Here is a 44981-nt window from a genome sequence, read left to right on the forward strand (position 1 = left end):
CCTTGACCCCCCGCCCCCGGCGTGGCCTGTGCGCCGCCTGATGAAGACCGCCGATTTCGACTTCGACCTGCCCGAGGACCGCATCGCCCTGCGGCCCGCCGATCCACGCGATTCCGCCCGCCTGCTGGTGGTGAAGGACGGCGCCCTGGACGACCGGATCATCCGCGACCTGCCCGACTTTCTTCAGCCGGGCGACGCCCTGGTCTTCAACGACACCCGCGTCATCCCCGCCCGCCTGTCCGGCGTCCGCACCCGTCCCGGCCCCGAGGGAGAGACCCTGACCGTCGCCGTCGAGGCCACGCTTCACCATCGCGACGCCCCCGACGTCTGGTCCGCCTTCATGAAGCCCGGCAAGCGGATCAAGCCGGGCGACCGCATTCGCTTCGGACAGGGAGCCGACGCCGCCTGTGACCTGGGCCGTCTCGACGCCACGGTCACGGCCAAGGGCGACGACGGCCTGATCACCCTGAAGTTCGACCTGTCCGGCCCGGCCCTGGACGACGCGATCCGCGCCGTCGGCGTCATGCCCCTGCCCCCCTATATCGCCGCCAAACGGCCCGAGGACGACCGCGACCGCTCGGACTATCAGACCGTCTTCGCCGAACACGACGGCTCGGTCGCCGCCCCCACGGCGGGCCTGCACTTCACCCCCGCCTTGCTCGACGCGATCCGCGCCCGGGGCGTCTCGACCCACGCCGTCACCCTGCACGTCGGCGCCGGCACCTTCCTGCCGGTCAAGGTCGAGGATGTCGCTGAACACCGGATGCACAGCGAATGGGGCGAGGTCTCGCCCGAGACCGCCGCCGCCCTGAACGCCGTCCACGCCGCCGGCGGCCGCATCGTCTGCGTCGGCACCACCTCGCTGCGCCTGCTGGAATCCGCTGCGACCGAGACCTGCGAAATCCGCCCCTTCCACGGCGACACCGCCATCTTCATCACCCCCGGCTACCGTTTCCGCGCCGTGGACGTGCTGATGACCAACTTCCACCTGCCCAAATCGACCCTCTTCATGCTGGTCAGCGCCTTCGCCGGTCCGGAGACGATGAAGGCCGCCTACGCCCACGCCGTCGACACCGGCTACCGCTTCTACTCCTACGGCGACGGCTCCTTGCTGTTCCGGGCCTGAAAACCCCACGCCGCCGGCGCGAACCTTCTGCTGAGGCGGATCGAACCGCTTGTCCTGTGGCCTTCCGGCGCGCGAACCCTTAAATGCCGTCCTCTGACGAAAGAGACTTCCGTGACGCCTGACGACGCCGAGCTTGATCTGCCGCAAGAGCTCCGCGACGGCCTGATCGCCGTCGGAGAGGCCGCGCGCGACCTGGACCAGCCCTGGTGGATTTTCGGCGGGGCGGCGATGGCGCTTTACGGCCTGACCGACATCCATGTGCCGGACATCGACGTCCTGTGCGCCCCGCGCGACGCCCGCGCCCTGCTTGCCGCCTTGGGCGGCCAGATCGTGCCCGACCCCGGCGAGGGTCTGTTCCGCTCCGCCGTCTTCGGCCGCGCCCATGATCAGTCGATCCTGATCGAGGTCATGGCCGGGCTGGAGGTGCGTGACGGCGGCGACTGGGCAGACGTCCAGTTCGGGTCGCGCCGGCCGGTGTTTATCGACGACACCCCCCTGTTTGTCCCCGACATCCGGGACCACATCGCCCTGTACCGCCTTTTCGGCCGTCCCAAGGATCTGGCGCGCGTCGAACAGCTTGAACGACTGATCGCCTGAATGCCCTTTCCTTTTGACATTGCGGCCGTCGAAGGCCGCGCGCGCACCGGCGTGCTGAAAACCGCCCGCGGCGAGATCCGCACCCCCGCCTTCATGCCGGTGGGCACCGCCGCCACGGTCAAGGCCCTGACGGTGGACCAGGTCAAGGCGACCGGCGCCGACATCATCCTGGGCAACACCTATCACCTGATGCTGCGCCCCGGCCCGGAGCGGATGGAACGTCTGGGCGGCCTCCACAGATTCATGGGTTGGGACAGGCCGATCCTGACCGACAGCGGCGGTTTCCAGGTCATGTCCCTGGCCGGCATATCGAAGGTCAAGGAGGAGGCCGTAACCTTCTCCTCCCACATCGACGGCTCCAAACACGTCCTGACCCCCGAACGCTCGATCGAGATCCAGTCCGACCGTATCGGCGCCGACATTTCGATGCAGTTGGACCAGTGCGTCGCCTATCCGGCCGAGAAGGACGCGGCGCGAAAGGCCATGGAACTGTCGATCCGCTGGGGCGCCCGCTCCAAGGCCCGGTTCGGCGAGCGCGAAAACCAGGCCCTTTTCGGCATCCAGCAGGGCTCGACCTTTGAGGATCTGCGCCGCCAGTCGTCCGAACAGCTTCAGGACATCGGTTTCGACGGCTACGCCATCGGCGGCTTGGCTGTGGGCGAGGGCCACCAGGCCATGTGCGAGGTGCTGGACTACGCCCCCGAATTCCTGCCCGCCGACCGCCCCCGCTATCTGATGGGGGTCGGCAAGCCCATCGATCTGGTCGAGGCCGTATATCGCGGCGTGGACATGTTCGACTGCGTCCTGCCCACCCGCGCCGGCCGCCACGGCCAGGCCTGGACCTGGGACGGCCCGTTGAACCTGAAGAACGCCCGCTTCGCCGAGGACCAGGATCCGCTGGATCCCTCCATCCCCTGCCCGGCCTCCTCCGCCTATTCAAAGGCCTATCTGCACCACCTGATCCGCGCCGACGAAATCCTCGGCAAGGTCCTGCTCAGCTGGCACAATATCGCCTTCTACCAGGCTCTGACCGCCGCCATGCGCGCCGCCATCGCCGAAGGCCGCTTCGAAGCCTTCCGCCGCGACTTCCACGCGCGGCACGTGTCGAACGGATAAGCTCCTACCGTCTCGGGCGGAACCAGCTCGGCGCCGCCGGCGGGGCGCAGTTCCTCTGCATGCCGATCCCCTTCAGAAAGGCGCGCCGCATCCGCCCCGCCTGTATGGCCGACTGCACATGGCGGCTGTGCTGTTCCGCCCCGCTCAGTCGACGAATCCAGCTGCGGCCCGGAATAAAGTCGGTCGTCGTGCCGCGAATGGCGTCCAGCGTCGCCTTGGCCGCCGCATCGGCCGCCTGTTCGCTGCGATAGGAACCGTCCTGGCGCGGCGGCTCGTCCGTGTCGGGCCCCAGGGCCTCGTCCAGCCGCGCCACCTCGGCGCCGATGGTGGTGCACTGGTTCAGATTGCGCAGATCATAGGGATTGGCCTCGGCCTGCAAGAGGACCGTCGGAATCAGCTGGCGACGCAGATTGAAGTCCTCCAGCGGCGCGGTGACCGCGTCTCCCAGCCCCGCGCCCACCTGCTCGGCCCCGCTCATGGCGGAACGACCGGCGTTGCAGCCGGCCAGCACGAGAAGGGCGGCGAGGACAGGCCACTGGATCAGCTTCATGCGGCCCTTAGACCACGGATGCCGCTCCGATCAAAACCCCTGGATGGATTCCCGCGCCATCAGCATGGCCCCATCCAGCCCGGCGTGTCCGCGCTCGGCCGCAACCAGATAGCCGCCCTCTCCCATCACGAGCGCCGCGCCATAGCCGTTGACCCAGCGCCGCGCCGCCGCCTCGACCTCGGCGATCAGGCCGGACGTCGACATCACGCCGCCGCCCATGACGATCCGGTCGGGCGCCCAGGCGAAAACCAAGCCGGCGATCATCTGGCCCAGATAGTCCGTGACCACGGCCCGAACCGCGTCCACTTCTTCCAGCCGACGCCCCGCCAGCCGCACCTGCACCGCCGGTCCCGCCGCCAGCCCCTCCACACAGTCAGCATGAAAAGGGCAGGCGCTGACCTGGGCGTCGCCCGAGAGGCGCTGGACGAACAGATGGCCGATCTCGGGATGAAGTGCGCCTTTCAGGGTCTGGCCGTCCACACACAGCCCGCCGCCGATCCCGGTGCCGACGGTGACATAGGCCACAGCCCGCGCCCCGCGCCCCGCGCCCAGTCGCGCCTCCGCGACGGCGGCGGCGTTGACGTCGGTGTCCACGACGAAAGGGGTGTTCAGCCGCTCCGCCAGGGTCTTCGCCAGATTGAACCCGGTCCAGCCCGGCTTGGGCGTCGCCAGCATCAGGCCGCGATCCTGCGAGGCCGGATCGACCACCAGGGGGCCAAAACTGGCCACGCCCAGTCCCGCGACCGCCCTGTCGCCCGTCGCGGCGATCAGGGCCTCGACCGCCGCCTCGGGCGCGCCACTCGCAAACCGTCCCTGATCCAGCACCGCGCCGGCCGCATCCTCGACCCGCCACACGATCTTGGTCCCGCCGGTTTCGACGGCGAAGAAGACGGGCTGGGACATGGGGAGGCTCCTCCGAAGGGAGAAATGGTACGTCCTCTCGGGCTCGAACCGAGGACCCTCTGATTAAAAGTCAGATGCTCTAACCAACTGAGCTAAGGACGCACCGCGCGACGTTCGGGCCTGGCCCAAACCGTCGAAGGGCGCCTTCTGTTGCAATCCGTCCTTCCGGTCAAGACCGGGTCTGCTACTCAATGCATATGAAACCGCTGAACGGACTTCGCATCCTCGAATTCGACGGACTGGGGCCCGTCACCTTCGCGGGCATGATGCTGGCCGACATGGGGGCCGAGGTGTTGCGCCTCACCCGCTCGGATGCGGCGGGTCCGGCCGTCTTTTCCGAGGTGGGCGGCGCCGTCCTTCATCGCAATCGGGCCGCCGTGCCGGTGGATCTGAAGTCGGCGTCGGACCGGCGCGGGGTTCTGAGCCTGGCCGAATCCGCCGACGCCGTGATCGAGGGTTTCCGTCCCGGCGTCATGGAACGTCTGGGCTATGGTCCGGCCGATCTGCTGGGCCGAAACCCCGCCCTCGTATTCGGGCGGATCACGGGCTGGGGACAGAGCGGCCCCTTGGCCCAGGCCGTCGGACACGATCTGAACTACATCGGACTGACCGGTCTGCTTCACGCCATGGGATCGCCGGACCGACCGCCGACGCCGCCCTTGAATCTGGTCGGCGACTACGGCGGCGGGGCGATGATGCTGGTCGTCGGCGTTCTGGCGGCCCTGCTGGAGGTCCGAACCACCGGGCGCGGACGGGTCGTGGACGCCGCCATGACGGACGGGACCGCCCTGCTGGGCGGCCTGTTCCACGCCCTGCGCGCCCAGGGCTTGTGGAACGACCGCCGCGGCTCCAACCTTCTGGACGGCGGCGCGCCCTTCTATCGGTGTTACATCTGCCGGGACGGCGGCTATGTGGCGGTCGCGGCGCTGGAGCCCCGCTTCTATCTCGCCCTGCTCTCAGGTCTGGGGATCGACCCCGCCGAAGCGCCTCAGTACGACACCTCCGCCTGGCCCGATCTTCATCTTCGCTTCGCCGCCCTGTTCGCCGCCCGGAACCGTGACGACTGGGCGGAGCATTTCGCCGGGACGGAGGCCTGCGTCACCCCCGTGCTCAGCCTGGGCGAGGCGCCGGCTCATCCGCACAATCAGGCCCGTGGGACATTCGAAGACGGCGCCCCGGGCCCCTCGCCCCGCTTCGACGACCAGCCCTCCGTGGTCGCAAGTCCGCCGCCCCTTCCCCTCGACGCGGCCCTACTGCGCTGGGGCTCGGAACCCGGATGACCGAAGGCGTTTTCGGCGCTATGGAACGGAGCCGCGCGACAGACGTTGCAGGACCGACCCAGGGGAACCGTTTTTCATGAGACGCTCGATCTTCATTCTGGCCGCGACAGCGCTGGCCGCGTCCGCATTGGCGGGCTGTGAGGATCGCCAGTCTCGGCCCGAAGACGGCTACCAGCCCACCGTTGAACACCCCGCCGAGACCGACGAGGCCGCCGGCGAGCCGGTCGTCGCCCCTGAAGTGACCGATCCCGCGCCCACGCCGCCTGAGGAGACCCCGCCGCCGCCGCAAGAGCGGACTTCGGAACAGTCGGTTCAGCCCGAAAGCGAAACCCTGTTCTACTGACGGGCCTTGTCCCTCCCTCCTGCGGTCGGATAGGGGCTTACCTAAGCGCTTGAAAGGGCGTGCCGAGACGCCGATCCGGAGGCCGTGATCTTGACGAAAGCTGTAGTTTGACGATCCGGCCCGCCCTGTTTCTCACCGCATTGACGACCTGCAGCCTTCTCGCCCAGGCCGCCGCCGCAGATCCCCGCGCACAAATCCGCGGCGAGGTCGACACCGAGCTGCGCCGCATGTTGGAGCGGGCCATCGGCGAGGTGGACGGCCCCCCCGAAAGCCGGTTCGAAGCGCGGCGCCGCGCGCGCAGCGCCATGTCGGCGGCCGAGGCCCTGCTGCGGTCGGAAGCCTATTATCAGCCGGTGCTCGAAGACATCGTCGAAGGCGAAGAGCGGCCGACCGCCATCGTTTCGGTCGAGCCGGGTCGCCGCTTCGTGCTGGCCCCGCCGACCATCAGCTGGATCGACCCCGCCCCCGACGCCGAGGCGGCCGAGGACGCCAGAGCCGCGATCGGGTTGAAGGCCGGCGATCCGGGCCGGGCGGTCGATGTGATCGCGGCGGAAGGGCGGATCGTCGCGCGCCTGGTGCGGGACGGCTATGCGGACGCCAAGGCCGATCCCCGCCGCGTCGTGGTGGATCACGCCGCCTTCACCGTCGCGCCCGAATACCGCATCGTATCGGGCCGACCGGTCCTGTTGGACGGCGTCCTGATGCCGCGGCCGGGGCGCACCAATCAAGCCTGGGTCGCCGCCCTGGCGCCGTGGCGGGAAGGCGACCGGTATGACCCCGACAAGGTCGGCGAACTTGAGCGCCGCCTGTTGGACACCGGCGTCTATGACGGCGTCGGCGTCGCCCTGGCGCCGCCGGAACAGACCACCGCCGAAGGGCTGCGTCCCGTGATCGTGACGCTCCAGGACCGGCCCCGCCGCGTGCTGGAGGCCGGCGCCACCTGGGCCACCAAGGAAGGCGCCGGCGTTGACTTCATCTGGACCCGCTACAATCGGTTCGGGCGCGCCGACACCCTGGCGCTTGAGACCCGGTTCGCCCGGCTGGACAGCCGCATCGGCGCCGATCTGTCCCTGCCTCACTGGCGCAAGCCCGGCCGCACCTTGAAGCTCAGCGCAGGCGTGGTGAAGGAGGACACCGACGCCTATGAACGCACCGCTCTGGTGCTGGCGGCCGAGCTGCAGCAGCGGATCGGCCGGACCTCCTACTTCAACTACGGCATCGGCCTGGACGCGGGTCAGTACCGCGAGAACCGATACGACTATGCGTCCGTCCCCCCTAGGGCGGTCAGCTTCGACCGGGATCTGGCGATCGTGACCGGCCGCACCAGCGCCTATATAGACAACTCCAACGATCCCTTGAATCCCACGCGGGGATGGCGCGTGACCGCCTCGGTCCAGCCGACGGCCGTGGCCGGGGAGGACACGGTCCTTTTCCTGCGTAATGAGGCCCAGGCGACCGCCTATCTGCCGCTGCAAGATCAGGCCCGCACCGTCCTGGCCGGGCGCCTTCGCCTCGGCGCCATCATCGGCGGGGGTGAGCTGAGCGTGCCGTCGGACCGTCTGTTCTACTCCGGCGGCGGCGGGTCGGTGCGGGGCTATTCCTACCAGGGGGTCAATCCGCAACTGCCGGATCAGACCCCGCGCGGCGGTCTGTCGCTGTTCGAAACCTCTCTGGAGGTTCGTCACGACATCGGTCAGAGCTTCCAGGCTGTGGCCTTCGTCGACGCCGGCGCCGTGGGTTTTCAAGAGACGCCGAACCTCAGCAACATGCGCTACGGCGCGGGCGTCGGGGTTCGTTATAAGCTGCCGTTCGGCCCCATCCGCGCCGACGTCGCCATCCCCCTGGACAAGCGCGAAGGCGACTCGGCCTTCCAGATCTACATCAGCATCGGGCAGGCGTTTTGACCCAAGAGCCGCCCGAACAAGCGCCTGAAGCCGCGCCCGAAGAAACCGCCGCCCAGGTGCGCCGCAAGCGCAGCCTGCCACAGCTGATCGCCCTGATCGCCGGTGGAATAGTCGGCGGCGTACTGGTCCTGGCGCTGATCGCCCTGATCGGCGGTCGGATGTACATCGTCTCGGATGCCGGACGAGAACTGGTGTCGGGCTTTGTCCAGGGTCAGAAGATCAGCCGTTACGGCCGGATCAACGTCTATGGGCTGAAGGGCGATTTGTTCGACGACTTCACCCTGGAGCGGGTCACGGTCACGGACCGCGAGGGGGTCTGGCTGGACGCCCGAAACGTCAGGGTCGACTGGTCCTACTGGCCCCTGGTCACGCGGCGGTTTCACGCCACGGAGATCAGCGCCGATGTGATCCGACTGATCCGCCGCCCCATTCTGGACGCGCCGAGCGGCGAGCCCGGCGGCCCCCAGCCGATCGACGTCGATATCGACAAGTTCTCGGCGCGGGTCGAACTGCTGGAAGGTTTTTCCAAGGAATACGGGCGCTGGGATCTGTCGGGAATGGTCGACCTGCCGCGTCGCGGGGCCAAACACGCCGAGCTGAAGGCCGACAGTCTGAATCGCCCCGGCGATCTTTTGCGCCTGGCGGCGACCTTCGGCGGCAAGCTGGAGGACACGCGCGTCGATCTGCGCGCCAAGGAGGCCCAGGGCGGCCCCCTGGCCGGCGCCCTGGGCTATTCGCCGGACGAACCCTTTTCGGCCGTTGCGGTCGTGAACGCCGACCTGGTGCGGGCCAAGGTTCAGACCGGCCGCTTCGTCCCGCTGACGGTGGACGGACGGTTCGGCGAGGCCGGGTCTCGGGTCTCGGGCTATTTCGATTTCAGCGGCTCGGACCTGTTCGCCCCCTTCGTCGAACGGGTCGGGCGCACGGCGCGGTTCGGCTTCGCCATGGTCCCGGCCAAGGACAAGGCCTTCCAGGGCGTGGGTTGGAAACTGATCTCCGACAACGTCGCCTCCGAAGCGCGGGGCGTCATCCGCATGTCCGACCGCAGTTCGCCCGACGGAATTCGACTGGACGTTCAGACCGCGTCCCTGAGCCGATTGACGGGTGCGGACGTCGCCGGTCCCGCCGCCTATTCCGGTCTGTTCAAGGGCGACGCCCAGACCTGGAGCCTGGAAGGCCAGGCCACCCTGTTGAACGCCAACCTGGCCAGCTACAGGGCGACCCGCATCGCAGGGCCGCTGAACGTGCAGGTCCGCGACGGACGGATGGATCTGGACGGCGACGTTCGGGCCTTCGGCGGTTCGACCCAGGGCCTGATCGGCGGTCTGCTGGGCGCGGCTCCGCGCGTTCAGCTTGAAGCCGCACGCATGAAGGACGGAGCCCTATTGCTGGAGAAGATCGATCTGGACGGCCAGGGGCTGTCGGTAGAGGGATCCGGCTCCCGCAATCTTCTGGGCGGCATGGGGTTCCGCGGCGATGCGCGGCTGACCGACGTTTCGCGCATCCAGTCCGGCGGCAAGGGGTCTTTCGGCGGCTCGATTCGCGCCGCTTCGGCCAAGACGGGCGCGCCCTGGACCCTCAGTTTCGACGGCCGGGGCCGCGAGCTGAGCGTGGGCATGGACGAGTTGGACCGTCTTCTGGGCCGCACGCCGCGTCTCCAGCTGGACGGCAAGCTGAACGGCGGGCGGATCGAACTGGATCGCGGCGAACTGACCGGCGCCGCCGGACGGGCCGGCGCCAAGGGGCTGATCGAAACAGACGGCCGCCTGCGGCTGGCCCTGAACTGGAACGCGCGCGGCCCCTTCGCCGCCGGTCCGGTCGAAATCGCCGGCGACATGAACGGACAAGGCGCCCTGACCGGAACCCTGTCTCAGCCGCGCGTCGATCTGACCGCAGGGTTCGACCGGGTCACGGCCGGCGGACTGATCCTGACTGACGCCGACCTGATCCTGAGCTTCCGCAAGGGCGCGGACGCCTCGGACGGCCGGATCACGATCACCAGCGGCTCCAACTACGGCCCGGCCCGCGCGTCGGGGAACTTCGCCCTGGGCGGCGACCGGATCAGGCTGAGCGATCTGGACGTCAACGCCGGCGGCGTCACGGCCCAAGGCGCCGTGACCTTGTCGGACAACCTGCCCTCCAGCGCGGACCTGACCTTCACGGCGCGCGCCGGCGCCTTCCTGACCTCCGGCGAAGCCAACGGACGGGTCCGTTTGACCGAGGGCGGCGGCTCCGACAGCGCCATCCTGGACGTCAGCGGGCGAAACATCCGACTGTCCGGCCAAAGCTGGGTCATTCGCACCGTCGATCTGGACGGCCGCGGAACCCTGAACAATCTGCCCTTCACCCTGGCCCTGGACGTCGGCGGCGGCACGCCCGCCCAGTTCAATGGCACCGGCGTCTATGCGCGACGCGGCGACGCCCAGACCGTGAGTTTGCGGGGCGGCGGCCGGGTCCGCGAGGTGGCCTTCACCACCCGAACCCCCGCCACCTTGACTCTGAACGGCGCGGAACGGGCCGCCCACCTCGACCTCGGCGTCGGAGGCGGAATCCTGATGGCGGACCTGCGTCAGGATTCACGGATCGCCGTCATCCAGGCCGACCTGACCAGCGTCGATCTCCAAACCATTTCCCCGGATCTGCGCGGCCGCGCGACGGGCCGAGTCTCTCTGCGCGGCGCCGGGGACGATCTGTCCGGTTCGGCCAACGTCACCTTGCAGGACGTCCGCAGCATCGACGCCCCGCGCGGCCTGGCGGTCGACGGCCGTCTGGACGCCACCCTCATCAACAACAGCCTGACGGTGAAGGCCGTCGCCTCGGACGAGGACGCCGTTCAGGCGGCCGCAGACATCACCTTGCCGGTCGAAGCCTCGGCGGCGCCGCTGCGGCTGGCGATCGCCCGCCAGCGCCCGATGTCCGGCAATGTCTCGATCAATGGACAGATTCAGCCGATCTGGGATCTGTTCCTGGGCGGTGACCGCACCTTGGCGGGCCAGGTGGACGGCCGGGCGACGATCGCCGGCACCCTGGCGTCCCCGCGTCTGAACGGCCGGTTCGACCTGTCGCAAGGCTCTTATCGCGAGAAGTCGGTGGGGCTGGTTCTGGGCGACCTAAACCTGCGGACGCGGTTCGACGACACCACGGCCCTCATCGAAGCCTTCAGCGCCAATGACACGGCCGGCGGCACGGTGAACGGCCAGGGTCGGATCGGACTGCGCGAAGGCTCGGGCTCGACCGCCCAGCTGAACCTGACCCGCTTCCGCGTCATCGACAACGACATAGGCGAGGCCCGCGCCACAGGCCCCGTGACCATCGTCCGCGGCCAGGACGGCAACATCCAGCTGTCGGGTCAGATCAATGTCGATGAAGCGCGGATCGAGCCGGAGGTGCCCGGTTCCACCGGCATCGTCTCCATGGACGTGGTCGAGATCAACCGGCCCGGCGGAGACGACCAGGAAGCCGAGGTGCGCCGGCGCGGCCCTCAGATCGGCCTGGACATCGCCCTGCGCTCCAGCGGGGGCAAGGTGCGGGTCAGCGGCCGCGGCCTGAACGTGGTGCTGGACGTCAACGCCCGGGTGCGCGGCACAGTGGCCCAACCCCAGCTGACCGGCACGGCCAATGTGGTTCGCGGCGACTATGAGTTCGCCGGCAAGCGCTTCGTCTTCGACGAATCCGGCCGCGTCACCCTGTCCACCGATCCGGAGGACATCCGCCTGAACCTGTCGGCGACGCGAGAGGACGCGGCCCTGACCGCCACCATCAATGTCACCGGCACGGCGGCCCAGCCGAAGATCGCCCTGACCTCCACCCCCGCCCTGCCCCAGGACGAAATCCTGTCCCAGGTGCTGTTCGGCCGGTCGGCCGCCCAGTTGTCGCCGTTCGAGGCGGCGCAGTTGGCGGCGGGGGTTGCGGCCCTGGCGGGCGGCGGCGGCTTCGACGTCATCGGCAATCTGCGCGAACTGGCGGGGCTGGACCGGCTGTCCTTCGGCGGACAGGCCAGCGCCCTGACGGTGGCGGGCGGCCGCTACATCACCGACGACGTCTATCTGGAGGTCATCGGCGGCGGTGAGGGCGGGGCGGCGGTCAAGGTGGAGTGGCAACCGCGCCGGAATCTGGCGATCAGCTCCCAGTTCGGCGGCCAAGGCGAAACCAGCCTGTCGATCCGCTGGCGTCGGGAAAGCCGCGACCCCGGCCAGCGCGCCGACCGTCGTCCGAACCGGTAATCTGTCGGCCCGACCTTCACCTTTGGACGCGCGGCGTCTAGGGTCCGGCCATGCGGATTCTGAACGCCGACCAGGCCGTCCTGGACCATGTCGCCGGGCGACGTGACGCCATCATCGGCCGCACCATCGACTGGGCTGACATCAACTCCGGCAGCCGCAACGCCGCCGGGTTGAACGCCGTGTTGGACGCGCTGGAGACCGAGGCCCGGACCCTGCCTGCCACGGTCGAGCGCATCCCGACCCAGGGCTCCACCACCGTCGCCGACGACGGATCGGTGCGGACCGAGGCCCATGCCGACGCCCTGAAGATCACCGCCCGGCCGGAGGCGCCGATCCAGGTCGTCCTGACCGGCCACTACGACACCGTCTTCCCCGCCGACAGCCGCTTCCAGACCGTGACGACGCGCCCGGACGGCGCTCTGAACGGTCCCGGCGTCGCCGACATGAAGGGCGGCATCAGCGTGCTTCTGGCCGCGCTCGAAGCCTTCGAGACCCACCCCGACCGGCACGGCGTGGGCTGGACCGTTCTGCTGAGCCCGGACGAAGAGATCGGCTCGCCCGCCTCCGCCCCCCTGCTGGCCGAATTGGGCGCGCGCGGCCATGTCGGCCTGACCTATGAGCCGGCCCTGGCGGACGGCACCCTGGCGGGGGCGCGCAAGGGCAGCGGCAACTATCACCTGATCGTCACGGGCAAGGCCGCCCACGCCGGCCGGGCCTTCGACGAAGGCCGCAATGCGGTGGCGGGCGCGGCCATGATCGCCGCCGCCCTGCACGGGCTGAACGGCAGGCACGAAGGCGTCACCGTGAACGTCGCCAAGATCTCCGGCGGCGGCGCCCTGAACGTCGTCGCCGACAACGCCGTGGTCCGCTTCAACGTGCGGGCGCCGGACAAGGCCGCCGCCGACTGGATCGACGCCTCCGTCCGCGCCATCGTGTCCGCGCCGCCGTTCGAGGGCCTGACTCTGGATTTGCACGGCGGCTTCACCCGCGCCCCCAAGCCGATGGACGCCGCCCAGACTGCGCTGTTCGAAGCGGTGAAGGAAGCCGGTGCCCTCTTGGGCCAGTCCATCGCCTGGAAACCCTCGGGCGGCGTCTGCGAGGGCAACAATCTCCACGCCGCCGGCCTGCCCAATATCGACACCCTGGGCGTCCGCGGCGGCGACATCCATTCGGACCAGGAGTTCGCCTGGCCCGACAGCTTCGTCGAACGCGCCCAGCTCAGCGCCCTGATCCTGTGCAAGATCGCCTCCGGCGAAATCGACGCAGCCAAACTCAAAGCCCTTCGGATGGAAACTCTCTGAATGCTCGTCGTCCGTCCCGCCGGCCCAGCCGACCTCGACCACCTGCTCGAACTCGCCATCCTGTCCGGCCCCGGCTTCACCAGCCTGCCTGAAGACCCCGACGCCTTGGCCGAGCGGCTGGACCTCAGCCAGGCGAGCTTCGAAGGTCGCGTGCCTTGGCAAGAGGCCTGGTACACATTGATGCTGGAGGACGGCGACACGGGCGACATCGACGGCGTCGGCTCGGTCAAGGCGACCGTCGGGCTGAAACGCCCCTTCTTCTCGTTCCGCGTCGTCAACAACACGGTCCAGTCGCCCTCTCTGGGTGTGAAGCTGGATCATCAGACCTTGGTTCTGGTCAATGAATGCACCGGCTGGACCGAGGTCGGGTCGCTGTTCCTGAAGGCGGATCGGCGAAAGGGCGGCGCCGGCCGTCTGCTCAGCCAGTCGCGATACATGCTGATCGGCGCCCAGCCCGACCTGTTCGCCGACATGGTCCTGGCCGAGTTGCGCGGCGTCTTCACCCCCGACGGCGCCTGTCCCTTCTGGGATCATGTGGCCCACAAATTCTTCCCGATGGAGTTCGACGACGCCGATCGGATGACCGGCTCGACCGACAAGCAATTCATCCTCGACCTGGCGCCGCGCCATCCGATCTATGTCGAACTGCTGCCCGAACCGGCCCGCGCCGTGATCGGCAAGGTGCATCCGCAGGGCGTGCCCGCCATGGCCCTGCTGGAAAGCGAAGGGTTCCGGCCCAACGGCTTGGTGGACATCTTCGACGCCGGTCCGACCGTCGCCTGCTGCCGCGACAATATCCGCACCGTCCGCGACGCCCGCCGCCTGAAGGTCGAATTGGTCGATACGGTTCAGGCCGAACTGCCGGCCCTGATCTCGACCGACAGCGTCCCCGCCTTCCGCGCCGTCCGCGCCAAGGCCGACATCGACGGCGACGCCGTGCGCCTGACCGCCGAAACCGCTGCGGCGTTGAAGGTGGGTGCAGGCGCCAGCGTGCGGGTAAAATCGTGATCCACTCTCATCCGCTCATCCCGGCGAAAGCCGGGACCCAGTACTTTGGGCGAAGGATGTGTGAGATCAGAGGCCGGTGGTCATCCGATGCACTGGCGATGCGAAAGAACTGGGTCCCGGCTTTCGCCGGGATGAGCGGAGTATCTGTGCCATGACCGTGTTCAAATCCACCGACCCCGCCACCGAAGCCGTCAACTGGGAAGGCGAGGCCGCCTCCCCCGCCCAGGTCCAGACCGCCGTCGACGCCGCTCGCGCCGCCTTCCCTGACTGGGCCGACCGCCCGCGCCAGGAGCGGATCGACGCCGTCAAACGCTATCAGGCCGTGCTGAAGGACCGCGCGCCCCAGATCGCCGAGGCCATCGCCCGCGAAACCGGCAAGCCCCTGTGGGAGACCAAGACCGAGGCCGCCGCCATGATCGGCAAGGTGGACATCTCCATCCGCGCCTATGACGAACGCACCGGCGAACGGACCAGCGACACGGCGTTCGGCCGGGCGACCCTGCGCCACCGTCCGCACGGCGTGGCGGCGGTGTTGGGCCCGTTCAACTTCCCCGGCCATCTGCCCAACGGCCATATCGTCCCCGCCCTGCTGGCCGGCGACACCGTCGTCTTCAAGCCGTCGGAGGAAACGCCCCTGGTCGGTCAGGTCATGGCCGAAGCCTTCGCCGCCGCCGACCTGCCGACCGGCGTGGTCAATGTGGTCCAGGGCGGACGCGAGACCGGCGCGGCCCTGCTCGACGCCGGGATCGACGCCCTGATGTTCACCGGCTCGGGCGCGGCGGGCGCCCATTTCCGGCGCAAGTTCGCCGACGATCCCCACGTCATCCTGGCGCTGGAGCTGGGCGGCAACAATCCGTTGGTCGTCTGGGACGCCGCCGACGCAGAAGCCGTCGCGGGCATCGCAGTCCAATCCGCCTTCATCACCACCGGCCAGCGCTGTTCCTGCGCCCGACGCCTGATCGTGCCGGAGGGGCCGCAGGGCGATGCGATCGTCGAAGCCATAGCCGCCCTGTCCGACCGCCTGGTCTTCGGTCCATGGGACAGCGATCCCGAACCCTACGCCGGACCACTGATCTCGGCCCGCGCAGCCGAGGCCGCCTTGAAGGCGCTTCAACAGCGGATTGACGCAGGCGCCAAGGTCGTCCGCGCCTCGGGCCCCGTCGCCAACCTGCCCGGCGCCTTCGTCAAGCCTGCCATCATCGACGTGACCGGGATCGACGTTCCCGACGAGGAGATGTTCGCCCCCTTCCTGTCGTTGATCCGCGTCCCGACCTTCGACGCCGCGATCCAGGCGGCCAACGCCACCCGCTACGGCCTGTCCGCCGGTCTGGTCAGCGACGATCCGGCCAACTGGGACCACTTCATCCGCCGCATCCGCGCGGGCGTGGTCAACTTCAACCGTCCGACCACCGGCGCCGCCGGCGACATGCCCTTCGGCGGCCTGGGCGCCAGCGGCAACCACCGCCCCAGCGCCTACTACGCCGCCGACTATTGCGCCTATCCGGTCGCCAGCTTCGAGGCGGATGCGGTCGCGAACATCGAAGGCGAGATCAAGGGGTTACGGTCGTGACGGCCCACCATTCACCTCTCCATAATTCTTCGTACCCGCGGAAATAGGGAATGAGCTTTAACCTGCCCCCGGCGCGTCGCATCGGTCCGCCGACCATTTGGAACCGGCTAGAAGGACCATTGACTTCCGCCGCAGTCTCGACGCCTCTCCTCGCTTTAGCGGCCGCCTTCGTGACATGGGTAGAGACTTGGGGCGATAGGCTCAGCATCGGAGGCTATATTCAGCTTTGGTGCCTAACCTTTGGCATCCTTCTGGTGGTCACTGTCGTCGCGGTAACATTGGGCCCAGGCAGATCAAGGGCGTGGGCTTTGGGTCTGGTAGGTAGCGCTCTTCTGGCCGTCGTTTGGTTCTGGGGTCTTCCGATCCTCGTTACGCTGGGCCTAATACACGTCTATTCTATCACCCCGGTGAATCCATGACTTCCGCCGTCGAAGCCAACGCCGACGGCCTGATCGGGCCGACCCACTCCTACGCCGGTCTGTCGCCGGGCAATCTGGCCTCCAGCCTGAACAAGGGCGAGGCGTCGAACCCGCGCGCGGCGGTGTTGCAGGGGCTCGACAAGATGAAGACCCTGGCGGACCTGGGCCTGCCCCAGTTCGTCCTGCCGCCGCATGAGCGGCCCAATATCCCCTTCCTGCGCACCCTGGGCTTCACCGGATCGGACGCCCAGGTGCTGGAACAGGCCTGGGAGGATGCGCCGTCGTTCGCCGCCGCCGCCTGCTCGGCCTCGCCCATGTGGGCCGCCAACGCCGCGACCGTGACCCCCAGCGCCGACGCCGCCGACGGGCGGGTGCACTTCACACCCGCCAATCTGGTCACCAATCTGCATCGGTCGCTGGAACATCAGCAGACGAAGCGGGCGCTGGACGCCCTCTTCCCCGATCCTGAGCGGTTCGCCGTCCATGACGCCCTGCCCTCCGTCGCCCATCTGGCCGACGAAGGCGCTGCCAACCATGTCCGTCTGTGCACGGAGCATGGCGCGCCGGGCGTCAATCTGCTGGTCTGGGGCCGAGAGGCGTTCGAGCCCTGGGACGGCCCCTACCCCGCCCGCCAGACGCGCGAAGCCTCTCAGGCGATCGCCCGTCGGCACGCCGCGGGGCGCCCGGTGCTGGCTCAGCAGTCGAAGGCCGCCATCGCCGGCGGAACCTTCCACAATGACGTAGTCTGCGTCGGCGCGCTGGAGACCCTCTTCTTCCACGACCTCGCCTTCGAGGACACGGCCGCGACCCAGGACGCCATCCGCCGCGCCGCCGACGGCTTGTTCGACCCGATCTTCGTCGAGGTCTCCTCCGCCGACCTGCCCCTGGCCGACGCCATCAGCTCCTATCTGTTCAACTCCATGCTGATCCAGGTTCCGGGCGACGACCGCCTGACCCTGATCTGCCCGACCGAGACGCGAGACAACCCCCGCAGCCATGCGGTGGCGCAATCCCTGGCCGCCTCGAACGGTCCCATCGGCCAGGTCCGCTATGTCGATGTGCGCCAGTCGATGCGGAACGGCGGCGGCCCGGCCTGTCTGCGCCTGCGGGTCGTCCTGAACGCGGCGGAGCTGGCGGCGACCAACCCGGCCATGCGCCTGACCGACGCCCTACACGCCCGACTGTCAGACTGGGCGCGCCGCTGGTACCGCGACGAACTGCGCCCCGCCGACCTGGCCGATCCCGCCCTGCTGGACGAGAGCCGGGGGGCGCTGGATGAACTGACGGCGATCTTGCAGTTGGGCGGCGGCTTCTATCCGTTCCAGCAGGTTTGAAATGAAGGCCCTCTCCCGCTTGCGGGAGAGGTGGCCCGTCGTTCGCGCAGCGAACCAGGGTCGGAGAGGGAAGTCCACTCAGACGGAAGACTTCCCCCATCGTCAGGCGCGTCGCTGCGCGCCACGGCCTGACACTTCCCCCGCAGGCGGGGGAAGAACTCTAGGCCGCGAACCGTCCGCCCTTGGCCGCATAGGCCTGGGTGCCGCGCGTGAAGACCTGATCGCTGGGCAGGACGGTTTCGATCGGCAGGTCGGCCTGCCCCTTCAAGGCGTCATAGACCGGGCCGAAGTCCTTCAGCGTCTCGTCCTTCAGCGCCTCCAGGCTGTCGATGACGAAATAGACCTGCTGGAAGTCGTCGATCCGATAGAGCGTCCGCATCACCCGCTCCAGGTCGAAGCCCAGGCGGTTCGGCGACGGATCTTCAAGCGCGAAAACACTCTCCGTGGCCGAGGAGACGATGCCGGCGCCGTAGATGCGCAAGGCCCCCGCCTCCTTCATCAGGCCGAACTCGACCGTGTACCAGTAGAGCCGCGCCAGGTTCGGCAGCATGCCCAGGCCCGCCGCCCGCTGTCCGCCCTTGCCATAGGCCTCCATATAGGCGGCGAAGTCCGGGTCGGTCAGCATGGGCACATGACCGAAGACGTCGTGGAAGATGTCGGGCTCCTGCAGGTAATCCAGCTGGTCCGGTTTCCTGATGAACTGACCCGAGACGAAGCGGCGGTTGGCGAGGTGATCGAAAAAGACCTCGTCCGGCACCAGCCCCGGCACACAGACCACGGTCCAGCCCGTCAGGGCCTGAAGCTTGGGATTGATGAAGTCAAAGTCGGGAATGCCGCCGGCGTTCAGGTCCAGGGCGTCCAGGCCGCGCAGGAAGGCGTCGCACGCCCGGCCCGGCAGGATCTTCATCTGACGGGCGTACAGGGTGTCCCAGGTGCGGTGTTCGACCTCGGTATAGGCGGCCCAGTTCTGCGGAATGGTCCAGTCGGCGGCCGCCCCTTCCGGGGGCTTTTCAAAGACATGTTCGAAGTCGGACATGGAGCGCTCCTCTTTGCCCCATCCTAACCCTCCGCCCGCGCCCGTTCCATCGCTTCCTCAGTGGATGCCCGCATGGAGCGGCGCATGATGGCCCTGTCCATCGACGGTGAACCAGCGTCGGACGTCGTCCGTCAGCAGCGCCGACCGAGCGTCTTCCAGAACGGATTCCGCCGCATAGGCGACGAAACCGCCGTCCTCGCCCAGGGCGAAGATGCGATAGAAGGGTTGATCCGGCGAGACCGCGCCGGTGTCGGCGGCCGGTCCCTGATAGGCCGGATCGACATCCATCACCACGCCGCGAAAGGCGTCGTCGCGGTGGCGCACGATATGGCCGATGGCGAACCGGGCTGTGTGAATCTGGTTCATGCCGCCTGTTACGCTTGGCCGGATGACCCTGACGCCACAGACCTGTTCATCTTCCTGACAGAATGGCTTGGCGCGGACGATCTTGCCGGGCTAGGTTGATCGGGACGGGCGCCGCTTTGGACCGCCCACATCGGAATGACGGCCCATGCCGGAGACCCGCGGCGCGCCCCGACGGCGCGACGAGCGGTCCCAGCCTTCCCGCGAGCGGGATGCGTCGGGTCGGGACGCGCCCCTGTATGGCGCGCTCGATCTGGGGACCAACAATTGCCGGCTGCTGATCGCCAGACCGTCCCGCGACGGTTTTCGGGTGGTCGACAGCTTCAGCAGTATCGTGCGGCTGGGCGAGGGCCTGTCGCGGACAGGGCGGCTGGACACGCGCGCCATGGACCGAGCCTATGACGCCTTGGCCCTTTGCGCCGAGCGGATCGTCAGGAAGGGCGTGGATCCGGTCAGGCTGAGCGCGGTGGCCACCCAGGCCTGCCGGGCGGCCGAGAACGGGGCCGAGTTCATCGACAGGGTCCGCAAGGGCACCGGGCTGCGGCTGCGGATCATCGATCCGGCCGAAGAGGCGCGGCTGGCGGTCGAGGGCTGTCTGAACCTGATCGACCCGAAAGCCGAGGGGGTGGTGATCATCGACGTGGGCGGGGGGTCGACCGAACTGTCCTGGCTGAGGCGCGACGGGCCGAACTGGAAGACCACCGACTGGATGTCGGCGGCCCTGGGGGTCGTCACCCTGGCGGAGCGGCATCCCGAACCCGAAGGGGCCAGTCCTGCGGACCACGCCCAATGGTATGAGACCATGGTCGCCGACATGGGCGCGGCCCTGGCCGGAGGCGGCGTCGAGGATCCCGAGATGCTGGACCTGCTGCGGCGAAACCGCGCCCATCTGATAGGGACATCGGGCGCCATCACCAGTCTGGCGGGCATCCATCTGAAGCTGCCCCGCTACAACCGCGATCGGGTCGACGGCCTGTGGATGACCCGGGCCGAATGCGAGGCGGCGGCGGAGCGGCTGAAGCGGCTGGGGCCGGACGGGCGCGCCAAGGAGGCCTGTATCGGGCCGGATCGGGCCGATCTCGTCCTGGCGGGGGCGGCGATCCTGGAGGCGATCCAGCGCGCCTGGCCGTCAGAGCGTGTCAGGGTGGCGGATCGCGGCCTGCGCGAAGGCCTGCTGCTGCAACAGATGCGGGCGGACAAGGCCCCGCCCAAACGCCGCAGGCGGCGCCGGGGCCGGGGGCGAGGACCTGCCGGCGCCTGACGCACCGTCTCCTCCCCACGACGTGGGAAGGTGGCGCGACGCCTCTTCGCGTCGTGACGGAGGGGTTCTTCCCGCATCGCAGACGCCTGTGCGGCGTTCAGAACCCTCCACCACGCTTCGCGCGGCCCCCTCCCCATTGCATGGGGAGGAGACAGTGCGGGCTCAGCCCGGCGTGGCCACCCGCACCGGCAGGTCGATGTCGCAGACCGAGAAGTCCGCGCCCTTGGCCTGGCGCGCCTCATCGAGCAGGGCGCGGAAGGCGGGCGAGGCGGGATTCAGCATCTGAACCGCCGGGCGTTCGGCGGCGGGCAGGTCGGAGGCCAGGCGGACGCGGGTCATCCGGTCGGGATCGGTGACGATGCCGCTCGGCTCAGGACTGGCCTTCAGGGCGCGGACCACCTCAAGCCCCACGACCACCCGCCCCCAGACGGTGTAACGCTTGTCCAGGGCGGGATAGGGCTGGCGCATCAGGAAGAACTGGCTGTTGGCGGTGTCATTGCCCTCGTCGCGCGCCATGCCGGCCACGCCGGGACAGTAGAGGCCCCAGCCGTGGACCTTGCGATCCGAGGTGCCGGCCATCAGGGCGTCGGGCTGGGTCTGGACCGGAATGGAATGATAGAAGCCGACCAATGCCCCGGCCGGCGCCGCCACGGGGGTGAAGGCCATGTCCGGCCCACGCCGGAAGGTGAACTCGGCCTTCAGATCCGGATACCAGCTCTGGCCGTCGCCGGTGCCCAGGGGATCGCCGGTCTGGGCCATGAACCAGTCGATGACCCGGTGCCAGGCCAGATTGTCGTAGAAGCCGCGCGAGGCCAGCAGCTTGATCCGCTCGACATGGGCCGGGGCGATCTCGGGCGCCAGCTCGACCAGAATCCGCCCCTTGGTCGTGTCGATGACCAGCAGATTGTCGGGGGCGACGGCGCGCCATTCGGTCGGGCCGGGCGGGGGCGGCGGCGCGGCCGCCTCCTGCGCCTGGGCGGCCCCGGTCAGCAGGGCGGCCAGCCCCGCGGCGATCAACGTCTTGCGAAAGATCATCACCCCTCCCCTGTCGCGTCTCAGCTCCCGACGACCTGGGCCACCGGCTGGACGTCGCAGATGGTGAAGCCGCCGCCGCGCGCGGTGCGGGCCGCGGCGATCCGTTCGGCGAAGGCGGCGCTGGCGGGGTTCAGCACCCGCACGGTCGGGCGTTCGCCCTCCGGCAGGGCCGAGGCCATGCGGACCTTGGTCATCACATCAGGATTGGCCACCTTGCCGTCTTCCGCGTCGGAGCCCTTGTTCAGCTTGTTGACGACGTCCAGGCCCGAGACCACGCGGCCGAAGGCGGTGTAGGCGCCGTTCAGCTGGTCCCTTTCGCCCATCATCAGGAAGAACTGGCTGTTGGCGCTGTCGGGCGAACCCGCCCGCGCCATGCCCAGAACGCCGGGGCAGAACAGGCCGTGGGCGTCGACCTTGAAGTCGGCGGTGACCATCATCTGGGCGTCCGGCTGGGTCTCGACCGGCAGGACGCCGACCAGGCCGCGCACGCCCTGACCGGCGTTCGGCACGGCGACGAAGCCGGCGTCGCGGCCGCGTCGGAAGCTGAACTCGGCCTTCAGATCGGGCAGATCGCTGCCGCCCTCGCCCGTGCCCTGGGGGTCGCCGGTCTGGGCCATGAAGTCGGGGATGACGCGGTGGAATTTCAGCCCGTCATAGAAGCCCTGGTCAGCCAGGGTGCGGATGCGTTCAGCGTGACTGGGCGCCGCCACCGGCGTCAGTTCGACCAGGATCCGCCCCTTCGACGTGTCGATGACCAGCAGATTCTCGGGCGCGACCGTGCGCCAGTCAGAGGCGGGCGCCTGAACCTGAGCCTGGGCTTGGGCCAAGGCCGGAGCCTGGGCCGAAGCCGTCGCCAGAAGAGCGGCGGCCGCCGCCGCGATCGCACCAAGACGCATTGCCGAACTCATCCCTTGTTCTTGACCTTGTCCCGCACGCGCGCGGCGATGGCGGGGCTGACGAAACTGTCGATCGCGCCGTCCAGACGGGCGATTTCCTTGACCAGGCGCGAGGCGATGGCCTGATGCCGAGGATCGGCCATCAGAAAGACCGTCTCGATGTCCTGATTGAGGCGCTGGTTCATAGCCGTCATCTGGAACTCGTATTCGAAGTCGGCGACCGCGCGCAAACCTCGGATGATGACATTGGCGTTCAGCTCTTCCGCAAAATGCATAAGCAGGGTCGAAAAGGGCTGGACCACGATGTCCCCGCCCAGGCTCGCGACCTCGGCCCGAAGCATCTCGACCCGCTCGGCCGTGCTGAACAGCGGTCCCTTCTCGTCATTCTGGGCCACGCCGATGACGACCCGATCGACCAGCTTCAGGGCCCGTTTGATGATGTCGGTGTGGCCGTTCGTGACCGGATCGAAGGTGCCCGGATAAAGTCCGATGCGCATGGCGTTTCTCCCCGGCCTGTCGCCTGCTGTCGGGGGTGACTTAGCAGGTGCGAAATCAACGGCCTAGACGGCTGACGCGATCGTCATGCGTCATCGGCGACGGATTGAGGCGGCTGCGAGGTCCAGGCCCGGTTGAGCCGCTCAAGGACGGCGGGATCATTGCCGAACGTCGCGTCGTCAACATGAGTGATTGGACACACGGGTGTGGCGCTGTTGCACAGGAAGGCGCCGTCGAAATCCGCGAATTCGGACACATGCACCGGGCGGGTCTGAGACGACAGCCCCTGCCCAGCCAGCCCCCGGTCGATCAGGACCTGGGTCACGCCCGCCAGCATCGGCGCCTGGGGCCAGACAATGCGATCCCCCTGAATGAAGCCGATGTTCCAGGTCACCCCTTCGGACACATGTCCCTGATCATCGACGAACAGGGCGTCGTCAAAGCCCGCCGCCCGGGCGGCCCGGCGCACGCGCGTCTGACCAAAGGTGGCGACATGCTTCAAATGCGGCGTCTCGCGCACATAGGGGACGGCGGTGACCCGCATCGAGGTCGCCAGCGGCGGCGGCGGCGAGACGACGGTCATCACCTTGGGCCGTCCGACGAAGGACGGATTTCGGTGGCCGATCTCCGGCGAGAACAGGCTGACGCGCAGCCAGCAGGCGTCGCTGCCTTCGACGGCGAGCGCCGCCAGACGCCGGACCTCGGCCTCGCCGGGGCTTTCGCCGAACAGTTCGACAGCGGCCTGATCCAGACGGGCGAGGTGCAGATCCAGCCCCCGCACCGCGCCATGCTCGACGCGGAAGGAGGTGTAGGCGCCGTAGTTGACCAGGGCATGGTGCGCCAGGTCTTCAGGGGCGGCGGGAAGGCCGTCGATCAGGATCGACATTATCGGTATGTACCTATATATAAAGTTATATAACTTTGGAGTCGCCGACATGTCGGTTTACGCCCCGCTGGAATACCGCCTCGCCCAAACGAAGCAAAACGCCCTCACCTTGTCGTTCGAAGAGATCGAAGCCCTGCTGGGCCGAAAGCTTCCCCAATCCGCCTATGACGAGCGGATAAGGCGTCAATGGTGGGCCAATACCGACACCCATGTTCAGGCCAAGGCCTGGCTGAAAGCGGGCCGCAAGGCCAAGCTCAATCCCGCTCGGAACGAGGTCACCTTCGTAAAGGAACAGACCGAAACGGGGGTAGAGGGCGCCCTTCTATCCTTGGCCGCCCTGACGCCCGCTGCGCGCAGTTTAGTGGAGCGCACCTGTCAGGAGCGCGGCGTCGATCTTGGAACGGCCGTCGCCCTCCTGTTGAACGAAACCGCACGAAGCCGGAACGAGGCCTTTCTGGACCGGATGGACCGCTCACGCAGTCGCTCGATCTATTCCAGCGTTTCCAGCGTCGATCTGATCCGGGAAGATCGCGATGGCCGATGAGGTGGTGATCGACGCCTCGGTCTTTGCGGCAGCCCTGTTCGACGAGGAACATTCCGCCGCCGCCAGACGGTTTCTGGGCGACTGCGTAAGCTCGGAGCGGATCATGATCGCGTCCGACCTGATGCCGCTCGAAATCGCCAGCATAGCGGCGAAGAAGGTCTGGCGAGGCGAATGCTCCGAGCAACTCGGGGCTGAAGCCGTAGATACGGCGCGGGGCATGATGGCCATGCCGGTATCACTGCCGGACCTGTTGGGGCGCGCCTACGACCTGGCCGCGCGTCACCGGTTTTCCGTCTATGACGCGACCTATATCGCTTTGGCGGAAGTGCGAGACAGCCAGGTCGCGACGCTGGACGCCCGACTGGTCAGGCGCGCCGAGGCGGAAGGCTTCGCCGACCGCCTCGTGCTCGTCGCCTGATCAGGCCTCGCCGCCCTCTTCACCGGCGGCGTCCGCCTCATCCGCCCCGCCGCTTTCCGGCAGGCGTTCGACCGAGACGACCCTTTCGTCCTTGCCGGTGCGGAAGATGGTGACGCCCTGGCTGGAGCGGCCGACGATGCGGACCTGATCCACGCGGGTGCGGATCATCTGACCGCCCGATGTGACCAGCAGCAGATCGTCGGTCTCCTCGACCGGGAAGGCCGCAGCCAGGCGCGCGCCCGCGCGACCGCCCAGGCCATGGGCCGTAAGCCCCTGGCCGCCGCGACCGGTGCGGCGATACTCATAGGCCGAGGACCGCTTGCCGAAGCCGGTTTCGGTGACCGTCAGGATCAACTGTTCGGCCGCGCCCAGTTCGGCGATCCGCTCGGGCGAGATCGGGGCCTCGGCGACGTCGTCCTCGGCCTCGGTGGTCGTCGGCTCGTCTTCGCCCTCGGCGCCGGCCAGGGCCTTGCGCATGGCGTTGGCGTGTTTGACGTAGGCGGCGCGTTCTTCCGGCGTGGCGTCGACCCGGCCCAGGATGGCCATGGAGATGACCTCGTCCCCGTCCTGCAGGCGCACGCCCCGGACGCCGGTCGAATCCCGGCCCTTGAAGACGCGCACGTCGTCGGCCTTGAAGCGGATGGCGCGGCCCAGGGCCGTGGTCAGCAGCACGTCGTCGTCCGCCGTGCACAGGCCGACGCCGACCATGCGGTCGTCGCCTTCCAGCTTCATGGCGATCTTGCCGGCGCGGTTGACCGTGGCGAAGTCCGACAGCTTGTTGCGGCGCACATCGCCCGAGCGGGTGGCGAACATGATGTCGTAGTCGCCCCAGGTCGTCTCGTCCTCAGGCAGGGGCAGGACGTTCATGATGCTGTCGCCCGGCTCAATGGGCAGCAGATTGACGAAGGCCTTGCCGCGCGACTGCGGATTGCCCAGCGGCAGGCGCCAGGTCTTCAGCTTATAGGCCTTGCCGTTGGTGGCGAAGAACAGGACCGGGGTGTGGGTCGAGGCGCTGAACACGCCGGTGATGGCGTCCTCGTCCTTCATGGCCATGCCCGAACGGCCCTTGCCGCCGCGATGCTGGGTCCGATAGGCGTTCAGGGCCACGCGCTTGACATAGCCGCCGTGGGTGACGGTGACGACCATGTCCTCGCGCGGGATCAGGTCTTCGTCCTCCATCTCGCCGTCGCCTTCCCCGATCAGGGTGCGACGCGGCACGGCGAACTTGGCCTTCACGTCGATCAGGTCGTCGCGAATGATGGCCAGGACGTTCTTGCGGTCCGACAGGATGGTCAGGTGGCCCTGGATGGTGTCGGCCAGGCCGTGCGCCTCGCCGAAGATGTCGTCGCGGCCCAGGCCGGTCAGACGCGACAGGGTCAGGGCCAGGATGGCGCGAGCCTGTTCGTCGGTCAGGCGGATCTTGTCGCCCTCGACGATCACGCTGCGCGGGTCGGCGATCAGCTCGACCAGGGCCATCATGTCGCCGACGGGCCAGGCCTTGCCTTGCAGCCGCTCGCGCGCCTCGGTCGGATCGGCCGAGGAGCGGATGATGTGGATGACCTCGTCGATATTGGCGACGGCGACGGCGAGACCGACCAGGACGTGGCCGCGGTCGCGGGCCTTGTTCAGCTCGAACTTGACGCGGCGGACCACCACCTCCTCGCGGAAGTCGAGGAAGGCTTCCAGAAGAGCGCGCAGGCCCATCTGCTCCGGTCGGCCGTGGTTCAGCGCCAGCATGTTGACGCCGAACGAGCTCTGCATGGCGGTGTAGCGCCACAGCTGGTTCAGGATGACGTCGCCCGAGGCGTCCCGTTTCAGCTCGATGACGATCCGCATGCCCTGACGGTCGGATTCGTCGCGAACGTCGGAGACGCCCTCCAGACGCTTCTCGCGAACCATTTCGGCGATGCGCTCGATCAGCGTCTGTTTGTTGACCTGGTAGGGCAGTTCGGTGACGACGATGGCCTCGCGATCCTTGCGGATCTCCTCGATCGAGGCGCGGCCGCGCACGACGACCGAGCCGCGACCGTCGCGCAGCGCATTGCGCGGCGCGGTGCGGCCCATGATCTCGCCGCCGGTGGGGAAGTCCGGGCCGGGCACGATGTCCAAAAGGGCGTCGTCCGAAACGTTGGGATCATCCAGCAGGGCCAGGGCCGCATCGACGACCTCGCCCAGATTATGGGGCGGGATGTTGGTCGCCATGCCGACGGCGATGCCGCCCGCGCCGTTGACCAGCAGATTCGGGATTCGGCTGGGCAGGACGACCGGCTCCAGCTCCTTCTCGTCATAGTTCGGCTGGAAATCGACCGTGTCCTTGTCGATGTCGGCCATCAGGGCCGTGGCGGCCGGCGCCATCCGGCACTCGGTGTAACGCATCGAGGCCGGCATATCGCCGTCAACCGAGCCGAAGTTCCCCTGCCCGTCGACCAGCATCAGCCCCATGGAGAAGGGCTGGGCCATCCGCACCAGGGCCATATAGACCGAGGCGTCGCCGTGGGGGTGGAACCGCCCCAGCACGTCGCCGACCACGCGCGCGCATTTCGAATAGCTGCGCTCGGGCGTCATGTTCAGGTCGTGCATCGAATAGAGGATGCGACGGTGAACCGGCTTCAGCCCGTCACGGGCGTCAGGCAGGGCGCGGCTGACGATCACGCTCATGGCGTAGTCGAGGTACGAACGCTTCAGTTCGTCCTCGATGGTGATCGTGGAAATGTCTGAGCCGCCGCCTCCCGGAACAATCGGAGTTGCGGCGTTTTCGTAGCTGTCGTCGGTCAAGGAAGCGTGGCTTTATGCGGCCGGAATCGGAACGTGATCCGCTGTCGCGTTTTCTAGCATTCTAGGACTGCGGTGGCAAAGCGACGCCGCCGTGAAAGCCCGTCTCTGAAAGGACTTTCCACATGCACGCCAAGACCCTCGCCTTCGCCGTCGCCCTGGCGTCTCCCCTGGCCTTCACCGCAGCCTGCGCCGCGACCGGCAACGCCCCCCAGACCCAGGCCGAGCGCTCCCCGGTCGGTGCGGCGGGACAGGCAGTCTTGGTCAACGCCTCGGGCGCCAACATCGGTCGCGTCGATTTGCGTCAGGGGCCGACCGGCCTGGTGATCAGGGTCGAGGCTTCCGGCCTGACGCCGGGCTGGCACGGCATCCACATCCATGCGACGGGCGCCTGCGTCGCCCCCTTCACCTCGTCCGGCGGCCATATCAACCACAGCGAGCCCAAGGCCCCGCACGGCCTGCTGAACGCCCAAGGGCCGGACGACGGCGATCTGCCGAACGTCTATGCGGGGGCGGACGGCAAGGTGAACGCCGAACTCTTCACCACCCGCGCGCGCATTTCCTCGGAAGGCCCCGGCCAGTGGCTGTGGGACGAAGACGGCTCGGCCATCATCATCCACGCCAATCCCGACGACCATTCGACCCAGCCGATCGGCGGCGCCGGCGATCGGGTGGCCTGTGCGGCCCTGAGCGCGAGCTGAGTTCTCTCGCCCTCTGCGTCATCCTCGGGCCTGACCCCGAGGATGACGGGGGTGTGGCGTCATCGCCCCTTCTGGATCAGCAGCCGCTCGATCATGCGGGTCTGTTCCTCCTGGCGGGCCGTCAGCTGCTCCACCTTGTCCAGCAGGGCCATGATCTCGATCTCGGCCTTCAGATTGACCTGATAGTCGTTGCTGGCGTCCAGCCGGTCCTTCGCCGCCTGGCGGTTCTGGCTCATCATGATCACGGGCGCCTGCACCGCGGCCAGCATGGACAGGACCAGGTTCAGGAAGATGAAGGGATAGGGATCGAAGGCGGCCTTGCGCAACAGCAGGTTCCCGGCGGTCCAGAGCGCCAGAAACACGCCGAAGGCGATGATGAAGGGCCAGGACCCGCCGAAGGCGGCGACCCGATCCGCCAGTCGGTCGCCGAAGGTCTGACGCCCCTGAAAGGCGGTGTTGACGTCCTCGGAAATGGGACGTCGGTCGGCGGTGCTCTGCATCACGCTGGCGGCGTTTGCGGGCAGATCGTGTTTGGCCTTGCCCAGCCAGCGGCGGGACAGATGGTCGGCGTCGATCGGGGCGTGGGACAAGGGCGGGCTCCTGAGGCTTGCGCCCCAGATCAAGCCTTGGCGGCCCCCGCGCGCAAGCCCCGTTCGGCCAGGGCCACCAAGGCCACCCCGCCCATGGCGATGGCCGAACCCGTCAGGATCTGGGGCGTCAGCACGTCGCCCATGAAGCCCCAGCCGATCAGCATGGACACGACCGGCGTGACCAGCAGATAGGGCGTGACCCGGCCGGCCTCGCGCCTCTGCACCAGCCAGAACAGCAGGGTGGTCGCCAGCACGGACGAGGTGATCCCGGCCCACAGCAGCGAGGCCCAGACCAGGGGGGTGGCGGCCTTCACCGCCTCCCACTGGCCGTGTTCGAACACCGCCGAGCCGAAGGCCATGACCGGAAAGGCGCCCAGCGCCAGAAGACCCTGCATCTTCAGGGGCGGGATCGAGGTGGTGCGCCGCGCGACCACCGTCGTCACGCCCCAGGCGGCGCCCGCCGCAATGGCGACCAGAATGGCCTTCCAGTCCTGAAGCGCATGGGCGTCCAGGGTCATCCAGGCCACGCCGACAAAGGCCACTCCCATGCCGACCAGGGCCGCCTTGTTCAGCCGCTCGCCCAGGATCAGGAAGGCGAACAGGGCCGTAAAGGGAATCCACAGCTGGTTGGCCACGGTGACTGGACTGACGTCGGTGGCCAACCAGTAGGCGGTATAGGCCAGACCATATTGGATCGGCCCGCCCAACAGGACGATCAGGGTCAGGCTGCGCCAATCCGGGAAGGGCGGACGGACGAAGACGATCAGGCAGGCGGTGGCGATGCCGAACCGGATCGCCCCGACCAGCAGAGGCGACAGCTGCTCGGTCGCCAGCTTGGCGCCCGCATTGTTCACGCCCCAGACGATGATGATCGCAGCGATGGCGGCGATCTCCAGCCCGGTCAGGGCATGGGGCTTTGCAGGCGGCGGGGCGGCGGCGGCATCGGACATGCCCCGCCTATGGCACGGTGCGCGCCAGAACGCCCTTCACATGCCGTGTCCGGGCGTTGCATTGACATGTACAGTCCTGACGCCCAACATGTACATATGACCGAAGTCACCCTGACCGCCTTGCGCAAGGACCTGTTCCGGCTGGTCGACAGCGTGCTGGAAACCGGCGAGCCGCTGGTGATCCGGCGCGGCGGGCGGCGGCTGACCTTGATCGCCGAGACCCCCGCAAAACCGATGACGCCCGAAGAACGCTGGGACGCCTATATGGCCCAGGGCGTTCGGGAAGGCGCCGACGACTGCCCCGACGATATTGACACCAACAAGAGCCATTGGACCTGGGATCCGGACACCAAGTTCGACTTCGACGACAAGTGATCCACCTCGACACCCAGGTCGCCCTCTGGCTCTATTACCGACTGGATCGGCAGATCAGCCGCGCGGCGAAGGCGCAGTTGGCGCGGGCTCGCGACCTGCGTCTGTCCCCCTTGGTCGTGGTGGAGATCGAAATCCTGATCGAGATCGGTCGGGTCAAGCTGAAGACGGCCGACCTTCTGCTGCATGACCTTCAGGAGCGTCTGGATTTGGAGTTGTCGGACGCCTCGGCCGCCGCCGTCGCCGAGGCCGCCTGCCGCTTCGCCTGGACGCGCGATCCGTTCGACCGGCTGATCGTCGCCAACGCCATGGCCGACGGGGCGACGCTGATCACCGCCGACCGGGTGATCCTGCGCCATTTCGATCAGGCGGTCTGGTGAGGCTTCAGAACGTCGGCTTGGCGATCATCAGCCAATAGATGGCCAGGACGCCGGCGAAGGCGGGCCAGCCCAGGGCGAACCACCAGCGGAACAGGCGATGATAGGCGGGCGGGAGCGCGCCCCCCTGCCCCGCCGCCTGTTCGGCCAGTTTCATCATCCGGTACTGGATCCAGACGACCGGCAGCCAGCAGAGGCCGACAAAGACATAGAGCCCGTAAGCCGCCAGCAGCCAGGGACTGGTCAGGGACCAGCCCTGCAGATGGATCAGGCCCAGGCCGCTGATGGGCTGGACCACGACGGCGGTGGCGGTGAAGACGAAATCGGCCAGGACCACGATACGGCCGACCTCGGCCACCGTCCTGGCGTCGCGCGTGGCGTGGGCGCGCAGCATGAAGAAGGCGATGCCTGCGCCTGTGCCGAACAGGACGGCGCCGGACAGGATGTGGACGATCTTCAGCGCGAAATAGAGGCTCATCGACGGGCGTCCGTGGCGGCGACGAACAGGCAGAGCGCCATCATCGGCAGGACTTTCAGCCAGGGCCCCAAGGGGTCGATCCAGTAGTGCAGCAGGCTGAGGGTGCCGGCGATCAAATAACCCACGGTGGCCAGGCACATGAGGATCGCCACCCGCGCCGTCCAGGGCCGCACGAACAGGGCCAGACCCAGCACCACGTCCAGCAGGGCGCCCCACCCCGCCACCGGCCCGGCCCAGCGGCCATAGCCGCCTTCGTGCAATATGGCGACGGCGCCGCTCCAGCCGGGGCCGAAACTGATCAGGCCGGTGATCAGCCAGAACAGGCCCAGGGTCAGGATCGAAATCGGGCGGACGAACCACAGGCGGGCGTGCCAGACGTCCTGGACCGAGGCCGGGGTCTCGGCCAGAAAGCGGGAGAAGCCGCGCGACGATACGCCCAGCCGCTCGGCCCAGCCGCTGTCGCGACCGGCGACGTCGTGATCCATCTGGCGCATGGCGGTGGTGCGGATCGGCGAAGACCAGCCCAGTCGTCCCAGAAGATCGCCGATCGCCAGGGCGGGCGCGGCCAGGGCGCGGGGAATGCGAACGACCGGCGCCGGCTTCAAGCCCAGCCAGCCGCGATAGAGGCGCACCGTCTCGGCCATGGTGACCGCCTCCGCCCCCGGCATGTCTAGGATCAGGCGCGACGGGGCGCCGGGGCGCAGGGCTGCGACGACGGCGGCGGTCAAGTCGCCCAGGGGGATCGGACGGAAGATCTGGTCGCCGCCGACGACGGGCGAAAACAGCGGAAAGACCGCCAGCGCCCGGATCAGGCCCGTGCCGCCGAAGGCCGCGCGGTCCACCACCAGCGACGGCCGCAGGATCAGCCAGTCCAGCGCACTGTCCGCGACTAGGCGTTCGGTCTCGGCCTTGGTGCGGGCGTAGGCCGTGCCGGCCGCTTCATCGGCGCCGACGGCGGAGATATGGATCAACCGGGCGACGCCGGCCGCCTCGCACGCCGCGATCAGGGCGCGCGGGCCGTCGACATGGGCGGCGCGGGTGCTGTCGCCGCCGCCGTCCTGCAGGACGCCGACGCAGTTCACCACGGCCGACACCCCCTCCAGAAGCGGCGCCCAGGCCTGGACCGTCGTCAGTTTCGAAAAGTCGGCCGCGACCCAGTCGAACCTCGGGGCGCGACGGGACGGTTCGGCGATACGCCGCGCGCCCGCTCTCACGCGCCAGCCTTCGGCGGACAGGGCCGCCGCCACATGCGAGCCGATGAAGCCGTTGGCGCCCAGCACCAGGACCCGGCCCCTCATCCCAGCACCCTGTCCTTCAGGTCGACGCCCGCTGGCGGAAGAGCGCACCAGGTCGCTCCGGGAAACCGCCGGCGGCGGCGCGCCACGAAATCATACAGCCGGTCGCGAATGAACCGGGGCGCGACCCGACCCATGATCGCCCAGCGGTACGGGGAAGGCAGTTGGGCGACGATGGCCAGAACGGCGTCGGAGCGTTCGCGCGCCACCCCGTCCTGGATCAACAACATCGTAGCGGGGTCGTCGGGATCAACGTCGTAATGGATCAAGAGCGCCCGCCCCAAGGCCGACTGGGTCGGCGCCAGCCGGAACAGGCCGGCCCGATCGGCCTTCAGTATCTTGCGCGCCGAGCCGGAGCAGAGCGCGCAATCCCCGTCGAACAGGACCAGGGGCCGATCGTCCGGAAAGGCCGGGACGGCGGGATCGTGACGATAGCTGTAAGGCCCCCGCCCCACGTCGACGACTTAGAACGGAATGTCGTCGTTCAGGTCGTAGCTTTCCTTGGGGCCGCTGGGGCGGTTGGCGCCGCCGGTGGAGAAGCCCGAGGAATAGTCGTCATCGCCGCGACCGCCGCCGTAGCCGCCGCCCTGAGAGGCGCCGCCCTCGGACCGGCCGCCCAGCATGGTCAGTTCGCCCTTGAAGCGGCTGACCACGATCTCGGTCGAATATTTCTCCACGCCCTGCTGGTCGGTCCACTTCCGGGTCTGGAGCGCGCCCTCGACATAGACGGTCGAGCCCTTCTTCACATAGTTCTCGACCACCTTGACGATGTTGTCGTTGAAGATGACGACCCGGTGCCACTCGGTCTTTTCCTTGCGCTCGCCGGTCGACTTGTCGCGCCAGGTTTCCGAGGTGGCGATGGACAGGTTGGCGATGCGGTCGCCGTTCGGCATCGACCGGATTTCAGGATCGCGGCCCAGATTGCCGACCAGAATGACCTTGTTGACGCTGCCCGCCATGGAAACTTCCTTCTCGCCCAGACCGGCGATCACCTCGCCCGCCCTTCAAATTCAGTCGGATGTCTTAGAGCCGCTGCGGATCACCGTCAGCCGCATTCGACGCCCAACCCGCCAAAACGGTGGATTAACGCTTTGTTCCACTTTTGTTCTAGCGCCGCAAGTCCCTCGGCGGGGACTTGCGGCGCTGTTAGGGCGTCTCAGGCGGCGGGGCGGCGACGGCGACGGGCCTGCCCGTCTCGTCCCGCTGGATCGCACCCGGTATCGCCAAACGCCCGTCGCCGGTGCGGGCCATGGCGAAGAAGCGGCTTCCCGTCAGGCTCTTGCCGAACTTCACCCCTTCCCGGTCGATGAAGATGAAGCGGCCCTGATAGGCGCCGGCCACCTCCTGGTTCGATCCGCCCATGCGCAGGAAGCGCAGGCGCATCTCCTCCAGCTGGGCGGCGCACAGTTCGATCTGGGCGACGTTTTCGCTCATCTTCTGAAGCCGCGGCGGCTGTCCGTCCGGCGTGGCGACGAAATAGCAGACGCCGGGCTGGAACTCGAACTTCGGCGCGTTGGAGCAGGCGCCCAGAGCGGCGGCGGCGATCATCGAAAGGGCGAGCACGCGCATCAGTTCAGACCCGGGAATTGGCAGTTGCGGTCCTGTTCCGCCAAGGTGCGGAAACGGGTGTTGTCGCTGGACTGTTCCACGCGACGCGGCACCAGACGCAGGGTGGTCTCGCCCCAGCGGCCGTACTGAGCGTCGCCGGGACGGACGCAGGTTCCGGCGTAAAGGGCCTGGACGCAGGCGTTCAGGCTCATGCCGCTGGACAGGACGCGCCAGTCTGAGCCGGTGTGGCGCAGACACTGCGCGCCCGCCGCCGCCGGCGCCGAAGACGCAGGCGCGCTGGGCGTCGTGGGCTTGGGTTCCATGTGCGGCGCGGGTTCCGCCTGGGCCAGTTCGACGGACGGCAGCTCCGGCGGCGGGGCGAAGGCGGCGGTCGGCGCGGCGGCCAGGGCGCCCGTCTCGTCAATGCCGACGTCCAGGGCGTCGGTCGCCAGACCGTTGCGCTGGGCGCAGTCCGCCAGGGTCGCCATCCCGACGAACTGACCGTTGACGAAGCAGCGCAGTTCGCGCGTCGGCTCCAGCGAGGGGGCGTCGGCCAGATCGACCGTCAGGCCGCCTTTGGACGCCGGCGGCGCCTCAGGCGTCTTTTCGCCGCCGCTGGTGAAGATCAGAGCCAGTACGACAGCGGCGATGATCACCAGTCCGGCGCCGACGGCGATGATGACGCGATTGTCTTGAGGAAGGGCCATGGCGAACTTTCGCGACTGAGGCGTCCAATAACCCGGAACCGGCGCCGCCCGTCAACCGGGAACCACGCGCCTTCGCAATCAGCCGACAAGACGGCTGAGCGCCGCCTGATAGTTGGCCAGTTGGGTCTGCTGATAGACGGTGGACGAGCCCTTGTTCGTCTGGGTGTTGGTGATCGTCCCAGTGGAGGGAGCCAGGGCGCGATAGCCGGAGCGGACCGCCGTCAGGGCGGCGGCCAGGGCGTCGTTCGCGGCCTTGATCGAGGCGGCGTCGTTCAGATTCAGAGTGTTGGGCAGATTCAGCCCGATCGTCTTCTTGTCGCTCGTCGCCGATTTGCTGATGAGGCCGGGCGTCAGACCCAGGGCGGCCAGAGCATCCTTGCCGGCGGGTCCGGCCGTGATGACCGCGCCCTCGCGATTGGCCGCGGGGGTGATCTGCAGCCTCTGGGTCGGCGGATTCGATTTCAGGTCGGAGACGATCTTGGCCTCCAGCTGACGCCCCGAGGCGACGGAAATCTTCTTGGCCAGGGTGTCCAGCGTATCCTTGGCTTCGATGGTGACGGTCAGGGCTCGCCCCCCGCCGGCCGGGGTAATCGAGAACTGATCCCCGACACGGGCGGAGGTCGCCACGGTCAGAAGTTTGGAGTCCGCCTGCATGACTTCGCCCTGCGGCAAGCCCAGCCGATCCAGAACGCTGGCGCCGCCGGAGACGATGCTGAGGCTGGCGGGTTTGGCCTGGTCGCCGTCGGCGCGCCAGGTCTGGTTGGACTCCACCGCGCCCGTCGCCAGATCCAGCCGCGCCAGATAGGCGCGCGTCGGATCGGTCTTTGTCGCCCCCTCTTCCCGGTTGGAGCCGGTGATCCAGACCTTTCCGTTGCGCACCTCGACATCGGCGGCGGTGTCGTCCCCCGCCCCGCCGAAAAAGGTCAGGCTGTCCGAACTCTTATCCTGAAGATCCGTCGAGAAGGCGGCGACGAAGACGTCCGTGCCGCCCGCATGCGCCTGGATCGGGGTTCCCAGGTCCAGGGCCGGATTGCTGGTTTCCCCCGTCAGCACCACCTTGCCGTTTTCGACGGAGATTCCCGCGATCTTGCCGCTGGCCGATCCCAGGTCGCGCGTCGCGGCCAGGGTGGGAACGCCCGAGGCGTCCAGCGTGAACCGGCGAACCACCGCGCGGCCGTTCTCCACGCCGGCGGTGAACAGATCCGCGCCGGACACCGTCATGGCCTGGATCGAATCGTCTCCCGCCGTGCCGAACTGCTGGGTGGACATGTTGATCGCCGTCACGACGCCTTTTCGATTCGGCGCGGTCTGGGAAAAGGTCTGGACATAGCTGTCCCAGCCGCCGAGAGCCATCGTGCCCGGCATGGCCGACTTCGACCGACCCGCGACATAGACCAGGCCGTCGGCGCCGAAGCCCACCTGGGTCGCTTCGTCCGCCGCCTTCGCGCCGCGGCGTTGGGTCCAAAGCTCCTGGCCCGAACTGTCGAAGACGGTGACGAAACTGTCGGCCACAGCCGCATCGGCCCCGCTCTTGCCCGGCTCAAGGGCCCCGGTGACAGAGCCCGCGACAGCGATGCGGCCGTCTGCCGCCGCCGCCAGAGAAAAGCCGTTGGCCTTGCTGGCGGCGCCCAGGAGCTTGGTCTGCACCAGATTTCCGGCGCTGTCGTACTTCATCAGGGCGACGTCGCGCGTCCCCTTGATGGGCTGATTGGCCTCCCCCGCCTTCAGGTCAGCCAACACCCAAACCGAGCCGTCGGCGGTCGTCACGCTGTCGCGGACGGATTCGACGCCCGGCGGAAGTTCGGATCGGCCCACCCGGCCTTCGACCCAGAAGGGGTCAGCCACGCCCTGCTGCGGCGTCGGGGCGGCGCCCCCGTCCGTCTGAAACTTCAAAAGCTGGCTCGAACCCGTCGTCCCGCCGACATTCTGCGTCACATAGACGGCGTCAGACGTATCGACGGCCTGATAGGAGACGGTCTCCCCGGAAGAACCCCAGACCTTCAACGCCCACTGGTCCGGCCCCGCCGGCAGGGTGATGGTCTTGTCGCCGCTCTTGATCGTCTTGGGCTCGACCTTGATCATTTCGCGGCCCATGCGGCTGGCTGCCCCGGCCGCTTCCAGCTTGCCGTTCATATAGGCCACGACATTGTCCAGGGTGCGCGTCGTATCGCCCATCTCCGACAGGTCCATGGACACCGAGACGGTTCCCGTGGCGCTCTTGACCGACATGGCGAACTTGACGTCGCCGGCGAAGGCGGCGACCGGCGCATCCAGGGCGCCCTCATGGATCGGCTTGGCGACGAAGCTGGCGGGCGCCTTTTCCTGGGCGTAGCCGGTCTTCACACTGGTTTTAGAGACGCCCTGAACGACCTTCAAATCCTCGAACTTGGCAGTCTGGAGATATTTGGACACCTCTTCGAGACCGGCGGAGAAGCGCCGGTTCAGCTGATCCGCCTCGAGCTTGGTCAACCCCTTGTCGTCGGCGCGATCCGCCAGGGCGCTCAGCGTGTTCAGTCCCTGGTAGATGGCGAAAAGCTTGCGATAGTCGGGGGACGCGCCCGCCATATCCAGATCGACGGCGCTCTCGTCGATCACCTTGCGCCCGGCCAGGGCCGCCCGCACCAGGTCGCTGGCCTTGGGCGCCGTCGCAGCAGAGGAATTGGCCCAGGGCGCGGTGGGCTGGGTCTTCTTGGCCTTGGCCGGAGTCGCAGAGGCGCCGATCAGCGAGGACGAGTCCGCCGAAATCCCATACAGACCTAGCAAATAGCTGTTGCTTATCATAGCGCGGCTCCGCTCAGGGGCAGCCTACGACGCAAGCGATAACGAGCTGTTAAGTCGCCCTATCAGCCCTTGAACAGCGACAGGATCATCTGCGGCGCCTGGTTGGCGATCGCCAGGGCCTGAACCCCCAGCTGCTGCTGGACCTGCAGGGCTTGAAGCCGCGCGCTTTCCTTGGCCAGGTCGGCGTCCACCAGATTGCCGATGCCCGCCTCCAGCGAATCCGACAGCTTGCCGACATAGGTGGTGTGGCGTTCGATCTGTTTGGCCTGGGCGCCCAGTTCCGACAGGCGCGAGCCGGCGACGGTGATGGCCGCATCGATCCGCTGAAGGGCGAACTTGGCCTTTTCCTGGGTCAGCAGGTCGGGCGCGGCATTCAGCAGGGTTTCGTCTTCCGGCGTGGCGGCGTTGTTGGTCCAGGCCTGAACGCCGGCGGTGGCGGGATCGGAATCGAAGGAGTTGGCCGCCAGACCCAAGCCCACCAGGCCGAGGTTCTGACGCTTCAAGGCGATCGTCTCATTGCCGTCGGCGCTGGCGAGAAAGTTCAGATCCGCCGTCGCCGAGCCGTCCAGAATATTGGCGCCGTCGAAGATGGCGTTGTCGGCGAACGACTGGATCGACTTCAGCAGCGACTGGAATTCCTGATCGTAGGAGGCGCGCGTCGCCGCCGTGGCGCTGGGGTCGGCAGCCGCAGTGGCCTTCTGCTTCAGCTCCAGGAGGATGTCCGAAATCTGCTCCCCGGCGGCCAGGGAGACGTCGGCGATCGAGGTGGCGCGGTTCAGGCTGGTGGTGACCGCCTCCAGCGACCCTCGGTCCGCCCGCTGGCCCTGGGCCACAGCCCACACCGCAGCATTGTCCTTGGCGCCCTGCACCTTCAGCCCCGTATTCACCCGGCTCTGCGTCGACGCCAGGTTCTCGCTGGTGCGATTCAGGTTCTGCAGGGCGATCATCGCCGAGGTGTTGGTGTGGATACTGCTGGTCATGGCTTCAAGCCCCGGACTTTCTGTTCCTGCCAGTATTAATCATGAGTCGTGAGCGGATGGTTAACGCCCCGGAAACCATGATTGCGCCGTCCGGCGGGCCGGCGGCGTTAAAAAATTCAGGCTCTCCCGCCGGCTCAGACGGCGGTGTCGACCACCCGGCCTCCGCGATAGGTCGGATCGCTGATCAGCTTCTCGACCTCCTCGCGGGGCAGTTGGCGGATCACCTCCCCCGTCACCCGATCCAGAACCTTGTAGACAAAGCGGTGACGACCGACCGCCTCGATCGTCAGACGATAGCGTCCGGCGTCTGCAAGACTGTTGGGCGTCTGGGGCGCTTCATCCGCGGTCGGCGCGGCGGCCGAGGCGTTCACGGGCTTCACCTCCAAGGAGGCTTCGGCCGCCTTGGCGGGTGCGACGGGTGCAAGAGCGCTGCTTATTCTGGCGACATTCTCCGTCATGGCTCCTTGCGCGGATCACTCCGCGTCTCCTTGATGAAACGAGGACGATGGCCGGGGCGGTCGCGAAACCGCCCCGGCCGCTCGCCTTAGCGGAACAGGCCGAGCAGGGTTTGGCTCGACGAGTTGGCGATCGACAGCGCCTGCACGCCCAGCTGTTGCTTGGTCTGCAGGGCGGTCAACTTGGCGCTTTCCTTGGCCAGGTCGGCGTCCACCAGATTGCCCACGCCGGCTTCAAGAGCGTCCTGAAGCTTGTTGACGAAGCTGATCTGACGGCCCAGCGACTTGGACTGGGTGCCCAGGGTCGACAGGGTCGAGGTCGTCGCCGCAATGGCGGCGTCGACGTTGGCGGTCGTGGCGTTGGCGGCGGTGATGCTGCCGGTGTTCACGGCGGTGATCGCCGCGTTCGAGCCGAGCGCCGTCAGGCTGTTGACGCCGTCAAAGGAGGCGCCGGTGATCGCCGAAGCGATTTCCGTACCCAGGGCGTTGTATTCGGCCAGGTAGGAGGTCTGGGCCGCGCCGGTGGATCCGGCGATGCTGACCGCCAGCCCCTTCATTTCTTCCAGAGCGGCCGTGATCGTATCGCCTGCGGCCAGGGCCACGTCGGTGATCGATTGGGTGCGTTGCAGACCGGCGCGGACCGCGTCTTGCGAAGCGGCGGCGGCCCGTTGCGACGTGGCGATCGAATAGATCGCCCCGCTGTCCTTGGCCGACGAGACCTTCATGCCGGTGTTGATGCGGTTTTGGGTCCGCTCCAGCTCCGAGTTGGTCTTGTTCAGGTTTTGCAGCGCGATCGAGGCGCCGTAGTTCGTATTGATGCTCGCCATTTTGGCGTTCCTTCTTCACTTCGTGATGGCCGACGCCGTTTTGGCGACGGGAGCGTTTTGCTCGGGGTTCAAGACCTTGGCCCTGCCGCCGAGGCGACCGGGCCTCCGGGTCTTAGCGGAAGAGGCTCAGCACGGTCTGGCTGGAGGAGTTGGCGATCGACAGCGCCTGCACGCCCAGCTGTTGCTTGGTCTGCAGGGCGGTCAGGCGCGCGCTTTCCTTGGCCAGGTCGGCGTCCACCAGATTGCCCACGCCGGCTTCAAGGGAGTCCTGAAGCTTGTTGACGAAGCTGATGGTGCGCCCCAGCGACTTGGACTGGGTGCCCAGGGTCGACAGGGCCGTCGTCACGGCCGTCATCACCAGATCGACGTTGGCCGAGGTGAAGTCAGCCACCGTCGGAGACGCGGCCGTGAACTTGGCCAGGTCCGTATTGGCGCTGAGATCGGTCGTGATGCCGATGGTCTTGGTGTCGGTGGCGCCCGTGCCGATACGGACGTTGACCGCAGTGCCGCCGGTTGAGGCCGTCTTCAACAGGTTGACCCCGTCGAAGCTGGCGCCGTCCAGCGCGCTCTTGATTTCCTGACCCAGGGCCGCGAACTCGTTCTCATAGGAGGTCTTGGCCGAGCCGGTGGAACCGGCGATGCTGACGGCCAGGCCCTTCATCTCTTCCAGAGCGGCCGTGATCGTATCGCCGGCGGCCAGGGCCACGTCGACGATGGATTGGCCGCGCTGGATCGAGCTGCGGACTGAGTCCTGAGCGCTGGCGGCGGCGCGTTGGGACGTGGCGATGGCGAATATCGCCCCGCTGTCCTTGGCCGACGAGACCTTCATGCCGGTGTTGATGCGGTTTTGGGTCCGCTCCAACTCCGAGTTGGTCTTGTTCAGGTTCTGCAGCGCGATGGACGCGCCGTAGTTGGTGTTCACACTCGCCATTTTGGCGTTCCTTCTTCACTTTGTGAGGGCCGACGCCGTTTTGGCGTCGGGAGCATTTTGCTCGGGGTTTCAAAGCCTTGGCCCGGCTGCCGAGGCGACCGGGCCTCCGGGCCTTAGCGGAAGAGGCTCAGCAGGGTCTGGCTGGAGGAGTTGGCGATCGACAGCGCCTGCACGCCCAGCTGTTGCTTGGTTTGCAGGGCGGTCAGCTTGGCGCTTTCCTTGGCCAGGTCGGCGTCCACCAGATTGCCCACGCCGGCTTCAAGAGCGTCCTGAAGCTTGTTGACGAAGCTGATCTGACGCCCCAGCGACTTGGACTTGGTGCCGAAGTCGGACAGGATGGCGGTGAAGGCCGTAATGGCCCCGTCCACCGTCGCGCCCAGGGTCGCCGCATCGCCAGACGTCGCCGTCGTCGTCGTGGCGACCGAGGTGGCGGCGCCGGCGATGGCCTTCAGCGTATAGGTGGTCGACGGCCCGGTCTGCACCGTGATCGCGGCGGCGTTGGCGGAGAACAGATTGACCCCGTCAAACGTCGCCCCGGACAGGGCGCTGGCGATTTCCGTACCCAGGGCGTTGTATTCCGCCAGATAGGAGGTCTGGGCGGCGCCGGTGGATCCGGCGATGCTGACCGCCAGGGCCTTCTGCTCTTCCAGAGCGGCCGTGATCGTATCGCCGGCGGCCAGGGCCACGTCGACGATGGATTGGCCGCGCTGGATCGAGCTCCTCACCGCGTCTTGCGAAGCGGCCGACGCCCGTTGAGACGTGGCGATGGCGAAGATCGCCCCGCTGTCCTTGGCCGACGAGACCTTCATGCCGGTGTTGATGCGGTTTTGGGTCCGCTCCAACTCTGAGTTGGTCTTGTTCAGGTTCTGCAGCGCGATGGACGCGCCGTAGTTGGTGTTCACACTCGCCATTTTGGCGTTCCTTTCACTTCGTGATGGCCGACGCCGTTTTGGCGACGGGAGCGTTTTGCTCGGGGTTCAAGACCTTGGCCCGGCCGCCGAGGCGACCGGGCCTCCGGGCCTTAGCGGAAGAGGCTCAGCAGGGTCTGGCTGGAGGAGTTGGCGATCGACAGCGCCTGCACGCCCAGCTGTTGCTTGGTCTGCAGGGCGGTCAGCTTGGCGCTTTCCTTGGCCAGGTCGGCGTCCACCAGATTGCCCACGCCGGCTTCAAGAGCGTCCTGAAGCTTGTTGACGAAGCTGATCTGGCGACCCAGCGACTTGGACTGGGTGCCCAGGGTCGACAGGGCGGCGGTCACGGTCGAGATGGCGGTGTCGACCTTGGCGGTCGTGGCGTCGGCGCGCGCCTTGCCGCCGCCGCTGACGTCGGTCACGCCGGCCACGCCCAAGGGGGTGGTCAGGCTGTTGACGCCGTCGAACGAGGCGCCGGAAATCGCCGAGGTGATTTCGAGACCCAGGGCGTTGTATTCCGCCAGGTAGGAGGTTTCGGCGGCCGAACCCGCCGTCGTGCCCGCGATGGACACGGCCAGGCTCTTCATTTCTTCCAGAGCGGCCGTGATCGTGTCGCCGGCGGCCAGGGCCACGTCGGTGATCGACTGAGACCGTTGCAGGCCGGCGCGAACCGCGTCCTGCGAAGCCGCATTGGCGCGTTGGGACGTGGCGATGGCGAAGATCGCCCCGCTGTCCTTGGCCGACGAGACCTTCATGCCGGTGTTGATGCGGTTTTGGGTCCGCTCCAACTCCGAGTTGGTCTTGTTCAGGTTCTGCAGCGCGATGGACGCGCCGTAGTTCGTATTGATGCTCGCCATTTTGGCGTTCCTTTCACTTCGTGAATTCCTTCGCCCTTTTGGCGAAGGGAGCTTTTTGCTCAGTGGGTAAGAAGCAATTGCCGGGCCAGAGGCGACGGCGAGAAGTCACGGTAAGCCACTGTTTTCATTAGTTTACTATTGATTCACCCTCCTTCTTGCCCGGCAGAATTTGCCGACCCCCGCCGTTCACTGGGCACATCTTGCCGACCCGAGCCCCAAAAGGACCCGACGAACGACCCTCGAACGGGGCGGCGTCGGCCCTCAGACGCGGCCTTCAGGGCCAGCCTTCAGGGCCGACCTAGTTGCGGAAGAGGCTCAGCAGGGTCTGGCTGGAGGAGTTGGCGATCGACAGCGCCTGCACGCCCAGCTGTTGCTTGGTCTGCAGGGCGGTCAGGCGCGCGCTTTCCTTGGCCAGATCCGCATCCACCAGATTGCCGATGCCCGCCTCGGTCGCGTCCTGCAGCTTGTTCAGGAAGGTCACTTGCCGACCGACCGACTTGGACTGGGTGCCCAGGGTCGAAAGGGCTTCCGTCACCTTGGCGATGGCGGCGTCGACCGCGCCCGTCGTCGCGGCGCCGGCGGCGATGGCTTGGTTGGTGATGGTGGTGATGGCCGTGTCGGCGGCCATGCCGCCTGCGACCGTGAAGCCGATCGCCGTCGTGCCGCCGCTGACGTCCTTGATCAGATTGGTCGCCGTCGCGCCCGTCCACAGGTTGACCCCGTCGAAGCCCGCTCCGGCCAGGGCCGAGGTGATTTCGGCGCCCAGGGCGCGGAAGTCCGTCAGATAGGAGGTCTGGGTCGCCCCGGTGGAACCGGCGATGCTGACCGCCAGCCCCTTCATCTCCTCCAGGGCGGCCGTCACCGTATCGCCGGCGGCCAGGGCCACATCGACGATCGACTGGCCGCGCTGCAGGGAGGCGCGCACGGACTCCATCGCGCCCATGTTGGCGCGCTGTCCGGTGGCGATGGCGTAGATGGCGCCGCTGTCTTTGGCGCTGGAGACCTTCATGCCCGTGTTGACGCGGTTTTGCGTCATTTCCAACTGGGCGTTGGTCTTGTTCAGGTTCTGCAGCGCGATGGAGGCGCCGTAGTTGGTGTTGATGCTCGCCATTTTGGCTGCCCTCTTTCACTTCTGTGCATGTGCGACGCCGTTTTGGCGTCGGGAGCATTTTGCTCCGCCCTCCCTAGAGCAAGGGCGGGGCCAAGCCGGTGAGCCGAGGCCGTTTCATCAAGCCCTTGATTTTTCTGCCTTGTTGTTGATGGAAAGGCGGAAAACTCGGCAACTTCTGTCGTGCGGCGGCAGAAGTTGCCGAGTCGTTTTTGCCCCATGCCTTCTTAAGGCTGCGGGACGGACGCCCGTCCCGCAGCCTGCATCGCCCGCTCGGCCAGAAGCGTCTCCACCGCCAGCCGGCGAGCGCCGTCACAGGCCACCACCTGGGCGCCGCGCAACATATAGGCGGCCTCAAGGTCAGCCAGGGTCGGCTCCGCCGGCAGGGTCGCCAGGGAGCAGGGGCGGCTCGCCGTCTCGGGCAGGATCAGACGCGCGGGCGCAACCGGCGAGGTCCGGGGCGAGCCGGCACAGCTCGCGGTCGTGAGCGCGCAGACGATCGGCGCGGCGGCTTTCCAGAAGAGTGTTTGCATCATCGGCCCTTTTCGCCTCGGAGACGGCGACGGCGGTCGCCCGCGTGGCCTCGATCTCCTGCTGTTTGAAATGCTCCAATCGACGAAGTTGCGCGACGGTCCCCGCCTGCTCATGGCGACGCGCCTCGCCCTCCGCCTTCGCCGAGGCTGCGGCCTCGGACGCGGGGGGGGGGGCCCGGACCCGTCGGCGCTGCTCCAGGTTCAGCGGATCCCAGCGAAAGCCCAGCCCGCCCAACAGGGCGACCGTCAACGCCACGGCCGCAACGACGGCCGCCGTCCAGCCCCCGGCCCGCAGACCTTTCCTCAGAGCGTCCGGGGTCATGGAAAGACCCTGCGATCCAGTTCGAAATGGGGGCCGTCCCGCAGGGTCCGCCAGTCGCCGCCCCAGATGATCGGGGTCTCAAGCTCCTGGGCCGCCGCCTTGAAGGCCGCCGCGATTCGACCGTAGAGCGGCCAGTCCCAGCGGACCTGTCCGTCCACCAGGGCCGCCACATCGACCGCGTGGCCGGTCAGATGGCGCGAGCGCCGGGTGCGGCTGGCGCCGACGGCGACCAAGGCGGCCTGTCGTTCCGCCGTCCGAACGCCCTCGGTGATCATGAAATCGACGGGGCTCCGCGCGATGGCGGCCTCGACCACGGCGACCAGGGCGGGATGCACGCCCAGGAGCCGTCGGCGCGAGCTTTGGGACAGTCCGAAACTCATGGCCGACCTCCCGGCAGGCGAGGACGGGCGGTTGCGATCATGGCGGCCAGCTGCTGCGCCGTCGGCGCGACCAGATAGAGCACCAGGATCAGGGCCAGCAGCCCCATCAGCCCGTCCGTCATCTTGGGCAGCATTTCGGGGGGCGTTCGCCCCACCGTCCGCATCAGCAGGACCCACAGGCCGGCGCTGACCATAAAGGCGTAGAGCCTGCGCCACAGCCAGCGCGCCTCCGCCAGGGGCGGACTGAAAGACCGGTCCGAAACCGGCCGTCTGCGTCTGATCATTCTTCGTCCTCTTCATCAAAAGGCGCGCTGAAGTGTCGGCCGTCCCAGCCGGTTTGCGCGCGGCGATCCCAGTCGTTCAGCGCCTCCGGCGCATCCCAGGCGTCCCTGTCCAAGACCTCGATCGGTTCAGGCGCATCGGGCGAACGGCTCATCCGATCGCCGTGATGCGGATCACGCCTCCCGCGCCTGCGCCCCCGGCGCCGGACAGGTTCAGGCC

The 44981-nt window shown here is 67.9% G+C and carries 46 protein-coding genes and 1 tRNA gene; 17 read left to right on the forward strand and 30 right to left on the reverse strand.

What is annotated here, in order from left to right; translation table 11 throughout:
* Positions 1–40: 40 nt before the first annotated feature.
* From queA to tgt, 3 genes are all read left to right on the forward strand, one after another.
* Positions 41–1126, forward strand: coding sequence for a tRNA preQ1(34) S-adenosylmethionine ribosyltransferase-isomerase QueA (queA, locus tag AC07XS_RS10360; RefSeq protein ID WP_182714489.1), 1086 nt, complete (start codon positions 41–43; stop codon positions 1124–1126).
* A gap of 111 nt (positions 1127–1237) precedes the next feature.
* On the forward strand, positions 1238–1723 hold the full coding sequence (locus tag AC07XS_RS10365) for a hypothetical protein (RefSeq protein ID WP_152949813.1): 486 nt from the start codon (positions 1238–1240) through the stop codon (positions 1721–1723).
* Entirely contained in the window at positions 1724–2839 is a 1116-nt protein-coding gene (gene tgt, locus AC07XS_RS10370; protein WP_054765191.1) for a tRNA guanosine(34) transglycosylase Tgt, read from the forward strand.
* A gap of 4 nt (positions 2840–2843) precedes the next feature.
* On the opposite strand, the gene AC07XS_RS10375 is transcribed toward tgt, so the two are convergent.
* The 3 genes from AC07XS_RS10375 to AC07XS_RS10385 form a co-directional block, all read right to left on the reverse strand.
* On the reverse strand, positions 2844–3389 hold the full coding sequence (locus tag AC07XS_RS10375) for a hypothetical protein (RefSeq protein ID WP_054765190.1): 546 nt from the start codon (positions 3387–3389) through the stop codon (positions 2844–2846).
* Between the two features lie 30 nt (positions 3390–3419).
* The gene (locus AC07XS_RS10380; RefSeq protein ID WP_182714488.1) at positions 3420–4292 is read right to left on the reverse strand and encodes an ROK family protein; all 873 of its coding nucleotides are present in this window, start codon (positions 4290–4292) and stop codon (positions 3420–3422) included.
* A gap of 25 nt (positions 4293–4317) precedes the next feature.
* A tRNA-Lys gene (locus tag AC07XS_RS10385) sits at positions 4318–4394 on the reverse strand.
* Positions 4395–4483: 89 nt separating this feature from the next.
* Between AC07XS_RS10385 and AC07XS_RS10390 the strand changes: the two genes are divergently transcribed.
* The 8 genes from AC07XS_RS10390 to astB all read left to right on the forward strand — a co-directional run bounded on the left by AC07XS_RS10390 (position 4484) and on the right by astB (position 17674).
* Positions 4484–5572, forward strand: coding sequence for a CaiB/BaiF CoA transferase family protein (locus AC07XS_RS10390; protein WP_182714487.1), 1089 nt, complete (start codon positions 4484–4486; stop codon positions 5570–5572).
* 76 nt (positions 5573–5648) lie between these two features.
* On the forward strand, positions 5649–5915 hold the full coding sequence (locus tag AC07XS_RS10395; protein ID WP_182714486.1) for a hypothetical protein: 267 nt from the start codon (positions 5649–5651) through the stop codon (positions 5913–5915).
* A 107-nt stretch (positions 5916–6022) separates the two neighbouring features.
* Positions 6023–7819 (forward strand): autotransporter assembly complex protein TamA, encoded by a 1797-nt coding sequence (locus AC07XS_RS10400; protein WP_182714485.1) that lies wholly within the window; start codon positions 6023–6025, stop codon positions 7817–7819.
* Positions 7816–12042 (forward strand): translocation/assembly module TamB domain-containing protein, encoded by a 4227-nt coding sequence (locus tag AC07XS_RS10405; protein WP_182714484.1) that lies wholly within the window; start codon positions 7816–7818, stop codon positions 12040–12042. Before AC07XS_RS10400 ends, AC07XS_RS10405 begins: the two co-directional genes overlap by 4 nt.
* Positions 12043–12092: 50 nt before the next feature.
* The gene (locus AC07XS_RS10410) at positions 12093–13343 is read left to right on the forward strand and encodes a hydrolase (protein WP_182714483.1); all 1251 of its coding nucleotides are present in this window, start codon (positions 12093–12095) and stop codon (positions 13341–13343) included.
* Entirely contained in the window at positions 13344–14351 is a 1008-nt protein-coding gene (locus AC07XS_RS10415) for an arginine N-succinyltransferase (RefSeq protein WP_182714482.1), read from the forward strand.
* Positions 14352–14502: 151 nt separating this feature from the next.
* A complete protein-coding gene (astD, locus tag AC07XS_RS10420; protein WP_182714481.1) occupies positions 14503–15921 on the forward strand; it encodes a succinylglutamate-semialdehyde dehydrogenase in 1419 nt (472 codons plus the stop codon).
* 415 nt (positions 15922–16336) lie between these two features.
* Positions 16337–17674, forward strand: a complete 1338-nt coding sequence (gene astB / locus AC07XS_RS10425; protein ID WP_182714480.1) for an N-succinylarginine dihydrolase — start codon at positions 16337–16339, stop codon at positions 17672–17674.
* 160 nt (positions 17675–17834) lie between these two features.
* Here astB and phhA read toward each other — a convergent pair whose 3' ends face one another.
* Positions 17835–18710, reverse strand: coding sequence for a phenylalanine 4-monooxygenase (gene phhA / locus AC07XS_RS10430; RefSeq protein WP_182714479.1), 876 nt, complete (start codon positions 18708–18710; stop codon positions 17835–17837).
* A gap of 57 nt (positions 18711–18767) precedes the next feature.
* Complete coding sequence (gene hspQ / locus AC07XS_RS10435; protein WP_182714478.1) at positions 18768–19076, reverse strand: heat shock protein HspQ; 309 nt, start codon at positions 19074–19076, stop codon at positions 18768–18770.
* Positions 19077–19221: 145 nt separating this feature from the next.
* Between hspQ and AC07XS_RS10440 the strand changes: the two genes are divergently transcribed.
* The gene (locus AC07XS_RS10440; RefSeq protein WP_182714477.1) at positions 19222–20334 is read left to right on the forward strand and encodes a Ppx/GppA phosphatase family protein; all 1113 of its coding nucleotides are present in this window, start codon (positions 19222–19224) and stop codon (positions 20332–20334) included.
* A gap of 162 nt (positions 20335–20496) precedes the next feature.
* On the opposite strand, the gene AC07XS_RS10445 is transcribed toward AC07XS_RS10440, so the two are convergent.
* From AC07XS_RS10445 to AC07XS_RS10460, 4 genes are all read right to left on the reverse strand, one after another.
* Positions 20497–21369 (reverse strand): peptidylprolyl isomerase, encoded by an 873-nt coding sequence (locus AC07XS_RS10445; RefSeq protein WP_054765120.1) that lies wholly within the window; start codon positions 21367–21369, stop codon positions 20497–20499.
* Positions 21370–21389: 20 nt separating this feature from the next.
* Entirely contained in the window at positions 21390–22265 is an 876-nt protein-coding gene (locus AC07XS_RS10450; RefSeq protein ID WP_152951089.1) for a peptidylprolyl isomerase, read from the reverse strand.
* 8 nt (positions 22266–22273) lie between these two features.
* On the reverse strand, positions 22274–22762 hold the full coding sequence (gene coaD / locus AC07XS_RS10455) for a pantetheine-phosphate adenylyltransferase (RefSeq protein WP_054765118.1): 489 nt from the start codon (positions 22760–22762) through the stop codon (positions 22274–22276).
* Between the two features lie 83 nt (positions 22763–22845).
* A complete protein-coding gene (locus AC07XS_RS10460) occupies positions 22846–23646 on the reverse strand; it encodes an aminotransferase class IV (protein WP_182714476.1) in 801 nt (266 codons plus the stop codon).
* Between the two features lie 49 nt (positions 23647–23695).
* Here AC07XS_RS10460 and AC07XS_RS10465 point away from each other — a divergent pair, with 49 nt between their 5' ends.
* Together AC07XS_RS10465 and AC07XS_RS10470 are read left to right on the forward strand one after the other, a co-directional pair.
* Complete coding sequence (locus AC07XS_RS10465) at positions 23696–24190, forward strand: DUF7662 domain-containing protein (RefSeq protein ID WP_182714475.1); 495 nt, start codon at positions 23696–23698, stop codon at positions 24188–24190.
* A complete protein-coding gene (locus AC07XS_RS10470) occupies positions 24180–24608 on the forward strand; it encodes a type II toxin-antitoxin system VapC family toxin (RefSeq protein WP_182714474.1) in 429 nt (142 codons plus the stop codon). Before AC07XS_RS10465 ends, AC07XS_RS10470 begins: the two co-directional genes overlap by 11 nt.
* Here AC07XS_RS10470 and gyrA read toward each other — a convergent pair whose 3' ends face one another.
* Positions 24609–27383 (reverse strand): DNA gyrase subunit A, encoded by a 2775-nt coding sequence (gene gyrA / locus AC07XS_RS10475; RefSeq protein WP_182714473.1) that lies wholly within the window; start codon positions 27381–27383, stop codon positions 24609–24611. It abuts the gene before it with no gap.
* A gap of 122 nt (positions 27384–27505) precedes the next feature.
* Here gyrA and AC07XS_RS10480 point away from each other — a divergent pair, with 122 nt between their 5' ends.
* Positions 27506–28081 (forward strand): superoxide dismutase family protein, encoded by a 576-nt coding sequence (locus AC07XS_RS10480; protein ID WP_182714472.1) that lies wholly within the window; start codon positions 27506–27508, stop codon positions 28079–28081.
* Positions 28082–28140: 59 nt separating this feature from the next.
* On the opposite strand, the gene AC07XS_RS10485 is transcribed toward AC07XS_RS10480, so the two are convergent.
* Positions 28141–28671, reverse strand: coding sequence for a DUF1003 domain-containing protein (locus AC07XS_RS10485; protein WP_224764363.1), 531 nt, complete (start codon positions 28669–28671; stop codon positions 28141–28143).
* 29 nt (positions 28672–28700) lie between these two features.
* Complete coding sequence (locus AC07XS_RS10490) at positions 28701–29621, reverse strand: DMT family transporter (protein ID WP_182714471.1); 921 nt, start codon at positions 29619–29621, stop codon at positions 28701–28703.
* A 96-nt stretch (positions 29622–29717) separates the two neighbouring features.
* Between AC07XS_RS10490 and AC07XS_RS10495 the strand changes: the two genes are divergently transcribed.
* A complete protein-coding gene (locus AC07XS_RS10495) occupies positions 29718–29996 on the forward strand; it encodes a type II toxin-antitoxin system Phd/YefM family antitoxin (RefSeq protein ID WP_182714470.1) in 279 nt (92 codons plus the stop codon).
* Positions 29993–30373 (forward strand): type II toxin-antitoxin system VapC family toxin, encoded by a 381-nt coding sequence (locus AC07XS_RS10500; protein WP_054765110.1) that lies wholly within the window; start codon positions 29993–29995, stop codon positions 30371–30373. The genes AC07XS_RS10495 and AC07XS_RS10500 overlap by 4 nt, the downstream gene beginning before the upstream one ends.
* A 4-nt stretch (positions 30374–30377) precedes the next feature.
* Here the strand turns inward: AC07XS_RS10500 and AC07XS_RS10505 are convergent, their stop codons facing one another.
* The 18 genes from AC07XS_RS10505 to AC07XS_RS10590 form a co-directional block, all read right to left on the reverse strand.
* Positions 30378–30848, reverse strand: a complete 471-nt coding sequence (locus tag AC07XS_RS10505; RefSeq protein WP_182714469.1) for a DUF2269 domain-containing protein — start codon at positions 30846–30848, stop codon at positions 30378–30380.
* On the reverse strand, positions 30845–32146 hold the full coding sequence (locus AC07XS_RS10510; RefSeq protein WP_182714468.1) for an SDR family oxidoreductase: 1302 nt from the start codon (positions 32144–32146) through the stop codon (positions 30845–30847). Before AC07XS_RS10510 ends, AC07XS_RS10505 begins: the two co-directional genes overlap by 4 nt.
* Positions 32143–32598 (reverse strand): thiol-disulfide oxidoreductase DCC family protein, encoded by a 456-nt coding sequence (locus AC07XS_RS10515; protein ID WP_182714467.1) that lies wholly within the window; start codon positions 32596–32598, stop codon positions 32143–32145. The genes AC07XS_RS10510 and AC07XS_RS10515 overlap by 4 nt, the downstream gene beginning before the upstream one ends.
* Before the next feature lie 9 nt (positions 32599–32607).
* Positions 32608–33102 carry a single-stranded DNA-binding protein gene (gene ssb / locus AC07XS_RS10520; protein ID WP_054766868.1) on the reverse strand — a complete coding sequence of 165 codons (495 nt, stop codon included), beginning with the start codon at positions 33100–33102 and terminating at the stop codon, positions 32608–32610.
* A gap of 187 nt (positions 33103–33289) precedes the next feature.
* Positions 33290–33712: a PDC sensor domain-containing protein gene (locus AC07XS_RS10525; protein WP_152949785.1), complete on the reverse strand. Its 423-nt coding sequence runs from the start codon at positions 33710–33712 to the stop codon at positions 33290–33292.
* Positions 33712–34398: a hypothetical protein gene (locus AC07XS_RS10530; RefSeq protein ID WP_182714466.1), complete on the reverse strand. Its 687-nt coding sequence runs from the start codon at positions 34396–34398 to the stop codon at positions 33712–33714. Before AC07XS_RS10530 ends, AC07XS_RS10525 begins: the two co-directional genes overlap by 1 nt.
* Before the next feature lie 78 nt (positions 34399–34476).
* Entirely contained in the window at positions 34477–37179 is a 2703-nt protein-coding gene (locus tag AC07XS_RS10535; protein ID WP_182714465.1) for a transcriptional regulator, read from the reverse strand.
* Between the two features lie 62 nt (positions 37180–37241).
* Positions 37242–38159, reverse strand: coding sequence for a flagellin N-terminal helical domain-containing protein (locus AC07XS_RS10540; RefSeq protein WP_054765103.1), 918 nt, complete (start codon positions 38157–38159; stop codon positions 37242–37244).
* 134 nt (positions 38160–38293) lie between these two features.
* Positions 38294–38617 (reverse strand): flagellar protein FlaG, encoded by a 324-nt coding sequence (locus AC07XS_RS10545; protein WP_227976079.1) that lies wholly within the window; start codon positions 38615–38617, stop codon positions 38294–38296.
* An 86-nt stretch (positions 38618–38703) separates the two neighbouring features.
* Entirely contained in the window at positions 38704–39441 is a 738-nt protein-coding gene (locus AC07XS_RS10550; protein ID WP_054765102.1) for a flagellin, read from the reverse strand.
* A gap of 112 nt (positions 39442–39553) precedes the next feature.
* Positions 39554–40372 (reverse strand): flagellin, encoded by an 819-nt coding sequence (locus AC07XS_RS10555; protein WP_054765101.1) that lies wholly within the window; start codon positions 40370–40372, stop codon positions 39554–39556.
* Positions 40373–40485: 113 nt separating this feature from the next.
* Positions 40486–41283 (reverse strand): flagellin, encoded by a 798-nt coding sequence (locus tag AC07XS_RS10560; protein WP_054765100.1) that lies wholly within the window; start codon positions 41281–41283, stop codon positions 40486–40488.
* A 110-nt stretch (positions 41284–41393) separates the two neighbouring features.
* Positions 41394–42137, reverse strand: a complete 744-nt coding sequence (locus AC07XS_RS10565; protein ID WP_054765099.1) for a flagellin — start codon at positions 42135–42137, stop codon at positions 41394–41396.
* A gap of 298 nt (positions 42138–42435) precedes the next feature.
* Positions 42436–43248 (reverse strand): flagellin, encoded by an 813-nt coding sequence (locus tag AC07XS_RS10570; protein ID WP_054765098.1) that lies wholly within the window; start codon positions 43246–43248, stop codon positions 42436–42438.
* A 224-nt stretch (positions 43249–43472) separates the two neighbouring features.
* Positions 43473–43781 (reverse strand): hypothetical protein, encoded by a 309-nt coding sequence (locus tag AC07XS_RS10575; protein WP_494732667.1) that lies wholly within the window; start codon positions 43779–43781, stop codon positions 43473–43475.
* Positions 43782–44096: 315 nt separating this feature from the next.
* Positions 44097–44480: a M15 family metallopeptidase gene (locus AC07XS_RS10580; protein WP_182715189.1), complete on the reverse strand. Its 384-nt coding sequence runs from the start codon at positions 44478–44480 to the stop codon at positions 44097–44099.
* The gene (locus AC07XS_RS10585) at positions 44477–44764 is read right to left on the reverse strand and encodes a hypothetical protein (RefSeq protein WP_152949779.1); all 288 of its coding nucleotides are present in this window, start codon (positions 44762–44764) and stop codon (positions 44477–44479) included. Before AC07XS_RS10585 ends, AC07XS_RS10580 begins: the two co-directional genes overlap by 4 nt.
* A partial coding sequence (locus AC07XS_RS10590) for a hypothetical protein (RefSeq protein ID WP_494732668.1) occupies positions 44761–44981 on the reverse strand: 221 nt, incomplete at its 5' end. The genes AC07XS_RS10590 and AC07XS_RS10585, both read right to left, overlap by 4 nt.

It is taken from the genome of Brevundimonas sp. GW456-12-10-14-LB3 (assembly GCF_059424365.1).

Coding starts and splice junctions, on each gene's coding strand:
- queA (WP_182714489.1), top strand. CDS start 41: ATGAAGACCGCCGATTTCGACTTCGACCTGCCCGAGGACCGCATCGCC.
- tgt (WP_054765191.1), top strand. CDS start 1,724: ATGCCCTTTCCTTTTGACATTGCGGCCGTCGAAGGCCGCGCGCGCACC.
- AC07XS_RS10375 (WP_054765190.1), bottom strand. CDS start 3,389: ATGAAGCTGATCCAGTGGCCTGTCCTCGCCGCCCTTCTCGTGCTGGCC.
- AC07XS_RS10380 (WP_182714488.1), bottom strand. CDS start 4,292: ATGTCCCAGCCCGTCTTCTTCGCCGTCGAAACCGGCGGGACCAAGATC.
- AC07XS_RS10390 (WP_182714487.1), top strand. CDS start 4,484: ATGCATATGAAACCGCTGAACGGACTTCGCATCCTCGAATTCGACGGA.
- AC07XS_RS10395 (WP_182714486.1), top strand. CDS start 5,649: ATGAGACGCTCGATCTTCATTCTGGCCGCGACAGCGCTGGCCGCGTCC.
- AC07XS_RS10410 (WP_182714483.1), top strand. CDS start 12,093: ATGCGGATTCTGAACGCCGACCAGGCCGTCCTGGACCATGTCGCCGGG.
- AC07XS_RS10415 (WP_182714482.1), top strand. CDS start 13,344: ATGCTCGTCGTCCGTCCCGCCGGCCCAGCCGACCTCGACCACCTGCTC.
- astD (WP_182714481.1), top strand. CDS start 14,503: ATGACCGTGTTCAAATCCACCGACCCCGCCACCGAAGCCGTCAACTGG.
- astB (WP_182714480.1), top strand. CDS start 16,337: ATGACTTCCGCCGTCGAAGCCAACGCCGACGGCCTGATCGGGCCGACC.
- phhA (WP_182714479.1), bottom strand. CDS start 18,710: ATGTCCGACTTCGAACATGTCTTTGAAAAGCCCCCGGAAGGGGCGGCC.
- hspQ (WP_182714478.1), bottom strand. CDS start 19,076: ATGAACCAGATTCACACAGCCCGGTTCGCCATCGGCCATATCGTGCGC.
- AC07XS_RS10440 (WP_182714477.1), top strand. CDS start 19,222: ATGCCGGAGACCCGCGGCGCGCCCCGACGGCGCGACGAGCGGTCCCAG.
- AC07XS_RS10445 (WP_054765120.1), bottom strand. CDS start 21,369: ATGATCTTTCGCAAGACGTTGATCGCCGCGGGGCTGGCCGCCCTGCTG.
- AC07XS_RS10450 (WP_152951089.1), bottom strand. CDS start 22,265: ATGCGTCTTGGTGCGATCGCGGCGGCGGCCGCCGCTCTTCTGGCGACG.
- coaD (WP_054765118.1), bottom strand. CDS start 22,762: ATGCGCATCGGACTTTATCCGGGCACCTTCGATCCGGTCACGAACGGC.
- AC07XS_RS10460 (WP_182714476.1), bottom strand. CDS start 23,646: ATGTCGATCCTGATCGACGGCCTTCCCGCCGCCCCTGAAGACCTGGCG.
- AC07XS_RS10465 (WP_182714475.1), top strand. CDS start 23,696: ATGTCGGTTTACGCCCCGCTGGAATACCGCCTCGCCCAAACGAAGCAA.
- AC07XS_RS10470 (WP_182714474.1), top strand. CDS start 24,180: ATGGCCGATGAGGTGGTGATCGACGCCTCGGTCTTTGCGGCAGCCCTG.
- AC07XS_RS10480 (WP_182714472.1), top strand. CDS start 27,506: ATGCACGCCAAGACCCTCGCCTTCGCCGTCGCCCTGGCGTCTCCCCTG.
- AC07XS_RS10490 (WP_182714471.1), bottom strand. CDS start 29,621: ATGTCCGATGCCGCCGCCGCCCCGCCGCCTGCAAAGCCCCATGCCCTG.
- AC07XS_RS10495 (WP_182714470.1), top strand. CDS start 29,718: ATGACCGAAGTCACCCTGACCGCCTTGCGCAAGGACCTGTTCCGGCTG.
- AC07XS_RS10505 (WP_182714469.1), bottom strand. CDS start 30,848: ATGAGCCTCTATTTCGCGCTGAAGATCGTCCACATCCTGTCCGGCGCC.
- AC07XS_RS10510 (WP_182714468.1), bottom strand. CDS start 32,146: ATGAGGGGCCGGGTCCTGGTGCTGGGCGCCAACGGCTTCATCGGCTCG.
- ssb (WP_054766868.1), bottom strand. CDS start 33,102: ATGGCGGGCAGCGTCAACAAGGTCATTCTGGTCGGCAATCTGGGCCGC.
- AC07XS_RS10525 (WP_152949785.1), bottom strand. CDS start 33,712: ATGCGCGTGCTCGCCCTTTCGATGATCGCCGCCGCCGCTCTGGGCGCC.
- AC07XS_RS10530 (WP_182714466.1), bottom strand. CDS start 34,398: ATGGCCCTTCCTCAAGACAATCGCGTCATCATCGCCGTCGGCGCCGGA.
- AC07XS_RS10535 (WP_182714465.1), bottom strand. CDS start 37,179: ATGATAAGCAACAGCTATTTGCTAGGTCTGTATGGGATTTCGGCGGAC.
- AC07XS_RS10540 (WP_054765103.1), bottom strand. CDS start 38,159: ATGACCAGCAGTATCCACACCAACACCTCGGCGATGATCGCCCTGCAG.
- AC07XS_RS10545 (WP_227976079.1), bottom strand. CDS start 38,617: ATGACGGAGAATGTCGCCAGAATAAGCAGCGCTCTTGCACCCGTCGCA.
- AC07XS_RS10550 (WP_054765102.1), bottom strand. CDS start 39,441: ATGGCGAGCATCAATACGAACTACGGCGCCTCGATCGCGCTGCAAAAC.
- AC07XS_RS10555 (WP_054765101.1), bottom strand. CDS start 40,372: ATGGCGAGTGTGAACACCAACTACGGCGCGTCCATCGCGCTGCAGAAC.
- AC07XS_RS10560 (WP_054765100.1), bottom strand. CDS start 41,283: ATGGCGAGTGTGAACACCAACTACGGCGCGTCCATCGCGCTGCAGAAC.
- AC07XS_RS10565 (WP_054765099.1), bottom strand. CDS start 42,137: ATGGCGAGCATCAATACGAACTACGGCGCGTCCATCGCGCTGCAGAAC.
- AC07XS_RS10570 (WP_054765098.1), bottom strand. CDS start 43,248: ATGGCGAGCATCAACACCAACTACGGCGCCTCCATCGCGCTGCAGAAC.
- AC07XS_RS10575 (WP_494732667.1), bottom strand. CDS start 43,781: ATGATGCAAACACTCTTCTGGAAAGCCGCCGCGCCGATCGTCTGCGCG.
- AC07XS_RS10580 (WP_182715189.1), bottom strand. CDS start 44,480: ATGAGTTTCGGACTGTCCCAAAGCTCGCGCCGACGGCTCCTGGGCGTG.
- AC07XS_RS10585 (WP_152949779.1), bottom strand. CDS start 44,764: ATGATCAGACGCAGACGGCCGGTTTCGGACCGGTCTTTCAGTCCGCCC.